The sequence below is a fragment of the Aeromonas sp. R7-5 genome (assembly GCF_040908015.1).
Classification (GTDB): domain Bacteria; phylum Pseudomonadota; class Gammaproteobacteria; order Enterobacterales; family Aeromonadaceae; genus Aeromonas; species Aeromonas caviae.
The window spans coordinates 67,823-124,264 of sequence record NZ_JBFOCZ010000034.1; the positions used below are offsets into that span (position 1 = coordinate 67,823).

The 56,442-nt window shown below is 62.5% G+C and carries 52 protein-coding genes and 1 riboswitch (1 of these 53 running past the window's edge); of the genes, 26 read left to right on the forward strand and 26 right to left on the reverse strand.

All coding sequences use genetic code 11. The annotated features are described in order from the left end of the window. The first annotated feature begins 49 nt into the window (after positions 1-49). Positions 50-1,033, forward strand: a complete 984-nt coding sequence (locus AB5Y53_RS19315) for a hydrolase (protein WP_368182954.1) — start codon at positions 50-52, stop codon at positions 1,031-1,033. Here AB5Y53_RS19315 and AB5Y53_RS19320 read toward each other — a convergent pair. Beyond that, positions 1,015-2,166 carry a membrane-associated sensor domain-containing protein gene (locus tag AB5Y53_RS19320; RefSeq protein ID WP_368182956.1) on the reverse strand — a complete coding sequence of 384 codons (1,152 nt, stop codon included), beginning with the start codon at positions 2,164-2,166 and terminating at the stop codon, positions 1,015-1,017. The genes AB5Y53_RS19315 and AB5Y53_RS19320 overlap by 19 nt on opposite strands. An 89-nt stretch (positions 2,167-2,255) precedes the next feature. Here AB5Y53_RS19320 and AB5Y53_RS19325 point away from each other — a divergent pair, with 89 nt between their 5' ends. The 3 genes from AB5Y53_RS19325 to AB5Y53_RS19335 all read left to right on the forward strand — a co-directional run bounded on the left by AB5Y53_RS19325 (position 2,256) and on the right by AB5Y53_RS19335 (position 4,156). After that, on the forward strand, positions 2,256-2,501 hold the full coding sequence (locus AB5Y53_RS19325) for a YheU family protein (RefSeq protein ID WP_010673242.1): 246 nt from the start codon (positions 2,256-2,258) through the stop codon (positions 2,499-2,501). 235 nt (positions 2,502-2,736) lie between these two features. After that, complete coding sequence (locus AB5Y53_RS19330; protein WP_010673241.1) at positions 2,737-3,606, forward strand: phosphoribulokinase; 870 nt, start codon at positions 2,737-2,739, stop codon at positions 3,604-3,606. 16 nt (positions 3,607-3,622) lie between these two features. Then, a complete protein-coding gene (locus tag AB5Y53_RS19335) occupies positions 3,623-4,156 on the forward strand; it encodes a lipoprotein (RefSeq protein WP_043152620.1) in 534 nt (177 codons plus the stop codon). 69 nt (positions 4,157-4,225) lie between these two features. On the opposite strand, the gene AB5Y53_RS19340 is transcribed toward AB5Y53_RS19335, so the two are convergent. Together AB5Y53_RS19340 and AB5Y53_RS19345 are read right to left on the reverse strand one after the other, a co-directional pair. Next, positions 4,226-4,525: a hypothetical protein gene (locus AB5Y53_RS19340; RefSeq protein ID WP_010673239.1), complete on the reverse strand. Its 300-nt coding sequence runs from the start codon at positions 4,523-4,525 to the stop codon at positions 4,226-4,228. 48 nt (positions 4,526-4,573) lie between these two features. Then, a complete protein-coding gene (locus AB5Y53_RS19345; protein ID WP_010673238.1) occupies positions 4,574-4,978 on the reverse strand; it encodes an OsmC family protein in 405 nt (134 codons plus the stop codon). Positions 4,979-5,351: 373 nt separating this feature from the next. Between AB5Y53_RS19345 and crp the strand changes: the two genes are divergently transcribed. Then, positions 5,352-5,990 (forward strand): cAMP-activated global transcriptional regulator CRP, encoded by a 639-nt coding sequence (gene crp, locus AB5Y53_RS19350; protein WP_010673237.1) that lies wholly within the window; start codon positions 5,352-5,354, stop codon positions 5,988-5,990. 127 nt (positions 5,991-6,117) lie between these two features. Beyond that, a complete protein-coding gene (locus tag AB5Y53_RS19355; RefSeq protein WP_368182957.1) occupies positions 6,118-6,918 on the forward strand; it encodes a putative RNA methyltransferase in 801 nt (266 codons plus the stop codon). A gap of 140 nt (positions 6,919-7,058) precedes the next feature. Here AB5Y53_RS19355 and AB5Y53_RS19360 read toward each other — a convergent pair whose 3' ends face one another. The 4 genes from AB5Y53_RS19360 to AB5Y53_RS19375 form a co-directional block, all read right to left on the reverse strand. After that, on the reverse strand, positions 7,059-9,656 hold the full coding sequence (locus tag AB5Y53_RS19360) for a glycosyl hydrolase family 18 protein (protein ID WP_043152616.1): 2,598 nt from the start codon (positions 9,654-9,656) through the stop codon (positions 7,059-7,061). Positions 9,657-9,767: 111 nt separating this feature from the next. Continuing rightward, positions 9,768-9,854, reverse strand: a riboswitch (cyclic di-GMP riboswitch). Between the two features lie 201 nt (positions 9,855-10,055). Continuing rightward, the gene (locus AB5Y53_RS19365; protein WP_368182958.1) at positions 10,056-13,517 is read right to left on the reverse strand and encodes a NahK/ErcS family hybrid sensor histidine kinase/response regulator; all 3,462 of its coding nucleotides are present in this window, start codon (positions 13,515-13,517) and stop codon (positions 10,056-10,058) included. A 63-nt stretch (positions 13,518-13,580) separates the two neighbouring features. Beyond that, entirely contained in the window at positions 13,581-14,723 is a 1,143-nt protein-coding gene (locus AB5Y53_RS19370; protein ID WP_010673233.1) for a 3-phenylpropionate MFS transporter, read from the reverse strand. Positions 14,724-14,984: 261 nt separating this feature from the next. Beyond that, entirely contained in the window at positions 14,985-17,078 is a 2,094-nt protein-coding gene (locus tag AB5Y53_RS19375) for a TonB-dependent hemoglobin/transferrin/lactoferrin family receptor (protein WP_368182959.1), read from the reverse strand. Between the two features lie 195 nt (positions 17,079-17,273). Between AB5Y53_RS19375 and AB5Y53_RS19380 the strand changes: the two genes are divergently transcribed. From AB5Y53_RS19380 to AB5Y53_RS19390, 3 genes are read left to right on the forward strand one after another with little or no spacing between them, the layout of a single operon-like run. Then, positions 17,274-18,242: a ChaN family lipoprotein gene (locus AB5Y53_RS19380; protein ID WP_368182962.1), complete on the forward strand. Its 969-nt coding sequence runs from the start codon at positions 17,274-17,276 to the stop codon at positions 18,240-18,242. 14 nt (positions 18,243-18,256) lie between these two features. Next, positions 18,257-18,808, forward strand: a complete 552-nt coding sequence (locus tag AB5Y53_RS19385) for a cysteine hydrolase family protein (RefSeq protein WP_279966331.1) — start codon at positions 18,257-18,259, stop codon at positions 18,806-18,808. A gap of 39 nt (positions 18,809-18,847) precedes the next feature. Then, positions 18,848-19,255, forward strand: a complete 408-nt coding sequence (locus AB5Y53_RS19390; protein ID WP_010673229.1) for a hypothetical protein — start codon at positions 18,848-18,850, stop codon at positions 19,253-19,255. A gap of 64 nt (positions 19,256-19,319) precedes the next feature. Here AB5Y53_RS19390 and hutZ read toward each other — a convergent pair whose 3' ends face one another. Both hutZ and hutX read right to left on the reverse strand, forming a co-directional pair. After that, positions 19,320-19,877, reverse strand: coding sequence for a heme utilization protein HutZ (gene hutZ, locus AB5Y53_RS19395; protein WP_010673228.1), 558 nt, complete (start codon positions 19,875-19,877; stop codon positions 19,320-19,322). Then, complete coding sequence (gene hutX, locus AB5Y53_RS19400; RefSeq protein ID WP_368182963.1) at positions 19,874-20,386, reverse strand: heme utilization cystosolic carrier protein HutX; 513 nt, start codon at positions 20,384-20,386, stop codon at positions 19,874-19,876. Before hutX ends, hutZ begins: the two co-directional genes overlap by 4 nt. A 167-nt stretch (positions 20,387-20,553) precedes the next feature. Between hutX and AB5Y53_RS19405 the strand changes: the two genes are divergently transcribed. The 3 genes from AB5Y53_RS19405 to AB5Y53_RS19415 are packed head-to-tail and all read left to right on the forward strand — an operon-like array spanning position 20,554 to position 23,234. Continuing rightward, positions 20,554-21,399, forward strand: coding sequence for a hemin ABC transporter substrate-binding protein (locus AB5Y53_RS19405; protein ID WP_041214611.1), 846 nt, complete (start codon positions 20,554-20,556; stop codon positions 21,397-21,399). Next, entirely contained in the window at positions 21,396-22,427 is a 1,032-nt protein-coding gene (locus tag AB5Y53_RS19410; RefSeq protein ID WP_368183003.1) for a FecCD family ABC transporter permease, read from the forward strand. The genes AB5Y53_RS19405 and AB5Y53_RS19410 overlap by 4 nt, the downstream gene beginning before the upstream one ends. 15 nt (positions 22,428-22,442) lie before the next feature. After that, entirely contained in the window at positions 22,443-23,234 is a 792-nt protein-coding gene (locus tag AB5Y53_RS19415; RefSeq protein ID WP_368182964.1) for a heme ABC transporter ATP-binding protein, read from the forward strand. Between the two features lie 97 nt (positions 23,235-23,331). Here AB5Y53_RS19415 and AB5Y53_RS19420 read toward each other — a convergent pair whose 3' ends face one another. Further along, positions 23,332-23,940, reverse strand: coding sequence for a YitT family protein (locus AB5Y53_RS19420; protein WP_324038480.1), 609 nt, complete (start codon positions 23,938-23,940; stop codon positions 23,332-23,334). Between the two features lie 292 nt (positions 23,941-24,232). Between AB5Y53_RS19420 and AB5Y53_RS19425 the strand changes: the two genes are divergently transcribed. Beyond that, complete coding sequence (locus AB5Y53_RS19425; protein ID WP_368182965.1) at positions 24,233-25,582, forward strand: UDP-glucose/GDP-mannose dehydrogenase family protein; 1,350 nt, start codon at positions 24,233-24,235, stop codon at positions 25,580-25,582. Further along, a complete protein-coding gene (locus tag AB5Y53_RS19430) occupies positions 25,579-26,577 on the forward strand; it encodes an NAD-dependent epimerase (protein WP_368182967.1) in 999 nt (332 codons plus the stop codon). Before AB5Y53_RS19425 ends, AB5Y53_RS19430 begins: the two co-directional genes overlap by 4 nt. Positions 26,578-26,618: 41 nt before the next feature. On the opposite strand, the gene AB5Y53_RS19435 is transcribed toward AB5Y53_RS19430, so the two are convergent. Genes AB5Y53_RS19435 through AB5Y53_RS19445 form a run of 3 tightly spaced genes read right to left on the reverse strand, consistent with a single transcriptional unit; the run spans position 26,619 to position 29,396 of the window. After that, positions 26,619-28,307, reverse strand: coding sequence for an ArnT family glycosyltransferase (locus AB5Y53_RS19435; protein WP_368182969.1), 1,689 nt, complete (start codon positions 28,305-28,307; stop codon positions 26,619-26,621). After that, a complete protein-coding gene (locus tag AB5Y53_RS19440) occupies positions 28,297-28,656 on the reverse strand; it encodes a lipid-A-disaccharide synthase N-terminal domain-containing protein (RefSeq protein ID WP_368183005.1) in 360 nt (119 codons plus the stop codon). Before AB5Y53_RS19440 ends, AB5Y53_RS19435 begins: the two co-directional genes overlap by 11 nt. Beyond that, positions 28,656-29,396, reverse strand: a complete 741-nt coding sequence (locus tag AB5Y53_RS19445) for a glycosyltransferase family 2 protein (RefSeq protein ID WP_124813446.1) — start codon at positions 29,394-29,396, stop codon at positions 28,656-28,658. Before AB5Y53_RS19445 ends, AB5Y53_RS19440 begins: the two co-directional genes overlap by 1 nt. Before the next feature lie 311 nt (positions 29,397-29,707). Between AB5Y53_RS19445 and AB5Y53_RS19450 the strand changes: the two genes are divergently transcribed. From AB5Y53_RS19450 to AB5Y53_RS19465, 4 genes are all read left to right on the forward strand, one after another. Then, a complete protein-coding gene (locus AB5Y53_RS19450) occupies positions 29,708-30,553 on the forward strand; it encodes a lytic transglycosylase domain-containing protein (protein WP_042864350.1) in 846 nt (281 codons plus the stop codon). Positions 30,554-30,751: 198 nt separating this feature from the next. Then, positions 30,752-32,419, forward strand: coding sequence for an energy-dependent translational throttle protein EttA (ettA, locus tag AB5Y53_RS19455; RefSeq protein ID WP_010673216.1), 1,668 nt, complete (start codon positions 30,752-30,754; stop codon positions 32,417-32,419). A 111-nt stretch (positions 32,420-32,530) separates the two neighbouring features. Next, complete coding sequence (locus AB5Y53_RS19460; RefSeq protein WP_346199091.1) at positions 32,531-32,860, forward strand: hypothetical protein; 330 nt, start codon at positions 32,531-32,533, stop codon at positions 32,858-32,860. A 254-nt stretch (positions 32,861-33,114) separates the two neighbouring features. After that, a complete protein-coding gene (locus tag AB5Y53_RS19465) occupies positions 33,115-34,470 on the forward strand; it encodes an NCS2 family permease (RefSeq protein WP_042864352.1) in 1,356 nt (451 codons plus the stop codon). Positions 34,471-34,554: 84 nt separating this feature from the next. Here the strand turns inward: AB5Y53_RS19465 and djlA are convergent, their stop codons facing one another. Genes djlA through AB5Y53_RS19480 form a run of 3 tightly spaced genes read right to left on the reverse strand, consistent with a single transcriptional unit; the run spans position 34,555 to position 37,074 of the window. Beyond that, positions 34,555-35,379 carry a co-chaperone DjlA gene (gene djlA, locus AB5Y53_RS19470; RefSeq protein ID WP_134997929.1) on the reverse strand — a complete coding sequence of 275 codons (825 nt, stop codon included), beginning with the start codon at positions 35,377-35,379 and terminating at the stop codon, positions 34,555-34,557. 19 nt (positions 35,380-35,398) lie between these two features. Then, complete coding sequence (gene murU / locus AB5Y53_RS19475) at positions 35,399-36,067, reverse strand: N-acetylmuramate alpha-1-phosphate uridylyltransferase MurU (RefSeq protein WP_029313864.1); 669 nt, start codon at positions 36,065-36,067, stop codon at positions 35,399-35,401. Then, positions 36,064-37,074 carry an aminoglycoside phosphotransferase family protein gene (locus AB5Y53_RS19480; protein ID WP_368182970.1) on the reverse strand — a complete coding sequence of 337 codons (1,011 nt, stop codon included), beginning with the start codon at positions 37,072-37,074 and terminating at the stop codon, positions 36,064-36,066. The genes murU and AB5Y53_RS19480 overlap by 4 nt, the downstream gene beginning before the upstream one ends. Before the next feature lie 174 nt (positions 37,075-37,248). On the opposite strand from AB5Y53_RS19480, the gene lptD reads away from it, so the two are divergent. The 6 genes from lptD to AB5Y53_RS19510 are packed head-to-tail and all read left to right on the forward strand — an operon-like array spanning position 37,249 to position 44,047. Beyond that, a complete protein-coding gene (lptD, locus tag AB5Y53_RS19485; protein WP_368182972.1) occupies positions 37,249-39,681 on the forward strand; it encodes an LPS assembly protein LptD in 2,433 nt (810 codons plus the stop codon). Between the two features lie 30 nt (positions 39,682-39,711). Next, a complete protein-coding gene (surA, locus tag AB5Y53_RS19490; protein WP_010673209.1) occupies positions 39,712-41,004 on the forward strand; it encodes a peptidylprolyl isomerase SurA in 1,293 nt (430 codons plus the stop codon). Positions 41,005-41,054: 50 nt separating this feature from the next. Next, positions 41,055-42,050 carry a 4-hydroxythreonine-4-phosphate dehydrogenase PdxA gene (gene pdxA, locus AB5Y53_RS19495; protein WP_368183006.1) on the forward strand — a complete coding sequence of 332 codons (996 nt, stop codon included), beginning with the start codon at positions 41,055-41,057 and terminating at the stop codon, positions 42,048-42,050. Next, the gene (gene rsmA / locus AB5Y53_RS19500) at positions 42,040-42,852 is read left to right on the forward strand and encodes a 16S rRNA (adenine(1518)-N(6)/adenine(1519)-N(6))-dimethyltransferase RsmA (protein ID WP_010673207.1); all 813 of its coding nucleotides are present in this window, start codon (positions 42,040-42,042) and stop codon (positions 42,850-42,852) included. Before pdxA ends, rsmA begins: the two co-directional genes overlap by 11 nt. A 4-nt stretch (positions 42,853-42,856) precedes the next feature. After that, positions 42,857-43,219, forward strand: a complete 363-nt coding sequence (apaG, locus tag AB5Y53_RS19505) for a Co2+/Mg2+ efflux protein ApaG (protein WP_010673206.1) — start codon at positions 42,857-42,859, stop codon at positions 43,217-43,219. 6 nt (positions 43,220-43,225) lie between these two features. Then, positions 43,226-44,047 carry a symmetrical bis(5'-nucleosyl)-tetraphosphatase gene (locus AB5Y53_RS19510; RefSeq protein ID WP_039040022.1) on the forward strand — a complete coding sequence of 274 codons (822 nt, stop codon included), beginning with the start codon at positions 43,226-43,228 and terminating at the stop codon, positions 44,045-44,047. A gap of 126 nt (positions 44,048-44,173) precedes the next feature. On the opposite strand, the gene AB5Y53_RS19515 is transcribed toward AB5Y53_RS19510, so the two are convergent. Next, a complete protein-coding gene (locus AB5Y53_RS19515; RefSeq protein ID WP_041211140.1) occupies positions 44,174-44,659 on the reverse strand; it encodes a 2TM domain-containing protein in 486 nt (161 codons plus the stop codon). Between the two features lie 183 nt (positions 44,660-44,842). Further along, a complete protein-coding gene (locus AB5Y53_RS19520) occupies positions 44,843-45,832 on the reverse strand; it encodes a luciferase-like monooxygenase (RefSeq protein ID WP_010673203.1) in 990 nt (329 codons plus the stop codon). Between the two features lie 216 nt (positions 45,833-46,048). On the opposite strand from AB5Y53_RS19520, the gene AB5Y53_RS19525 reads away from it, so the two are divergent. Continuing rightward, positions 46,049-48,934 carry an HD domain-containing phosphohydrolase gene (locus tag AB5Y53_RS19525; RefSeq protein WP_368182974.1) on the forward strand — a complete coding sequence of 962 codons (2,886 nt, stop codon included), beginning with the start codon at positions 46,049-46,051 and terminating at the stop codon, positions 48,932-48,934. Between the two features lie 70 nt (positions 48,935-49,004). Here the strand turns inward: AB5Y53_RS19525 and AB5Y53_RS19530 are convergent, their stop codons facing one another. The 4 genes from AB5Y53_RS19530 to rplU form a co-directional block, all read right to left on the reverse strand. Continuing rightward, a complete protein-coding gene (locus tag AB5Y53_RS19530; protein ID WP_010673201.1) occupies positions 49,005-50,375 on the reverse strand; it encodes a YjiH family protein in 1,371 nt (456 codons plus the stop codon). A 366-nt stretch (positions 50,376-50,741) separates the two neighbouring features. Continuing rightward, positions 50,742-51,944 (reverse strand): Obg family GTPase CgtA, encoded by a 1,203-nt coding sequence (gene cgtA, locus AB5Y53_RS19535; RefSeq protein ID WP_010673200.1) that lies wholly within the window; start codon positions 51,942-51,944, stop codon positions 50,742-50,744. Positions 51,945-52,133: 189 nt separating this feature from the next. Further along, positions 52,134-52,391, reverse strand: a complete 258-nt coding sequence (gene rpmA / locus AB5Y53_RS19540) for a 50S ribosomal protein L27 (protein WP_010673199.1) — start codon at positions 52,389-52,391, stop codon at positions 52,134-52,136. 17 nt (positions 52,392-52,408) lie between these two features. Further along, positions 52,409-52,720 (reverse strand): 50S ribosomal protein L21, encoded by a 312-nt coding sequence (gene rplU / locus AB5Y53_RS19545; protein ID WP_005304210.1) that lies wholly within the window; start codon positions 52,718-52,720, stop codon positions 52,409-52,411. Positions 52,721-52,962: 242 nt separating this feature from the next. Between rplU and ispB the strand changes: the two genes are divergently transcribed. Then, on the forward strand, positions 52,963-53,934 hold the full coding sequence (ispB, locus tag AB5Y53_RS19550) for an octaprenyl diphosphate synthase (protein ID WP_368182976.1): 972 nt from the start codon (positions 52,963-52,965) through the stop codon (positions 53,932-53,934). A gap of 87 nt (positions 53,935-54,021) precedes the next feature. Here the strand turns inward: ispB and AB5Y53_RS19555 are convergent, their stop codons facing one another. The 4 genes from AB5Y53_RS19555 to hflX form a co-directional block, all read right to left on the reverse strand. After that, complete coding sequence (locus AB5Y53_RS19555) at positions 54,022-54,210, reverse strand: DUF2065 family protein (RefSeq protein WP_010673197.1); 189 nt, start codon at positions 54,208-54,210, stop codon at positions 54,022-54,024. 91 nt (positions 54,211-54,301) lie between these two features. Then, positions 54,302-55,186 (reverse strand): protease modulator HflC, encoded by an 885-nt coding sequence (hflC, locus tag AB5Y53_RS19560; protein WP_010673196.1) that lies wholly within the window; start codon positions 55,184-55,186, stop codon positions 54,302-54,304. 3 nt (positions 55,187-55,189) lie between these two features. Further along, positions 55,190-56,341: an FtsH protease activity modulator HflK gene (gene hflK / locus AB5Y53_RS19565; RefSeq protein WP_010673195.1), complete on the reverse strand. Its 1,152-nt coding sequence runs from the start codon at positions 56,339-56,341 to the stop codon at positions 55,190-55,192. 93 nt (positions 56,342-56,434) lie between these two features. Then, positions 56,435-56,442 carry the 3' end of a ribosome rescue GTPase HflX gene (gene hflX, locus AB5Y53_RS19570; RefSeq protein ID WP_010673194.1) on the reverse strand. 1,279 nt of this gene lie beyond the right edge of the window, so the window shows 8 of its 1,287 coding nt (coding positions 1,280-1,287); the start codon falls outside the window, past its right edge — the gene reads right to left on this strand; the stop codon is at positions 56,435-56,437.

The following is a 56,442-nucleotide window of genomic DNA, read 5'->3' on the forward strand; positions in this document are numbered from 1 at the left end:
GCCAAGGGCTCGCCGCCCCCTTTTCCTCCTTGCTCTTCCGAGTCGCTGCATGTTGACAGAAAGCCACTTCCACGCCCCCTGGTGGGCGCGCAACCCCCATCTGCAAACCATTTTGCCCAAGTGGCTGCGCCGCTCGCCTGCCCGCTTCATCCAGGAGCGCTTCGAACTCCCGGACGGCGATTTCGTCGATCTGGCCTGGAGCGGCGAACCCGGCCAGGATGAACAACCCCTGGTGGTGGTGTTCCACGGACTGGAGGGGAGCATTCACTCCCACTATGCCAAGGGGCTCTTTGCCCACCTGCAGCGGCAAGGGAACGAGGCGGTGCTGATGCACTTTCGGGGGTGCAGTGGCGAGCCGAACCGGCTGCTGCAGGCCTATCACTCAGGTGCTATCGAGGACGCTCAGGCGGTGATTGCCGAGCTGGAGCGGCGTTTTCCAGGCCGCCCCCTGGTCGCCATCGGCTATTCCCTGGGGGGCAACATGCTGGTCAATCTGCTGGCGCGGGCCTGCCCGGCACAATTGAAAGCGGCGGTGGTAGTGTCGGCCCCGCTGCAACTGGCAAGCTGTGCCGATCGGGTCAATCAGGGCTTCTCACGGGTCTATCAGAACTACCTGCTGCGCACCATGCGAACCAACTTGCAAAGCAAGATCCGGCGCCAGAGCGCGGCACGGGCGCGCTGGCAGCCGGCCCAGATCACCCGCATCGCCACACTGAGGGAGTTCGACGAGCTGGTGACGGCACCGCTCCATGGTTTCGAAAGCGCCGATCACTACTACCAGACCTGCTCCGGCCTGAGCCTGCTGGCCCGCATTCCCATCCCGACCCTCGTCATTCACGCCGCCGACGATCCCTTCATGACCGATGCCGTCATTCCGGCGGCAGAGCAGCTCTCCCCTCTGGTGCGCTACGAGCTGAGCCGCCAGGGCGGCCACGTGGGCTTCCTGCACGGCTCTCCCTGGCGCCCCCGCTTCTGGCTGGATGAGCGCATCAGCCAGTGGTTGCGGGAACAGACTCAGGGCGCGAGCCGGTAACCGTTGCGCCCCTCTTCCTTGGCCTGATAGAGGGCGCCATCGACCCGCTCGAGCAGCATGACGAGGCTCTCCCCGGCTCGCCACTGGGCTATCCCCTGGCTCAGGGTGAGGTGGGGGGCTACGTCGGAATCCTCATGGGGCAGAGCCCTGGCCGCCAGAGTGGCGCGAATGCGCTCCGCCACCTCCTGGCCACCGGCCAGCGTCGTCTCCTGCAGCAACACCACGAACTCCTCTCCCCCGTAGCGCGCCACCAGATCGCCGGGCTCCCGCACACTCTCCTCCAGGCACTCGGCCACCAGGATCAGGCACTCATCCCCCGCCTGATGACCATAGCGATCGTTGTAGCGCTTGAAGAAATCCACATCGAGCAGGATCACGGTGAGCGGCACATCCAGGGTGGTGCCTTGCGCAATGGCACGCTTGCACGCCTGATCGAAGTGGCGACGGTTGGCTATCCCGGTCAGGGGATCCCGGTTGGCCATGGCATTCATCTTGTTTGCCAGCATCAGGTTGTCGTGTTCCCTTGACACCGCAAGCTCGAACCAGCCGTTGAGCATGCGCCGCCCCGTCTCCAGCACCACCAGCAAGACCCCGACCACTATGGTGTTGACCAGAACAAAGGGCTCAGGACTCCATGAGGCTCTCACCAACAAGAACAGCAGGGGGACAGAAACCAGTGCGTAAAACAGCCGCACATCGCAATACGCGGCGACGAGACCGGTCAGCAGCAACAGACTGACCATGTTGAAAATGAAACTGAAGCCCCCCTTCAAGTCGACGATCGAGATGGTGTAACCCACCATGGCCCAGGCCAGCCCCCAGGCCAGGGCACAGACGTACAGGGACCCCTGCCAGATGACATGGGGTTGACGGGAGAGCCAGCCCCACCCGAGCGGCAGCAGCAGGCCAACACCTATCATGGCAAAGAGCTGCCATTTGTAGGACCAGGGCAGGTTGCCAACCAGTACCAGGTGTGCATCCCGATAGATGTAGAAGCGGGTCAGCAGAAATACGAGGGCGATGAGATTGATGACCCAGTACCAGCGCAAACCGGCGCTCAGGGCGCGGCGGCGGGCATCGAACAGGTGCTGTTCGAATTGACTGGAGGGTCGGCGTGCGTCAATGGATTGCATGGCACCCCTCGTCCAAAACGAGACAAATCCCTTGCGCTTGCCGACCAGACATCGACAATATCCGCAACCCACTGCGTGAAGATGAAATCATGATTATCCCCTGGCAAGAACTGGAGCCGGACACCCTCACCAACCTGCTCGAACACTTTGTGCTGCAAGAAGGCACCGAATACGGTGAACAGGATGTCAGCCTGACCGACAAGGTCGAAGCAGTCAGGCAACAATTGCTACAAGGTAGCGCCGTGCTTGTCTACAGCGAGCTGCACGAAAGTGTCAATGTCGTCCCAAAGACTCATTTAAGCAAGTCACCCACTGACGACTTCCCCCAAGCGTAACGCGGTCACGGCTTATCGGGCGGCTCACCCCGCCCTCCCCCTATCCAACTCGCACCATCAGGCCGCATGGCCAGCTCGCCACCCAGCAGCGTCTATTCCGGCGTCCCCAGAGCACAGGGCAGCCCTTGTTCACCGCTATTGCCGGGAAGCGTGGGGGCAGCGGGAGGATGACGGCGCACTTGACCGCACTTTGGGCCACCCCTTATAACGGAACTCCCAAGGAAGAGAGAATTCTATGTCCGCCAAGCATCCCATCATCGCGGTCACCGGTTCGTCCGGTGCCGGTACTTCCACCTCCACCAACGCCTTCCGCTCCATGTTCCACCAGCTTGGATACAAGGCGGCCGTGGTCGAGGGGGACAGTTTTCACCGCTACACCAGGCCCGAGATGGACGTGGCGATCCGCAAGGCCCGGGAGCAGGGGCGGCATATCAGCTACTTCGGCCCTGAGGCCAACGACTTCGGTCTGCTGGAGTCCTTTTTCCAGGAGTATGGCCAGAGCGGCACCGGCCAGTATCGGCGCTATCTGCACAGCTTCGACGAGGCGGTGCCTTTCAACCAGATGCCTGGCACCTTCACCCCCTGGCAGGATCTGCCCGGCGAGACGGATCTGCTGTTCTACGAAGGACTGCATGGCGGCGTGGTCACGGGGGAGCACAACGTGGCGCGGCACGTGGACTTTCTCATCGGCGTGGTGCCCATCGTCAACCTGGAGTGGATCCAGAAGCTCATTCGCGACACCTCGGAACGCGGCCACTCCCGCGAGGCGGTAACCGACTCCATCGTGCGTTCCATGGACGACTACATCAACTTCATCACGCCGCAGTTCTCCCGCACCCACATCAACTTCCAGCGGGTGCCGACCGTCGATACTTCCAACCCTTTCAGCGCCAAGGTGATACCCAGCCTGGACGAGAGTATGCTGGTGATCAGGTTTCGGGGCATCAAGCAGGTGGACTTCCCCTACCTGCTGTCGATGATAGACGGCGCCTTCATGTCCAGGATGAACACCATCGTCGTGCCGGGTGGCAAGATGGGCTTCGCAATGGAACTGATCCTGCGCCCCCTGATCCAGCAACTGATCGAAACGGGCAAGATCACCTGAGCCAAGGAGCTTAACGATGCGCGCTGCACTTCTCTCATTCACGCTGGCAACCCTGCTGGGCGGTTGCAGCTCCGGCCCCGCCGCACCCACGGTCGAAACGGGCACCATGGTGGTTCGCCCGGCGGAGCATTGGACCTACGGGGCGACACCACGCTATGCGCTGGCCGAACAGTTCCAGTATGCGGGCAACAGCGCCGCGCCCTGGCTCGAGCCGGTACAGCAGGCCGTCATCCGGCAACTGGACGGCAAAGGCTGGCGCAGCGTTCCCCTGGATGAGGCCGACGTCTGGGTCGCCATCGGGGTAGCTGGCAGCCAGGACATGAGCGATGGCGAGATCTTCTCCCGCCTCGGCATGACACCTGGCCTGAACGCCGCCGCCAATGCCCGCAAGGGGACCCTGGCCGTCGTGCTGCTCGACGGGCATAGCCAGAAAGCGGTGTGGAGCAGCGCCATCCAGCTCGCCAGCGACGTGCCTGTCGCAGAGGAAGCCCGTGGCCAGCTTAGCCAGCAACTGGCCGCCCAGTTGCTGGGCTCGCTACCGTCAGACTGATGTCTCTTTCAACAAAAACGGCCTGCTTCACGCAGGCCGTTTTCCATGCACGCCGTGACGGCATCAGGGTCACTTCAACTCGCAGGTCAGCTGGGTCACACCGCTCTTGACCAGGGTGGCCTGCTTGTCCTGACGGGAGAAGGTAGTCACCCCGTCGGAATAGCTGGCAGTCTCTTTGGGCGACTCGATGCGCCCCAGCTTGTGATAGACACCGGCATAAGGGAACTGCACCATGTCGGCCTGGGCATCATAGGTGATGGCCAGCAACTCTTCCCCGCACTGATACTGGCTGTATTGATACTGGGTCGGCTGCGGCATGCTGCAGGCGGCCAGACCGAACAGGGGAAGCAACATCATCATTTTTTTCATCGCACTTTCCTTATGTCATGGCGTTATCGACGGGACAAACTTTAGCGGTCAACCCTCAAGAATTTGATAACTATGGGTAATTTCTACCGCTTTTTCCAACATCAGGGAAACTGAACAATATTTTTCCATGGACAGATCCACCGCACGGGCGACCTGCTTCTCCGCCAGCCCCTTGCCGGTCACCACGAACTTGAGGTGGATCTGCTCAAATACCCGGGGAACGGTATCGGCGCGGGTCCCTTCCAGTTCGACATGGCAGGCGGTCACGGACTGACGGGCCTTCTCCAGAATGGAGACCACATCGATGGAGCTGCAACCACCGACAGCCAGCAGGATCATCTCCATCGGGCTGGCACCTTCACCCGGGTTGGCGCCATCCAGGGTCACCTGATGACCGGACTCGCTCTCTCCCACAAACTTCATGCCTTCCACCCAGCTGACCTTGGCTTTCATCTCTCACTTTCCTCTCAATGACGACGGTTCTAACGCCCATAGCATACCTCAAGCCGGGGTCGAGTGGCACATGCGCCAGGATCTTGCCCGTTCCCGACGATAAAGCCCCGTTTTGCGGCGACAAGCCTCTCCTGCGAAACGGACGACGACCCAAAGGGAAATAGATCGAAATCAACATCCGACCTCCTCTTCTTGCCTAGAATGCCCCGGACGACGCAGCAGATGGCGGCTCACCGGTGGACGGCAAAACCCCAAAGCCTTGTCAGCACAGGCAAAGGCTCTTATTCTACTGCGACCAAAGAGTAAGGAATGGCAAGCTTGGCAACTTGCCTGGACGCACAGTCCATAAAAATGACACTACAGAGGAAGTCTCATGATCATTGGCAAACCGCAAAGCGATCCCACCCTTGAGTGGTTCTTGTCGCATTGCCACATTCATAAGTATCCCGCCAAGAGCACCCTGATCCACGCCGGTGAAAAAGCGGAAACCCTCTACTACATCGTCAAGGGCACCGTCGCCGTCCTGATCAAGGATGACGAAGGCAAGGAGATGATCCTCTCCTACCTGAATCAGGGGGATTTCCTGGGCGAGATGGGGATGTTCGAAGAGAACGAGAATCCGGAGCGTTCCGCCTGGGTACGTGCCAAAGGCGCCTGTGAAGTCGCCGAGATCTCCTACAAGAAGTTCCGCCAGCTGATCCAGGTCAACCCGGACATCCTGATGCGCCTCTCCGGTCAAATGGCCAAGCGCCTGCAGCACACCAGCCAGAAGGTCGGCAACCTCGCCTTCCTGGACGTGACCGGCCGCATTGCCCAGACCCTGCTCAACCTGGCCAAACAGCCGGATGCCATGACCCACCCGGATGGCATGCAGATCAAGATCACCCGCCAGGAGATCGGCCAGATCGTCGGCTGCTCCCGTGAAACCGTCGGCCGCATCCTCAAGATGCTGGAAGAGCAGGAGCTCATCTCCGCCCACGGCAAGACCATAGTGGTGTTTGGTACCCGCTGACCGGGTTCCGCCGACGGCGCCCGCACAGCACCGTTGGATAAAAAGGCTGCCCATGGCAGCCTTTTCCGATCCTCTCCCCTATAATCCCGAACGGCCCGCCGTCATGGCCTTCGCCAAGAGAACTCCTATGCACCTTCAATGCCCCCTTTGCCGCAGCCCCCTGCACCTTCATGCCGCCTCCCGCGGGGTCTATTGCGACAACAAGCACCACTTCGATCCCGCACCGGAAGGCTATCTGGACCTCATCCCCGGCAAGAAGAACCCCAAGGACAGCGACAGCCGGGCCCTGCTGCGCGCCAAGCGCCGCTTCCTGGAACAAGGCCACCAGCTGCCTCTGGTGGACGCCATGGTGAACCTGCTCGCTCCTCTTGGCGAGCGCGAGCTTGTCCACCTCGGCTGTGGCGAGGGGTACTACTGCCGCGCCCTGGCTGAGCGGCTGCCCGGCTGGCAGGTCGGCGGTTTCGATCTGGCCAAGAATGCCATCTTCGCCGCCAACAAGGCGCAACCGGAAGGCCAGTTCGTCATCGCCGACCCGGCGCGCGCCCCGCTGCTGCCTGGCACGGCCCAGGTGCTGCTGGTCAACGACCTCAAGGTCAAGACGGAACTCCTGGTCAGCTGGCTGGCACCGGGCGGCTATCTGCTCCACGTGCAGCCAGGCCCTCGCCATCAGTGGCAATTGCGCGTCAGCCTCAATCCGGTGAGCATGGAACATCCCCTGAGCTGGCCCGCCCTCACCGGGCTTGTCAATGTTGCCCAGCAACGCGCCCAGTTCAGTACGGCGCTGGATCAGGGCCTGCGCGAGCACATTCTGGAGACCAGTCGCCTCGGCTGGCGTGCCAGCGGCGAACAGCGCCACGCCTTCACCCACCAGGGGCCCGACGCCCTCGAGCAGGATCTGCTGCTCAGCCTGTGGCAAAAACCGCTGTGAACCGGTGACATACCATGAAAAAAGGCCCTGACGGGCCTTTTTGACAAAGCGAGTGCGCCTTTCCTCTGACAGGGAAGAGACACCCGACCACGCAGCAAGACAAAAATGGGGCCCTCGGCCCCATTTTTCATCACGGCAGATCAGTTGCAGCTCGCCGCGCCCTGATCGACCCAGACAGCGGCCTTGCCGGGCTCATCGCCCTTGGTCCAGTACTGGGCCTTCCACTTGCGGCCGTTGTGGCTGGTGACATCACCGCCGTTGTAGACCACTCCGGCATCCCAACCCAGTTGCACCTGGCTCACCAGTTTCCACTGATCGGCGGTGCGGCTCGGCTCGTTGCCCTGGGTCCAATACTTGGCCTGCCACACCAGTTGCTTGTGGCTCACCTTGTCATTGGTGTTGTAGACGGTACCTGCACTCCAGGCCGGGTGGTTGGCCGCATCCGGATCGCTGGCCTCGCAGCCACCACCTGTACTGGCCGGCTTGACGGTCAGGCGGGTAACGGCTGTGGCATCCAGCGCCCCGTCGGTGACCACCAGGGTCAGATCGTAGGCCGTGTCACTGGTCACGTTCGAGCCCGTGACCACCAGGGTCGCACTGTCCAGACCGGTGGCGCTGAGCCCGGCCGGCACTGTCCACTGATAACTCAGGGCATCACCATTGGGGTCGGAAGCGGTGGCCTTGATGCTCACCTGCTTGCCAGCCTCGACGGTCGCACTGGCCGGTACGCTGACCACGGGGGGCAGGTTCGGCTGCGGCGCCTTGTTGGTGACCACCACCTGATCCTTGGCCGAGAGCCCCTGATCGTCGGTCACGGTCAGCTCGAACACCAGATTGATGTCGCTGCTGACGGCATCCAGTACCACACGGGCCTTGGCCTGGGTGGCATCCAGCAGGCTGGCCTGGGGTCCGGAGACCTGTTTCCAGCTGTAGGTCAGCGCCCCGTTTTCCGGATCGTGGGAGGCACTGCCGTTGAGGGTCACCTCGGCCGGGCCGGTGGCACTCAGATCGCTGCCGGCATTGGCAACCGGCGGCTTGTTGACCGGCGGCAGCGTACCCTCGCCGTGGCCCAGCCCCTCGTGCATGGCGTTGAGGATGTCGCCGTTGTCCGCATCAATTTCCCAGGCGAACAGACCGCCGAGCTGGTTCGCCAGCACGTACTGCCCCTTGGCCTTGACCGAGCGGTCGTTGTCGAAGGTAATGAGGTCACCACTGCTGGCCTTGAAGACATAGGGGGCCTCGGCCGACTCGTCATAGCCCTGCTCCCAGCCTGCGCCCATGCGGTTGTTGACGATGTCGCGGTAATCCACCACGCCATTTTCCCAGGTACCGCTCACCGGTCCGGTGGCGGTGCCGGTGAAGGGGTTGCCGGCCTGGTAGTTCTTCACTCCGGTCCAGCCACGGCCATACATGGCCGCCCCCACCACTATCTTGCCCGGTGTCACCCCCTGACCCAGCAGCGCCTTGACGCCCTTGTCGGTGGTGTACTTGGTGGCCGGATCCCAGCTGGAGGCAAAGAGGTTGGTCTGGTGGGCCAGATTCGTCAGGTCGAAGGCGCCGCTGAAGTCGTAGCTCATCAGGAAGATGTGGTCCATGTACTGCTGGGCCGCCTGATAATCCACCTTGGCAATCTTGTCACCGCCGGCGCTGATGGCCGAGGTCAGCTCATACTGGCGGCCGGTCTCGGCTTCCAGTTCATCGAGCATGGCTCGCAACTCCTTCATCAGCACCACATAGGTGGCTCCGTCATTCGGGCCGCCCAGGCTGGGGTTGGCCCCCTGTCCGCCCGGGAACTCCCAGTCGATGTCCACGCCGTCGAAGAATTTCCAGGTCTGCAGGAACTCTTTGACCGAGGCGACGAAGGTATCGCGCTTGGTCTTGTCACCCAGGAAGTAAAAGGGATCGGAGAGGGTCCATCCGCCGACAGACGGCAGAATCTTGAGGTCCGGATGGGCCTGTTTGAGGGCCATCAGGTTGCCGAAGTTGCCCTTGTAGGGCTCATCCCAGGCGCTGAGGTTGCCTTGGGACATCTGGATCGCCGCCCAGGGATCATGGATGGAGACCTTGAAGTCTTCGCGGCCCGCACAGGAGCGCTGCAACGCCTCGAAGCTGCCGGAGATCTCTTTGAGGCTGTCGTTGATGCCGTTGCCACCGCAGATGGGGGTGAAGCCGTAGAGAATATGGGTCAGGTTCTGGGCCGGGATCTTGTCCACGGTGAACTTGCGACCATAGACACCCCACTCCACGTAGTAGGCCCCCACCACCTTGCCGGACTTGTTGGCGTAGGGCTTGTTGTTCTCCTTGAGGGGCGCATTGAGCGGCGCCAGGTGGCTGCCGTCGGTATCGGCGACCATCAGCTCCTTCTTGTCGGAGAGGGTGCAGCCGTCGGCGTTGCACAGGGCCACCTGCATCTGGTAACGCCCCCCCTTGGTGACCTTGAAGTTGGCGGTACCCGCGGCGGAGGCCGGGCCTGACCACACCTCCTTGCCGTCGAGCAGTACCTTGGCGGTCTGTCCGACGTCACCGGACCAGAGGTTCCAGGTCACGCTCACGGGAGCGCCATCCTTGTGGACGGTCACCAGCTGGTTGTAGGCCGAAGCGGCCTGATTGACTTCAACGATGGCAAACTTGGTGGGGCCGGATCCAATGGTGGGTTTGCCCGGGGCAGCGGCGAAGGCGGAGGTAGTGCAAAGCCCCCCGACCAGAAGCGCCAGCAGGGAAAGTTTTGGACTTAACATATTTGAACTTCCTTATTTCGTTATTGGAATTAACAACGAAAAAGGCAACGCAACCTGCCAGGTAACGCAGACAACATCGCAACCATGGCTTGGCCCATGGACGATACAACCTGTGGTGGCCCCGCTATCCTAGGTACGCAGACCCTTAGACCGGAAGCTTTGCGTCCCGGACTTTCATCCGGTTTGCCTTTTTGCACAACTTGATTTGCGACAAAAATAATCGCCGAATGACTATAGAGGAGAGTCGCTCGGGTGCCACCTGCCAAAAGTGACACCCAAAGGGACTCAACTTTCACCAAAACCTGAAAATAACAACGAAAGAGACGCCATCATCGGCGATCATGGCGTCTGGATGGCATCCAGAAAATGTTCAGTCAATGCTCGATTCTGTGAGGCCAGTCACTGAACCGGCATCAGCAGGCTGTTCATCAGGGCGCGCAGCTTGAGAGGTTTGACCGGTTTGCTCACGTAGCCGAAGCCGTGCTCACGGATCTGTGCCTGCAACTCGCTCTTGCGATCCGCACTGATGATGATGCCGCCGATACCGTTGCCATGGGCCAGCCTGATCATGTGCAGCGCCTGCAACCCGGTCTTGCCGTCATCCAGGTGATAATCCGACAGCACCAGCGCAGGCAGGAAGCCGCCGCCGATGATCTCTTCCGCCTGCTCCAGGCTCTGGGCACAGCGCACCTCGCAGCCCCAGCGTCCCAGCAGCGAGGCCATGGCGATGAGGATATCCTCCTCGTTGTCGATGCAGAGGATCCTGACCCCTTCCAGCTGACTGTCTCGCAGGGCCGGGGTCGTCACCTGGCTGGGGATGACGGGCCGGGTCGCGAGGTTCAGGGTGATGGCAAAGACGGACCCCGCTCCGGGCCAGCTGCGCAGGGAGAGCTGATGACCCAGCACCAGCGAGATGCCGCGGGCGATGGCGAGCCCGAGGCCAAGCCCCTGCTCCCTGGCGGTGCGGGAGTGATCGAGGCGGGAAAACTCGTCGAAGATCGCCTCCTGCTTGCCCTCCGGGATGCCGGGGCCGTTGTCCCACACCTCGATGCGCACCTTATCCCCCATGCGGCGACAGCCGAGCAGCACCCGACCGCCGGGGTTGTAGCGAAATGCGTTGGTGAGGAAGTTCTGCAACACCCGCCGCAGCAAGCGCACATCGCTGTAGACCGCAAGGCGGCTCTCCACCACGGAGAACTGGATCCCACCGGCCTGGGCCAGCACGCCGAATTCCGCCTTGAGATTGTCCAGCACATCGCTCAGGGCGAAATCGAGCTTCTTCGCCTTGAACTTGCCCGCCTCGAGGCGCGAGATGTCCAGCAGATCCGTGATGAGATCCTCGGTCGCCCCCAGGGCGTCGTCGATGTGGCGAGCGATGCGAGCCGGTTCGTCCTCCGGGGGCAGCATCTCCAGCAAGGAGGAGGTAAAGAGCTTGGCCGCGTTCAGCGGCTGGGTCAGGTCGTGGCTCACCGCCGCAAGGAACCGGCTCTTGGACTGATTTGCCCGCTCCACCTGCTGGTTTACCAGCAGCAGTTGGCGGTTGAGTTCGGAGAGCTCGTGGGTGCGCTCGGCCACCCGCGCCTCCAGGTGCTCGTTCGCTTCCCGCAGCACCCGCTCCGCCGCCCTGAACGGGGTGATATCGGTGAAGGTCATGACAAAGCCCCCCGCAGGCATGGGGTTGCCCTGCATCTCGATGACTCGGCCATCGGGACGCTCCCGCGCCGAGACATGGGGGCTACCACGCTTCATGAAGGCAACCCGCCGCGCCACCTGGGCCTCGATGTCTCCCTGGCCGCACAACCCCTGTCCAGCGTTGTAGCGGATGATCTCCTCGATGGAACGGCCCACCTGAATGAGACCGGGGGGATAGGAGAACAGCTCGATGTAGCGTCGGTTCCAGGCCACCAGCCTGAGCTCCCTGTCCACCACGGAGATCCCCTGCCCCATGTGTTCGATTGCCCCCTGCAACAGGCCGCGGTTGAAGCGGAACATGTCGGAGGCCTCGTCCACTATGGTGGCGATCTCCTCGAGCTGCATGTTGCGTCCCTGCAGGGCGGAGGCCAGCACCAGTCGGGCGGACGAGGTACCGAACACCCCCGCCAGCAGTCGCTCCGTGTGGGCGATGAGCTCCGCCGAGGCCTGCATCTGGGGCGCCAGGGTGCCTCCCCGCTCGCCGGCGAAGCGGCCGAAGGCCCGCTTGACGCGGCTGGAACCGACGAAACGGGCCGCCAGCATCTCCAGCTCCTTCACCGAGACCCGCGCATGATAGAGCGCCGAGGTATCCCGGCTCGTCTTGCCGACGAAGTTGGCTGCCTGCAGCCGCTCGCTCACCGCCGCCCGTGACAGCAGGGAGCCCGCCACATAGCCGACGAGGTTGAGCAGAAGACTTAGGAAGAGGCACCAGGCCCCCAGACTCAGATCCCGCACCGCCGGCCAGTCTGGGGGCGCCAGCAGGGCTTCGAGGGGGGAGCCAGCCAGCAGTCCGCTCTCCGCCAGCAGGGTCACGAACCAGAGGCTGACCCCGAGGGCGAGCCCGAGATAGACGCCCTTGCGATTGCCATGACGCCAGTACAGGCCGAGCAGCAGGGCCGGTGCGAACTGGGCCACGGCCCCGAACGAAAGATAACCGATGCGCGACAGACTGGTGAGATCCCCGAGCCAGAGATAGAGCGCCCAGGCCGCCAGCAAAATCAGCAAGATGGCGCCCCGACGCACCTGCAGCAGCAACCGCATCAGGCGCTCGTCCCGCCCCTGTTGCCAGACCCGGCGCAGCAGGACCGGCAACACCAGATCGTTGCTCACCATGATGGCCAGGGCGATGGTGCAGACGATCACCATGCCGGTGGCCGCCGAGGTACCGCCGAGAAATGCCAGCATCGCCATGCCGTCGAATCCGAGGGACATGGGGAGGCTTATCACATAGGTGTCCGAGGCCATGTCTGCCCCGACCCACTGCTTGCCTGCCAGCGCCAGCGGCCAGATGAAGAGCCCCATCAGGAAGAGATAGAGGGGGAAGATCCAGCGGGCCCAATGCAGATCCTGCCCCTGGTTGTTCTCCACCACGGTCACGTGAAACTGGCGCGGCAGGCAGATGACGGCACACATGGCGATCAGGGTGTAGATCGCGAGCTCCAGCAGACTGCCCGGCGTCACCGCCACCACCGCATCGAGGAAGTCGCCCGCCACCAGGGTACGCGCCTCGCTCGGTCTGGCGATGATGAGCCAGAGCGCAAAGCCCCCCACTGCCATGAAGGCGAGCAGCTTGACCACGGACTCGAAGGCGATGGCCACCACCATGCCCCTGTGGTGCTCGGTGGCATCCAGGTTGCGGGTGCCGAACAGAATGCTGAACAGGGCCAGCAGCAGGGTGACCCCCAGCGCCAGCTCCGCCATGTTGCTGGTGGGGCTGACCCCCGTGCTGTTGGCCATCAGCAGATCGAGCCCGGTGACGATCGCCTTGAGCTGCAGCACCAGATAGGGAAGTATCCCCATGACGGCGATGAGGCTGATCACCATGGCCAGGCGCTGAGACTTGCCATAACGGGCGGCAATGAAATCGGCGATGGAGGTGATGTGCTCACGCTTGGCCACCAGGATGAGGCGGGCCAGTAGGCGCCAGCCAAACAGGAACACCAGCATGGGGCCCAGGTAGATGGGCACCGGCGACCAGGGGGATTCGCTGGCCTGGCCCACGGTGCCGAAGAAGGTCCAGGAGGTGCAATAGACCGCCAGCGACAGGCTGTAGAGCAGAGGCTGCCCCTTGGGGCGACGGCGCTTGTTCTTGTCCGCCACATAGGCGATGAGGAACAGCAAGCCCAGATAGGCGAGCGACAACCCGATCAGCAGCCATCCATGGTGCATCTCTCTACTTCCCTTTTCCAGATAAGTCGGAGGCCTGCCGCGCCAGAGACCGGCAGACCTGTGTCATCGGCCCTGTTCAGGGCTCTCCTCACGCAGCCGCAACACGAAGACCGGCAGCACTACCAGCACCATGATAAAGAAGATGCCGCCTCCCAGCGGCTCGAACAGCACGCCGCAGATCGCCATCAGGGCCGCCACCGTCATGCCGAGGCCGAGCGCCGCATAGAGCGCCTGGGTGGGGATCTGCTGCTCCGCGGGCAACTGGCGGGTCATGAAGCGGATGGCGCCGAGGTGACTGACGCAGAAGGTGACCCCGTGCAGCAGCTGGCCGAGCACCAGCACCGCCAGGTCAGTAGAACTGCCGAGCAGCACCCAGCGCACCACGCAGCCAAGGGCCCCCACCAGAAACAGGGTCTGGGCGCCGAAGCGCTGGAGGAAGCGCTTGTCCGCGGCGAACATGGCGATCTCCGCCACCACTCCCAGAGCCCATAGATACCCGATCAGGGTGCCGCTGTAGCCGGCGCTCTTCCAGTAGATGGCGCTGAAACCGTAGTAGGCCGCATGACTCCCCTGCAGCAGGGCGGTGATGAGCAGGAAGCGGCGCACCGGGGCCGACCTGAGCGTGACGAGCAGCGAGGCCTTGGCCCGCTCCCCTTGCAGCTCCCGGGGGGCGGGTCGCAGCGGCAGCAGACTGAGCCCCAGCATGATCAGCAGCCCGGCCACCATGGTGTGCAGCACCCAGTCGCTGCCAAAGTTGCCCACCAGGGCCCCCACCAGGGTGGAGGCGACGATAAAGGCAAAGGAGCCGCACAGCCGCACCTTGCCGTAGTCGAGGTGGGTCTGAACCACCATGCGGGTGGCAAGCGCCTCTCCCATGGGCATCAGGGTCGGGTAGATGAAGTTGGCCGCCAGGGTCAGCACCACCAGCCACCAGAGGCTGTGGCCCAGATAGAAACCGAGGAAGGCCAGCAGACTCAGCAGACAGAGCAGCCGGGTGACGGGCAGCAACTGGCCGGCCCCCTTGACTCGCCCCATCACCATCAGGTTGCCGGCAAAGCGGATGGCCATGCCCACCCCCAGCAACAGCCCTATCTGTTCAGTACTCACCCCGATGCCTTCCAGCCAGAGCGACCAGAACGGCAGGTAGGCGCCATAAACGAAGTAGAAGGCACCAAAAAACAGGGCTAACCAGGAGAACGCGGGCATAGAGGCTCGGGCTGCATGACAAGGGGCACAAATGATAACCGATTTCGGGGCGGGGATCCCCAGGCGGCATGACAGATAAAAACCATAAATATCAATAAAGTTGAACCTTTGTCACATCCCCCTGTCTATTGGGTAACACCGCTTCCTGATGAGTGTTGCAATCCTTCCACCCGCCCCTGGCGGGTTTCTTTTTTGCAGACGCCGACCTTCATGACAAAAGGGGCCCGAGGGCCCCTTTTCCTGCATGCTGGTCCACGACCATCAGAACACGTACTTGACCCGTGCACTGAGGTTGCGGCCAGGCTCGGTCTGCTTGCTGGTATCCGCGGTGGCGGCAAGGCCGGTGATGCTCTCGTAGCTCACGTACTCCTTGTCAAACAGGTTGAATACCCCCACGTTGAGCTGCAGGTCCTGCACCGGCTTGAACTGGGCATAGAGATCCACCACGCCCCAGCCTGCGCTCTTGATGTTGTCGTTGCCTCGCGCATCCTTGCCCACCTTGTCCATGTCGTCGGCAAAGCGCAATGCGGTGTTGATGTTCCAGTTCGGCTGCTCCAGACGCACCCCGACGCTGCCGTTCAGGGGGCTCAGGCTGTTGATGTAGTTGCCCTCGCCATCCTTGCCCTCGATGTAGGCCAGGTTGCCCCAGACGTTGACCAGCTCGTTCAACCAGTAGTCCGCCTTGGCCTCGGCCCCCTTGGTGGTCGCCTTGTCCAGGTTCTGGTACTGATAGAGGGCGGTACGGCCTTCGGTGCCCACGGCCGTCAGCTCGATGAAGTCGTCGAACTTGTTGTAGAAGGTGGCCACTTCATAGCTGAACCCGCCACGGCTGCCGCGCACCCCCAGATCGATGCCGTCGCTGCTCTCTGGCTTGAGGTTCGGGTTGGGCTCGATGCGATAGCCATACGCCTGGTGGTTCAGGGTGGAGAAGGCGTTGTCATACATGGGCGCCTTGAAGCCGTGGCTGTACTGGGCGAACAGGTTCGCCGCCTCGTGCGCCTTGAACACCAGCCCCAGCTTGGGAGAGAACTCCCCTTCGGAGATCTTCTTCATGTTCTCGCCCGTGTAGGCGGGATCCTCGTCCGGGGTCATCTTGTAGTAGTCGTAACGCACGCCCGGGGTCAGCACCCAGCGCTCGCCGAACTTGATCTCGTCAAAGGCCCAGAGCGCACTGCGCTCGCTGGTGGTGGAGGGGAAGCTCAGCTCGTTGTAGCCGACGAAGTCACCCGGAACGGTCGGCCCCTTGAAGCGGGTGCGCTCGTTGTCGGTGTGCTCGTATTCCAGGCCCCAGGCCAGACGCTGGCTGGCGAGCGCCTTGTTGAACTTCACCTGGGCGCCCAGGCTCTCCTGCTCGAAACCGTTGTGATCCAAGGAGTTCTTGGTCACATAGGGGTTGCCCGGCATGACCGGATACTTGGACGAAGCGTACTGATCCAGGGTCTGCTTGGCGCGGCTGTAGTAGATCTTGCTGTCCACGCGATCCGCCCAGGGGGCGTTCAGGGCGAGGCCATGATCCAGTACCAGGGAGAGGTTGTCGGTCTCCTTGTCGGTAATGGGCTGGTTGAAGACGGAGCCCGCCTTGGTCAGATCGATGGCATCCGGATCCTGCCCCTCGGTGAAGTAATCCACCGTCAGTTTCAGGAACTGATCATCGGAGAGATTCCACTTGCTCTTGAACAGCACGGCCTGGCTGACGATGTCGAACTCGTTCTTGTCGCCGTCATAATTCTGGGTGACACCGCCATCGCGCCAGGTGTAGCGCAGCAGGTTCTCGACTTCCCCGGTGCGCAGCGCCCCCGTGATGCCGGCCATTCTCTGGTGGCTGCTGGAGGCATAACCCGTGGTCGCATCCAGATAGCTGTCGCGACCCTTGAGGAAGTCGCCAGCATCCTTGGTGGTGATGGCAATGACGCCTCCCAGAGCATCGGAACCGTAAGCGGCCGAGGCCGGCCCTTTGGCCACTTCCACCTGCTTGATCATGTCGGTGTCGAAGTAGGTCTGACCCACGCCGCCATTCTTGTAGGCATCGTTCTGGCGCACACCGTCCTGCACCACCTTGACCCGGTTTTCGCTCATGCCGCGAATGGTGAAGGTTTGGGCATCTCCTGCGCCTCCCTGCACGCTCACCCCGGGCTCATAGCGGAACAGATCGGCGACGTTGCTGACGACCTGCTCTTCAATCTGCTCCGAGGTAATGACGGCGATGGGACCGGAAACATCTTCCAGCTTCTGTTCCATCCGGGAGCCGCTGACGACCATGACTTCATCGGCTTTCTTGTCTGCGGCGAAAGCGGGGGAAATCAGCCCGGCCACCACGGCGAGGGCTATCAGGGAGGGGGTGTTGTTGTGCGCCACTGCAAAGTCCTTATTGAGAATTATTATCAAGCGGAAGGCATATTACCCCGCCAGAGACAAAGATCAATAATAAAGTGAATCATTCTCATTTCACTTTATCGTCATTCCCCCTTACACTGGCGCCACTTTTTGCTCGCCATGCCGCCATCCCATGGTGCAGCCTTTTCCCATCCCCTGTTTCGTGAGTGAGTAACCATGATCCGACGACTCCCCCTGCTCGCCCTGCCCCTGCTGCTGGCCGCCTGCACCACCACGCCGCAGAACACCCCACCCGAGACCCTCTATCACGCACGGCTCGATACGGCCCAGGGGCAGGCGCTGACCTTCGAGCAGGCGGTGGCGCGGGTGGCGGATGCCGACATCGTGCTGGTGGGGGAGCTTCACACTCACCCGGCCATCCATCTGTTGCAGGCACGTCTGCTGGCGGGGCTTGACGAGATGTCGCAAGCCGATGGCCGGGCCCTGGTACTCTCCATGGAGCAGTTCAGCCGCGCCGATCAGCCGGTGCTGGATGCCTACCTGGCCGGACGCATCGGCGAATCAGCCCTCATTCGAGATGGCCATGCCTGGCCCAACTACCAGAGTGATTACCGCCCTCTGGTGGAATTCGCCAAGGCGCAGCACCTGCCAGTGATCGCCGCCAATGCCCCCAAACCCCTGGTGAGCTGCGTCGGTCAGGAGGGACCAGCCTGGCTCGACAAACTGCCGGCCAATCGCCGCAGCCAGATTGCCCGCGAGCTGACTCTGGGGGATGACGGCTACCGCCAGAAGTTCATGGCCTCCATGCACCATGGGGATGCGGACGGCAACGCCCGTCGCTTCGCCGCCCAGACCAGCTGGGACGACACCATGGCCGAAAGCATGGTGGATTATCTGGGCAAGCATCCCGGCAGGCGCATCATGCATATCGCAGGCAACTTCCACGTGGAGGGGGGACTCGGGATCGCCAGTCGCATCGCCAGCCGCAATCCGGCACTCAAGGTGGCACTCATCGTGCCGCAAACCGGTGACGAGACAGCCCCCGGGAGAGACGCCGATGTCAGGGTCCACATCGCTCCCCTGCCGGAACGCTGGCTAAATGCAAAGGAAATGAAGCAAGATATGGGCGCACTGCATCAATCCCGAAGCCGTGACTGCAGCCAATGGTTGCAACCCTCAAAATAGCCCAAGGATTTCATATGGATGTGTTACTCGTCATCGACATGCAACAGGGGTTGTTCGATAACCCCCGCCATCAGGATGCCCAGGTCATCGCCAACATCAATCGTCTGGCCGATCGCGTGCGGGGCCAACACGGACGGGTCATCTATGTGCAACACGACGAACCGGGTTCCGAGCTGGAACCTGGCAGTGCGGGCTGGCAACTGCACGCCGATCTGGCCCCGTCTCCCAACGACAGCCGGGTGCGCAAGACCGCCTGTGACAGCTTCCTCGACACCGAGCTCGGCTTCTTGCTGGCAGAGCAGTCGGTAGACAGACTGCTCATCTGCGGCTGTGCCACCGACTTTTGCGTCGATACCACGTTGCGCAGCGCCGCCGCCAGGGGCTTTGACGCCTTTGCGGTGACCGACGCCCATACCACGGCGGACAGGCCGCACCTGAGTGCGGAGCAGATCATCCAGCACCACCACTTCATGTGGCGGCATCTGAGCCTGCCTCAAGGCAGAAGCGTGACCCTGCTCACGACGGATGAGCTGCTGGCCACCATTCAACCCGAGCGGGCGTGTTAAGCTGCCCGTCCTGATGTGAACACCCGATTGGAGTCTTGTGTGCGTCTACTCTCTGCCGTTGCCCTCACGCTGCTGTTACCGGCGCTCACCGCCTGCTCCGGCTTGCCGGGGGCAGCACCCGATGGCCCGGCCCCCCTGTTCCACACCCATATCAGCGACGACGGGAGCAAGCGCTTCACCTTCGAGGCCGCCCCTCTCGACGTCCTGCCCACCCGGTTGCAGGAGGGAGATGACAACCGGCTGAGCCGCCGCGACAAGAGCCTGCTGGAACGCCGGGAAGCCCTGCAGGACGAGCAGCTCACCCAGATGCTGGCCACGCGCAAGTATTGCCGAAGCGGCTATATCGTCCTCAGCCAGACCTCCTGGAAGATCCGCGGAGAATGCAACGAGAGCGCCAGCCAGGCCGATCGCGATGCCTTCCCCAACCAGGCAGGCTGGCAGGAGTAACCCGGGACATAACAACAAAACGGGCAGCCCAGGCTGCCCGTTTCTCATTTCGCTGATTGTTCCCTCAAACGGGTTCATCCGCCGGGCTGGTCAGCTCGGCGCCATTGTCGATGCGTTTGTGCCCTTCCACCAGGTGAACGAAGTCCACCAGTTCGTCGCCGGAGACACGGAACGCCTGACCGAATCCCTTGACGAACAGTCCCTGCTCGGGCTTGAGCCTAAACAGCACGAAGTCCTTGAGGTTGGAGAGCCCTTTGACTATCTCGCCGAAGCGCCCTTCCAGCGCCGCAACGGCCTTCTCCCAGCGTGCGTCGTCGCGCGCCACCACCTCGGCGACCGCATCGAAGGTCAGACGCTTGCGGGCAAACAGCTCGCGGGCCCCGGTTTCGTCCTCGATCAGCATCAGCGATACCTTGGGCACCTGTTGCAGGTTGCGGGCGTGGCGAGCTATCTCGGAGATGAGCACATAGTATCCATCTTCCTGCAGCACGAAGGGGGCATAGCTGGCATTGGGGTTGCCTTCGCCATCCACAGTGGCGAGCTGCAGGGTACGGCAACCGTCGCGGAACTCGCGGATCTCAGGTTGCAGGCGGTTTTGCAGGCGCTCCTGACGTTCACTCATGCTTTCACTTCCTCTTGATACTGACGGCGCAGGGCCATGAAACGCTCCACCTGCTCAGGCAGCAGTTGACGCTGCTCGTCCCGGCCCAGGTAGATCTTGAAAATGCAGCGGCCACTGTGGCCGAAGAACTGGAAGGAGTGCCCTTCCTTGCCCATGAAGAGCTTGCTGACCAGGGCGATGCCCGCCACGTTGTCGAGCTTGAGGTGGCCGTGCAGTTCGCCGTCCCGCCCCATCAGGTTGTAGTAGCCGCGCGCGTTCTTGCCCTTGGGGAAGGGAGCCTTCACCTCGAAGATGGAGCCATCGGATTCGACGATGGTGGTCACCTGACCCCAGCTGGACAGGTCCACCAGCAGGGCTTCGGCCTCCCCGGCCGGCACTTGCGTCATCAGGGCGGCAGGCAGATTGCGTACCACCTCCCACTCGCTGACGGCCAGCTCGGTGGCGAGGGTGGATGGGTGGGCGCTGGGGTCTTGCTCCAGCAGCGCGTGAATGCGTTGTGCAATGCTCATCGGTTCTCCCTGGATGATCTGGCGATGGTGCTCGGTGTCGCGGCGGATACTGTAATAAAGCGCCCCAAGTAACGCAATTGATAATCGCTTTCATTCTCAGTGCATTTTGATGGACGACTTGATATTCTCGGCGGCAACCCTATTTCATTCACCCTTCGGAGGTTCGCATGGGCCGTCGTTTTGCCCTCGCATTCAGCCTGCTCGGCTGTGCCCTTTCCCTCTCTTCCCCATCCGTCATGGCGGTGGAGCGTATCGTCAGCATAGGCCCGGCCACCACGGAACTCATCCTGGCACTGGGAGGCGAGCAGAGCCTGGTCGCCACCGATGTCAGCAGTCCGGAGCCCAGAGGCGTGCCCAAGGTCGGCTATCACCGCGCCCTCGCCGCCGAAGGGATCCTGAGCCTCTCTCCGACCCTAGTGGTCGGCAGCGACGAGATGGGCCCGAACAGCACGCTTGATCAGTTGCGCCGTGCCAACGTCAAGGTCGAGGTCATGGCCACAGCCCCTACGCTGGCCAACCTCAACGAGCGTATCGACACCCTGGCCCATCTCCTGGGTGACCAGGCGGCAGGGAGCAAGCTCAAGGAGGAAATTGCCGCCCAAAGCGACACCCTGGCGGCGCAGGCGAAGCAGAACAAGCCCCTCAAGGTCGCCTTCCTGCTGCTGCACAAGGGTCAGCCCACCAGCATCGCCGGCGGCAACACCACCGCCAGCGCCCTCGTCACCCTGGCGGGCGGCGTCAATCCGGTGGCTGGGCTCCACGACTACAAGCCCGTCTCCACCGAATCCCTCATCGAGCTGCAACCTGATCTGGTGCTGGTGAGCGGCCGCGACTGGCAGCAGTATCAGGATCCCGACGCCGTCCTGAGTCAGGTGCCCGCCCTGTCAGCCACCCCGGCAGGCAAGAACAAGGCCATCCACGCCATCGACGGACATGCCCTGCAAGGGGGCCTCAGCCTTCGTTCCCTGCAACAGGCGAACCAGATCGCCCAGTGGATCAAGCAGGGTTCCTGATGCGCCTGCCTCTGCCCTGGCTGCTCGCCCTGACCGGCTGCGCGCTGGCGTTGCTGCTGGTCGGGTCCCTCGCGACCGGCCCCATGTCCCTCTCCCTTGGCGAGAGCCTGCGCGCCCTGTTTGCCGGACCACAGAGCGGGATTGAGGCTCACAAATTATTGATCGTGCAGGAGATCCGTCTACCACGAACCCTGCTCTGCATCGCCGTGGGGGGCATTCTCGGCCTCTGCGGCGCCGTCATGCAGGGACTGTTTCGCAACCCCCTGGCAGACCCCGGCATCATAGGGGTGTCGGGTGGGGCGGCACTCGGCGCAGCCCTGGCTATCGTGTTGCTCGCCCCGCTGGGCTCGCACCTGCAGAGCCTGCTCGGCCTGGGGTTGCTGCCCCTGCTCGCCTTTCTCGGCGGAGCCCTCACCACCACCCTCGTCTATCTGCTGGGTACCCGGGAAGGGGGCACCTCGGTCACCGTGATGCTGCTGGCCGGGGTGGCCATCACGGCGCTCTCCGGCGCCGTCATCGGACTGCTCACCTATCTCGCCGACGATCAGATGCTGCGCAACTTGAGTCTGTGGCAGATGGGCTCCCTGGCGGCAGGCAAGCCGGTCGATGTGACGCTGGCGCTGCTGACCCTGGTCACTTTGCTGCTGCTGTTCATGCGCGATGCCAATCCCCTCAACGCCCTGCTGCTGGGAGAGGGAGAGGCACGGCATCTGGGGGTGAACGTGCAGATGCTGAAGCGTCGCCTCATCCTGCTCACTGCTGCCGGTGTCGGCGTGGCGGTGGCGGTGGCTGGCATGATCGGCTTTGTCGGTCTGGTGGTTCCCCATCTGGTACGGCTGCTGGCCGGTCCCAACCATGTCCGCCTGTTGCCGCTGTCTGCCCTGTTGGGGGCTGGCCTGCTGCTGGGGGCCGACATGCTGGCACGCACCCTGCTCGCTCCGGCCGAGCTGCCCGTCGGCATCATCACCGCCCTGCTGGGTGCCCCCTTCTTCATCTGGCTCTTGGTCAAGAGCCGCCGAACCCTGTAACAGGAGATCGCCACTTTGCCCAGATCCCCCTCCCCCCTGCTCAGTTGCCGGGGCCTTCGCCTCAGTCGCGGCAACCGACTTATCCTGGACAACCTAGATCTCGACCTGCATGCCGGCAGCCTGACCGCCCTGCTCGGCCCCAACGGGGCGGGCAAAAGCTCGCTGCTCAAGTGCCTGACCGGCGAGCTGGAACATGAAGGGGAGATCCACCTGTTCGGCCAGACCCGCAGGGGGTGGGCCGACAACGCTCTGGCCCACCGGGTCGGTGTGCTGCCGCAAAGCTCCTCCTTGAGCTTCCCCTTCCTGTGCGAAGAGGTGGTAGCCATGGGCCGGCTGCCCCACAGCGAGCCTGCCAGCCGGCGCGACGAGATAGTCCGCGCCGCCATGACCCACGCCGGGGTCGACCATCTGGCGAACCGCCTCTATCCCGGCCTTTCAGGCGGGGAACGTCAACGAGTGCAGTTCGCCCGGGTGCTGGCCCAGATCTGGCAGGCACCGGAGGAACCGCAGCAAGCGCGGCTTCTGCTGCTGGACGAGCCCACCTCGGCGCTGGATCTCAAATACCAGCACCAGTTGCTCGCCATGGCCCGGGCGCTGGCCGGCCGCAACACCGCCGTGCTGGTGGTGTTGCACGATCTCAATCTGGCAGCCCGCTACGCCGATAGGCTGGTGATGCTGGAGCAGGGCAGGCTGATGGCTGACGGCAGCGCAGGCGAGGTGCTGACCCCGGCGCTCATCGCGCGCCTCTACGACTACCCCGCCCAGGTGATCCACCACCCCGAGAGCGGCGTCCCCATGGTGGTGTGACACCCGGGGGGCAGATAGCAACAGAGCGCCATCAGGCGCTCTGTCTTTTTGCGGTATCCAGCCCTGGGCTGACCAGCAGGGCAATCCCCTGGGCACATCAGGCTATCTGGTAGCGCCCCGGCTTGTGATTGAGTGTCAACACCAGGTTACAGATGATGGCTGCCACCACGGAAAGCGCCAGCAGCCAGGGGGAGACCACGAAGAAAGAGGCAACCACGATGGCGCAATCCAGCCCCATTTGCAGCTTGCCTGCCCGCACACCCCATCTGTCCTGAATGAAGAGCGCCAGGATGTTGAAGCCCCCCAGGCTCGCCTTGTGGCGGAACATGATGAGCAGCCCCATGCCGATCAGGGTGCCGCCGATCAGCGCCGCATAGACGGGTTCGATCTTGCCGATTTGCAGCACGGCGTTGAGGTGATCTGTCATGAAGGAGACGGTGGCCACGGCGGCAAAGGTATTGAGGGTGAAACGCGGCCCCATTCTGAGCCAGGCCAGGGCATAGAAAGGCAGGTTCATGGCGAAGAACAGCAGGCCGAAGCTGATGCCGGTCACCTGTTGCAGCAGCAGCGCCAGGCCGGCGGTGCCACCGGTGAGCAGGCCGACCTGATGGAACAGGAAGATGCCGAGGGAAACGAAGCCTGCTGCGGTCAGCAAGGCGAGCACATCCTCATACAGTGGATGCGCAGAGTGTGAAGTGTTGTCCATAACCAGGTATCCAGTCGCGAAGCAAGAGAGTGTTGGCCGCCCGTCGGGCGGAGCGAGCCCCGTGAACCGGGGCTTCGTTATGCAGACAGTCTCCAATTTGAGTGAGATGGATCACAAGTCCCACTCTTCACGCGCCAAAATGGTGCGCGTCATCCAGGCGTTACAATCCTTGCACCAAAATGTCCCACACTCACCGCCGGCATGATGCTGAAAAACCTGAAACGGGCCGCTGCCCCCGCGCCCGAATCGTTCTAGAATGAGTCGCTTGTCACTGCCAGCGGAATAACAGCGGATGAGAGTCACCGTATTCGGAATAGGTTATGTCGGGTTGGTTCAGGCCGCCGTACTGGCGGAGATGGGTCACAAGGTGGCCTGCGTGGATGTGGATGCCGACAAGGTCGCGGGCCTGAAAGAGGGGCGCATTCCCCTCTTCGAGCCCGGCCTCGCCCCTCTGGTGCTGCGCAATCATCAGGCCGGTCGCCTGATCTTCACCACAGACCCGGCACGGGCGGTGGAGTTTGCCGAGCTTATCTTCATCGCGGTCGGAACGCCGCCGGACGAGGACGGATCCGCCGACCTCCATCAGGTAATGGCGGTGGCGGACACCATAGGCCGCCTGATGCAAGGGGGCAAGGTGGTGGTCAACAAGAGCACTGTCCCTGTCGGTACCGCCAGCCGGGTACGGCAACACATTGCGGAGCGCCTCGCCGACCGTGGTCTCGATCTTCCGCTCGACGTGGTCTCCAACCCCGAATTCCTCAAGGAGGGCGCCGCCGTCGCCGACTGCCTGCGGCCGGATCGCATCATCATCGGCACCGACTCCGATCACGCCTTCTCCCTGCTGGAGGAGCTCTACGCCCCCTTCAACCGCAAGCGAGACCGCATCCTGCGGATGGATGCACGCAGCGCCGAACTGACCAAGTACGCCGCCAACGCCATGCTGGCGACCCGCATCTCCTTCATGAACGAGATGGCCACCCTGGCCGAAGCCCTGGGCGCCGATATCGAGGAGGTACGCAAGGGTATCGGTGCCGATCCGCGCATCGGCCACCACTTCATCTACCCGGGCTGCGGTTATGGCGGCTCCTGCTTCCCCAAGGATGTCAGGGCGCTGATCCACACCGCGAAGGAGGCGGGGTGCGAGACCCCCCTGCTGCGCTCGGTGGAGCGGGTCAACGAGGCGCAGAAGCACAGGCTCATGACCCGGCTGCACCACCATTTTGGTGCCAGTCTGTCGGGGCGCACCTTCGCGTTATGGGGACTCGCCTTCAAACCCAATACCGACGACATGCGCGAAGCCCCGAGCAGGGTGCTGATGGAGGCGATCTGGGCGGCAGGAGGCAAGGTGCAGGCGTTCGACCCCGAGGCCATGACCGAGGCCGCCCGCCTCTATGGCCAGCGGGCAGATTTGATCCTGTGCGACACCCAGGAAGCCGCCCTCCAGGGGGCTGACGCCCTGCTCGTCTGCACCGAGTGGCAACAGTTCCGCGCACCGGATTTCGACCTGCTTCGCCAGACCCTGAAGCAGGCCATCATCTTCGACGGCCGCAACCTCTATGATCCGGCCCGTCTGCGCCAGCGCGGTTTCACCTACTATGCCATCGGCCGTGGCGACAGCCTGGCTCATCAGGAGGATCGATGAAGTACCTCGTCACCGGCGCCGCCGGGTTTATCGGATTTCATGTGGCGCGCAGGCTCTGTGGCGACGGCCATCAGGTGGTGGGGATAGACAACCTCAACGACTACTACGCGGTGAGTCTCAAGAAGGCGCGCCTCGCCCTGCTCACGCCTCTACCCGGCTTTCGCTTCGAACACCTCGATCTCGCGGACCGCGCGGCCATGGCCTCGCTCTTTGCCCGCGAGCAGTTTGACCGGGTGATCCATCTGGGGGCCCAGGCCGGGGTGCGCTACTCCCTGGACAACCCCTTCGCCTACGCCGACAGCAACCTCACCGGCCACCTTACCGTGCTGGAGGGGTGTCGCCAGACCCGGGTGCAGCATCTGGTCTATGCCTCCTCCAGCTCGGTCTACGGGCTGAACGAACAGATGCCGTTCAAGCCGTCCGATGGGGCGGATCATCCCGTCTCCCTCTATGCGGCGAGCAAGAAGGCGGGGGAGCTGATGGCCCACTCCTACTCCCATCTCTACGGCCTGCCCACCACCGGGCTGCGCTTTTTCACCGTCTACGGCCCCTGGGGCCGGCCCGACATGGCCCTGTTCAAGTTCGTGCACGCCATCCTGAACGGCGACCCCATCGACCTCTACAACCAGGGCCAGCTCAGCCGGGATTTCACCCATGTCGACGACATCGTCGAGGGGATAGTGCGCATCTCAGACAGCCCCCCCGCGGGCGATGCCCACTGGCAGGGGGCCCCGGACGCCAGCCCGGCCCCCTATCGCCTCTTCAACATCGGCAACGGCAGCCCGGTCAGGCTGCTGGACTTCGTGGATGCCATCGAGGCGGCCCTCGGCAAACGGGCCATCCGCAACATGCTACCCATGCAGCCCGGCGACGTGCTCGCCACCTGGGCCGACACCGGCTCGCTGTTCGACGCCACGGGCTATCGCCCCCGTATCGGGCTCAAGGAAGGGGTAGACAGCTTTGTCCGCTGGTATCGGGACTACTACCGGGTCTGAGCCAAACGAGGTGGCAGGGTCCCCTGGCTCAGACCCTGCGCTCAGGATGAAGGGGTATAGCTGAAGGGCACCATGGTGGGGGAGAGCCCACGACAGGCAGGTTTGAGGGCCTTCGGGCCTGCCAGCAGCCAGTCGGTGCGGTGACGGTTGCCGAGGTTTTCCATCTTCGCGGGGTCAAAACACCTCACCATCAGGTCGGCGCTCCCCAGTACCCAGCGCCCGGGGGCAGCCCCTATCCAGGCGGCAGCTTCCCGGGCCTGCTCCCCGTCTCCCATCAGATAAGGGTAATGTTTCACTGGTTGCAGGCTAAACAGCAGATGTTGCTCCTTGAAGCCCGCCAGCAGCAGTTCATCCCCCGCAGGCACCTTCTGCGCCGCCAATGCCATGACTGCCTGAGGGGTGCGCACCTCGTTGAGGCGCACGCTTATCCAGCAGGAGTAGATCAGCCACCCCACCGCCAGGGAGCTGAGAATAGCGGTCAGTGGCGCCCGGCGAAGCCAGGCATTGATCAGCAGCAAGGATCCCCCCAGCACCAGCAGGGGAAGCCAGGGATCCGGCCCCAGTTCCCCCAGACGGCTGGCCACTCTGTCGCTAAATGCCAGCACCAGAGCCCCCACCAGCCCTGCCCCTCCCAGCAGCCAGCCAAGCCCGGCCAGCAGTCGCCCCGGCCAGACCCGGACCAGCAGGGTGCCGATGAAGGGTGCGGTCAGGAGCGCCAGGGCGGGCGTACCGGGCGTCATGTAGACGCCCCGCTTGCCCGGCGAGCAGGAGAAAAACAGCACCACCAGCACCAGATAACCCAGCAGCAGCAGGATACGCCTGTCCTGCGCCCGAATGGCGCGCCGCCAGGCCACCACCAGCCAGGGCAGCAGCAGGGAGAGCGGCAGCCAGAACGGCGGGATCACCGAGGTAAGGTAGTACCAGAAGGGTTTGACGTGGTGCCAGGCGCTGGTATAGCGAGTCACCGTCTGGCGCAGCAGTATGTTGTCTCTGTAGGCCAGCAGGAGGGGATCCCCGCTTCGGGTCACGGCCTCCAGCATGGGGACCAGCCAGAGGCCCATCGCCAGGGCCATGACCAGCGGCCCGAGCAGGGCCTTCAGCCAGGCTGACAAAGGCGCGGCGCGGATTTGTGCCCTGTGGGTCCAGAGCGCGGGAAGCAGCACCAGCAGGGCCAGTACTCCCACCCCCTTGGTGATGACGCCAAGCCCTGCGGCAAACCAGCCGAGCCAGTACCAGCGCCACCCGCCACCGCAGAGGAGGAAGCGCAGAAAACCATAGAGACCGAGGGTGATGAAGGCCGTCGCCAGGGCATCGATCTGGGCAGTCTTGGCCTGCAGGGTGAACTGGACGGTGAACAGCAGCAGCAAGCCCGCCAGAAATCCTGTCGCCGGATCCCACAGGCGGCGCCCCAGATCCCACACCAGTACCAGGGTCAGCAACCCCGCCAGCAGGGAGGGCAGCAGAAAGGCCACCTTGATGGAGCCAGTCAACACATAACCGATCGCGATCCCCCACATAAACAGCGGCGGCTTGTCCGGATAGAGCTCCCCGCCGCGCATGGGGAAGAGCCACTGGCCGCTCTCCACCATCTCCCGGGCGATCAGGGCGAAACGCGGCTCGTCCGCCGGCCAGGGGTCCCGCAGACCCAGCCCGGCCCCCAGCACCACCAGCGCGATTAGCAGCAACCAGCCAAGGGACGTCTGATTGAGCAGGGTGCGATCACTCACCATGACGAGCCTCCCCGGTCACTGCCTTGTCCCGCCGCCAGCCCCGATGCTGGATATCGAGATAGAGGCTGTAGAGCGCGGTGAAAGTGGGGAAGAGGTTTTGCAGCACGCCGACGGAGTCCTGCTTGGGAGAGAAGGTGAAGTAGCTGAGCGTCATCAGGCTGCCGATCACGCTCATGTACCAGAACAGGCGCGGGATGACGGGTCGTCCAGCCCGCTTGGACGCCAGAAACTGCACCAGCCAGCGTCCGCCGAACATCAGCGCCCCCGTGTAGCCGATCAGCTTCCAGCCGGTGACATGCACCCCGGTCCAGTCCAGCCAGTCGATGGGGACAGACAGCCAGGCGTCCATCACTCCAGCATCTCCCGGATTTCAACCACCTTGGATCGGCGCTGCAACCACCAGACCCCGACCACGTCCACCAGCCCGACCCAGAGCCGGTTCCAGACCCCGTATTTGGAGATGCCCGCCTGGCGTGGCCTGTGGTTGACCGGCCAGGGCGCCATGCGCCCCCCTTGTGCCTGGATCAGCGCGGGGATGTAGCGGTGCATGTGATTGAAGGCGGGCAGTTTCAGATACCAGTCGCGACGCACCACCTTGAGCCCGCAGCCGGTATCCGGAATGCCGTCGCGCAGCAGCAGATCGCGAAAGCCGTTGGCCAGCTTTGAAGAGAGGCGCTTGACCCAGTCGTCACGGCGGTTGACCCGGTGGCCGATGAGGCCCACCTGGTATGGATCGCTCTGGTAGCGGCGCATCGCCTCCTCCAGCATGGCGGGAATGTCGGCGGGATCGTTCTGACCATCGCCGTCGAGTACCACCAGCCAGTCGCCACGCCCGTGGCGCACTCCGCTCAGCACCGCCATGCTCTGGCCCACGGCATGGACATGGCGTAGCACCTTCAGCCTGGGGAAACGCGTCTGCAAATCGCGCAGTACCACATGGCTGTCGTCCACACTGCCATCGTCCACATAGATCAGTTCGTACTCGAACCTGCCCCCAAGGGCGGCATCTATTTCGCCGACAAGCGGGGCCAGATTGTCCCGCTCATCCTTGGCGGGTACCACGACAGAGATATCGACCGATTCGACCATATGCATATCCTGCCCTCATCAGAGGCGCTATCGATTCACCCGGCAGACCCGACGACATTGCATCGTGGCCTGGCTGACATCATGCAAATACAAGGCGTTAGAAAACAACTGTGTCAGCATATTGAACCTCAATTAACAAATCTGTCAAAGCAGTCACTGACCCGGGGGTCATACCGCCTCTCCCCTGCACCAAAAGTTCCATACCGTTTTCATCTCTGTTGCTCACCCACATAACCAGATGTTCCATCTGCTGGCTGGCGTCCCTCCCCGGATCGGGCCTATATGTTGCGGATACCAACGACGAGGTTTCCATGAAAAAACGACTCTGGGGCTGGGGACTCCTGATACTGCTGGCCACCACTTCCCACGCAGATCCCTTTCGTCAGGCCCCCAAGGCCATGAGCGCACTGCGCCAGGGTGCCGCCATGGAACAGGGAAACCCGCGGCAGGCCATCGCCCACTACTGCACCGCCGCCAACCTTGGCAACCCGGAAGCCTATTACCGCATCGGCCGCCTGCTGGCCCGCGGCCCCCAGGGGATCCGCAATGCCCGCAGCGCCAACGCCTACCTGGCCATGGCCATGCGCCTTGGCAACCAGCAGGCCGCCCGTTACTACAACGAGCGGGTCGGCAATGCCCCCCTGGGTACTTGCGGCATCGGAGGCGGTGGCGGTGGTGCTCCCTGGGTACGCCCCAGTACTCCCTTCGATCAGGAGCGCTACCTGGCCAGACAGTCACAGGCCAAGCAAAAGCTGGCCGTCATGATCCGCCAGGCCGCCCAGCGTCACAAAGTGGACCCCCAGCTCGCCCTGGCCATCGCCATCGCCGAATCCAATCTGAACAGTACCGCCGTCTCCCCCAAGCAGGCGCAGGGCGTCATGCAGCTCATTCCCGAAACCCAGGCCCGCTTCGGCGTGACCCGGCCGTTCGATGCCCAGCAGAACATCCGTGGCGCCATGATCTACCTGAAGTGGCTGGAGAAGCAGTTCGGTCCGGACTGGGTGAGGATCAGCGCCGCCTACAACGCCGGGGAGCAGGCCGTGCTGCGCCACGGCGGTGTGCCGCCCTATCAGGAAACCCAGGAGTATGTGCAGCGGGTGCTCTACTACTCGGGGCAGGATCCTGACAAACCGGCCCGCCGCAGCTCACCGCGCTGAGCTTGCCCGGTTGCCCCTCTTCCCTCGCGCCTGTCGGCCGTCCCGGCCTGCGGCGCCCGGCTTTGCCGCCCCTCTCCCATTGGTTTACAATCGACGGGTTTTTTGGAACCGGGTTGACGGCCCGTCGACCCGGCCCCACCACGACATCAGTTTGTTAATGCCAAGACATTAAACTGCTGAAAGGAAGAGAATTAGCCAATGGCTCAATTTATTTACACCATGAACAGGGTCGGCAAGGTCGTGCCGCCCAAGCGTCATATTCTCAAGAACATCTCCCTCTCCTTCTTCCCGGGGGCCAAAATAGGCGTGCTGGGCCTGAACGGCGCCGGGAAATCGACCCTGCTGCGCATCATGGCGGGTATCGACACCGAGATCGAAGGGGAAGCCCGTCCGCAGCCCGGCATCAAGATCGGCTACCTGCCCCAGGAGCCGAAGCTGGATCCGGAGCAGACCGTACGCGAAGCGGTCGAAGAGGCGGTCGGCGACGTCAAACGCGCCATGGCGCGCCTCGACGAGGTCTATGCAGCCTACGCCGACCCGGATGCGGATTTTGACAAGCTGGCCCGCGAACAGGGCGAGCTGGAAGCCATCATCGCCGCCCAGGGCGGCCACAACATGGAAAACCAGCTGGAGCGCGCAGCCGACGCCCTGCGCCTGCCGGCCTGGGATGCCCAGATCAAGCACCTCTCCGGTGGTGAGCGCCGCCGCGTGGCCCTGTGCCGTCTGCTGCTGGAAAAGCCGGACATGCTGCTGCTGGACGAACCGACCAACCACCTGGATGCGGAATCCGTGGCCTGGCTGGAGCGCTTCCTGCACGACTACGAAGGCACCGTCGTGGCCATCACCCACGACCGCTACTTCCTCGACAACGTGGCGGGCTGGATCCTGGAGCTGGACCGTGGCGAAGGCATCCCCTGGGAGGGCAACTACTCCTCCTGGCTGGAGCAAAAAGATGCCCGTCTGGCCCAGGAGGCGAGTTCCGAAGCTGCCCGTCGCAAGTCCATCGAGAAGGAACTGGAGTGGGTTCGTCAGAACCCGAAAGGCCGTCAGGCCAAATCCAAGGCCCGTATGGCTCGCTTCGAAGAGCTCAACACCAACGACTACCAGAAGCGCAACGAGACCAACGAGCTGTTCATTCCGCCCGGACCGCGCCTGGGCGACAAGGTGGTGGAGGTGGCCAACCTCTGCAAGTCCTATGGCGACCGCCAGCTGATCGACGATCTCTCCTTCTCCATTCCTAAGGGTGCCATCGTCGGCATCATCGGTCCGAACGGTGCCGGTAAATCGACCCTGTTCCGCATGATGTCGGGTCAGGAGCAACCGGATTCCGGTTCCATCACCCTCGGTGACACCGTGGTGCTGGCCTCCGTGGATCAGTTCCGCGACAGCATGAACGACAAGAAGACGGTGTTCGAGGAAGTCGCCGACGGCCAGGACATCCTGCGCATCGGCAACTACGAGTTCCCGAGCCGCGCCTACATCGGCCGCTTCAACTTCAAGGGTTCCGACCAGCAGAAGCGGGTCGGCGAGCTCTCCGGTGGTGAACGTGGCCGTCTGCACCTGGCCAAGCTGCTGCAGACCGGCGGCAACGTGCTGCTGCTGGATGAACCGACCAACGATCTGGACATCGAAACCCTGCGCGCCCTCGAGAACGCCCTGCTGGAGTTCCCGGGTTGCGCCATGGTCATCTCCCACGACCGCTGGTTCCTCGACCGCATCGCCACCCACATCCTCGACTACCAGGACGAGGGCAAGATCGAGTTCTTTGAAGGCAACTTCACCGAATACGAAGAGTGGAAGAAGAAGACCTACGGTGCCGAGGCTATCCAGCCGCGCCGCGCCAAGTACAAGCGCATCGCCAAGTAAGGCGAGGCAACAGCCGCGCCGCCAGGCATGACGTCACAAGGGGAGCCGGGGCTCCCCTTTTTTGCCTCTTCTGACTTACAATCTCCACCTCTTCCCCAGCGATAGCGACCCATGACCCAAGCCTCCACCACCAGAGTCACCATCCAGATCCGGCTCGAACCCGGCTGTCTGGGGCCGGATGGCAAGCAGCACATCGATACCTTCTGCGCGGCCGCCAACCGGATCCTCGCCGCCATCGAACCCCGACGGGTGCACTGGGTGCTGCTGCCCCGCCATGACAAGCAACTGGCCGAGCAGGCCTATTTCCTCGATGGCCGCCCCTTGAGCGAAACCCAGGCAACCCTGCTGCTGCAACGCATGGGGTTGGCCCTCGATCCCTTGCTGGAGCAGAGTGATGCCGTGCTGAGCCAGCTTATCGAACGCTACCAGAAAAACCGTTGATCCCGATGTGGAAACGGGGCTCTATTGGTCCCCTTTTTTCAGCCTCCGGGGGAAAACGTTTGAATTTTTACTCTATTCATTGATCCGCCTCGCACATCCGGGGTTTGTAAACCTGGCCGCCTGTGTGAAAATGTGCGCGCTGTCACGGTATCAGGACGAGTCTGGTCACTTCACCGCCAGAATCAGGGTCCGTCGCCCCGCATGGATGGGCCGGCCCCCTGCTGCCTATTTCACGTCACCCATTGGAATCCAACATGAATCAACCACATCACGCTACCGGGCAGACCGCCAGCCCGGCTGCCGGGCAGGGATTGCTCGAGCGCCTGTTTGCCCTGCGCGGTCATGGCACCACGGCCCGCACCGAGGTGATCGCCGGCATCACCACCTTCCTGACCATGGTCTACATCGTCTTCGTCAACCCGCAGATCCTCTCTGCGGCAGGCATGGACACCCAGGCCGTGTTCGTTACCACCTGCCTCATCGCCGGTGTCGGCAGCATCCTGATGGGTCTGCTGGCGAACTTGCCCATCGCCCTGGCTCCCGCCATGGGCCTCAACGCCTTCTTCGCCTTCGTGGTGGTGGCTGGCATGGGCTACTCCTGGCAGGTCGGCATGGGCACCATCTTCTGGGGTGCGCTGGGCCTGCTGATCCTGACCCTGCTGCGGGTACGCTACTGGCTCATCGCCAATATTCCCCTGACACTTCGGGTCGGCATCACCGCCGGCATCGGTCTGCTCATCGCCCTGCTCGGCCTGCACAATGCCGGCATCGTGGTCGCGAGCCCCGCCACCATGGTGACCGTGGGCAACCTCACCTCCCTGCCCTGCCTGCTGGGATTGTTGGGATTCTTCCTCATCTGCATCTTCTCCGCCCGTGGCGTCCACTCCGCCGTGCTCATCGCCATCGTCGTCACCACCACCCTGGGCTGGCTGTTCGGCGATGTCACCTTCAAGGGCTTCGTCTCCGTGCCGCCGAGCATCACCCCCGTCTTCGGCCAGCTGGATCTGATGGGATCGCTGGACATCAGCCTTGCCGGGATCATCTTCTCCTTCATGCTGGTCAACCTGTTCGACTCTTCCGGCACCCTGATCGGCGTGACCAACCGCGCCAAGCTGGCCGATGACAAGGGGCACTTCCCGCGCATGAAGCAGGCCCTGGTGGTGGACAGCGTCAGCTCCGTCGGCGGCGCCTTCATGGGGACCTCGTCCGTGACGGCATACATCGAGAGCAGCTCCGGCGTCGCCGTCGGCGGTCGCACCGGCCTGACCGCCATCGTGGTGGGCATCCTCTTCCTGCTGGCCATCTTCTTCTCTCCGGTCGCCGCCATGGTACCGGCGTATGCCGCAGCGGGAGCTCTCATCTACGTGGGCGTGCTGATGTGCTCCGAGCTGACCCGGGTAAAGTGGGAAGACCTGACCGAAGCGGTGCCGGCCTTCATGACCGCGGTGATGATGCCGTTCAGCTTCTCCATCACCGAGGGGATCGCCGTGGGCTTCATCTCCTACTGCGTAATGAAGGCGGGCACCGGCCGCTGGCGCGAGATCAACCCCTGCGTGCTGGTGGTGGCCCTGCTCTTCGTCCTCAAGTTTGTCTGGGTCGATGCCCACTGATTTTTCTTCCATGAAAAGAAAAACCAGACTCTGAAAACAAAAATGCCCGTCATCGACGGGCATTTTTTATGGCGGGCTCAGGGCTCAGCGAATGCCGCGGGCCTCGCGGATCCACTCCCAGGCCTGCTGGATCTCCTGGGTCTTTTCCTTGGCCATCTCCATCATCTCGGGGGGCAATCCCTTGGCGGCCAGCTTGTCAGGGTGATGCTTGCTCATCTCCTTGCGATAGGCACGCTTGATCTCCTGATCGCTGTCGCTCTCGCTCACCCCGAGCAACTGATAGGCATCCTTGAGGCGATCCCGGGAGGGGGGCTCCTGGCGGTATTGCTGCCCCTGGCCACTGCCCTGCTGTTGCTGGCGGTGGAAGAAGTTCATCTGGGCCTCGGCCATGGCCAGAATGCGGGCAAGCTCGATGCGACTGAACCCCAGCTCGTCGGCGATGGTTTGCAGGATGGCCCGCTCGTTCGCCTCCACCTGACCGTCGGCGAAGGCGGCCTGCAGCTGGACCTCGAGGAAGAAGCGCAGGATGTCACGCTGCCCCAGGCTCGCCTGGCGAAACTCCGCCAGGGTCTCGCGCAGGGGGAAGTCCGCCTCCTTGCCCTGGCGGAATGACTCCTGGGCCCGTACCCGCTGCTCTCCGGCCAGCCGCATCCTGTCCATCAGGTTGGATGCGACCCGTATTTCATGCTCGGTGACCTGGCCGCTCGCCTTGGCGATGTGGCCCATGACGGCGAAGGTGGCATGGAAGAAAACGGCCTGCTGTTGCTGGCTGGGCGCCCGCTGGAAGGCCCCGCGGATCCCCATGCCCCGATCGAAGCGATGGCCGATCCACAGGCCCAGCAGGGCACCGAAGATGTTGCCGAGCAAAAAACCGAAGAAGGTGCCAAGCACCTTGCCCCAAATACGCATGGTTCAAGACCTCGTGATGTTAATGGGTGCCGGCGAGCAGTTGCTCGTCCAGCTCGCGCAGCCGATCCACTGTGCCGATGTCGCGCCACTCGCCTGCCAGCAGGCTGCCACCCACCCGTCCCTGCGCCATCCAGTCGCGCAGCAGGGGGGCCAGCTTGCGCGCCCCGCAGGGCAAGCCGGCAAAGGCGGCGGGCTGATAGAGGCCGACGCCGCTGAAGGTGAGGGCCGGGGTGTCCAGCACCCGACCCGCTTGCAGGGAGAAGTCCCCTTGCGGATGCTGGGGAGGGTTGGGCACCAGCCAGAGGTGGGCGAGATCGTCCCCAAGCGGCTGGTTCACCAGAGCGCGATAATCCAGGTCGAGCCAGGTATCGCCGTTGATCACCAGAAAGGGTTCGCAGCCCAGCAGGGGCAGCGCCTGCACGATGCCGCCGGCGGTCTCAAGCGCGCTCTCTTCGGCCGACCAGTGGATGGAGACCCCGAGTGCACTGCCATCGCCGAGGGCCGCCACCAGCTTGTGTCCGAGCCAGGCGTGGTTGATGACAAGTGTGGTCACGCCGGCTGCCTTGAGTTTTTCGATATGGTGCACGATGAGGGGCTTGCCCCCCGCCGCCAGCAGCGGCTTGGGGAGCAGATCGGTGAGCGGACGCATCCGCTCGCCGCGCCCGGCGGCCAGGATCATCGCCTTCATGGTGTCACCCCGGTGCGCGCCAATCCGGGCAGCACCACCTGCTCCAGCCACTGGCCGAAGCGGGCCAGCACCGGATAGGCGGCGCCATGGCTGCGACAGACATCGACCACGTAGCCCAGGGTACGGGGAATGTCCTTGAGGTAGCCGGCCTTGCCATCGCGGTGATAGAGGCGGGTGAAGATCCCCGCCGCCTTGAGGTGGCGCTGCATGCCGGTGAGATCGGCTGCGCGACGAAACGCGGCATAGTCCAGATTGCCGAGCAGACCGGCCCCTTGCAGGGTGTCGAAGCCAAGTCGCATGCCCTGCTCGATCACCGCGTCCGGCCAGCGCACGTAGCAATCTTTGAGCAGGGAGACCAGGTCATAGCTCAGCGGCCCGATGACCATGTCCTGGAAGTCGATAAGGGCGAGGTCGCTCTCCTTCGGGTTCGTCCCGCCGCACACCATCAGGTTGCGGCTGTGGAAGTCCCGGTGCATCACTCCTTGTGGCTGGGCCAGGTTGCTCGCCGTGAGGCAGGCGAAGGTCTCCGCCAGCAACTGCTGCTCTTCATCACTCAGAGCCAGTTGCAAGTGATGTCCCAGCAACCACTCGGGGAAGATGGCATTTTCGCGGGCCATGAAGGCCTCATCGAAGGGCTCGAGCTCTAGCACCACGGCGCCGAGCCCTGGCAGCAGGGCGATGGCCTTGCCATACCAGGCCAGTACGCTCTCTTCGTTCAAGCAGCCGATAAGCTGGGTATCCCCCAGATCCGTCACTGCCAGCAATCCCTGCTCGTAGTCGACCCCCTTTACCTCGGGGGCCAGCAGCCCCGCATCGTGCAGGGCGGCCGCATTGCGAACGAATTCATGATTTTTTTCGGTTTTCGGATTAGCATCCACCCACACCAGACCGCCCCCCCGGAAGTAGCGGCGGAAACTGGCGTCACCGGAAATAAGCGTCAACGAGAGGTTGGCGTCACCGGAAATCCGGCGAGCCCATTGCAAAAGCAGGGAAGCGCGATCGTGCATGAGTCGGGAACCAAATTGGAAAGCAGCACTTGGCTGTTAGCCCTGGCCGCAATAATGCTTTATCATTGCCGGCTAACATAAAGCAATGACATGCAATGTCAACTCGATGGATCCTGACATAAAATGCATGCCCTGAATCCACCGTTTTTACTACGGATTGCGCGAGCCTTTCACATGACAAAATGGACACTGGGATACTCCTGTCCCATCGCCCTGACCATCAGCCTTGTTCCTGCCCTGAGCCCGCTCATGGCCCAGGCAGCGCCACTCAATGCGCCACCCGCTACCGGGATCCTCGACAGCCTCTGCTATGACTATGTCCCCAAGATAGAGAAGCCCAGTGCGGGCCAGGACGCCAATGCCCAGCCCGTCGAGGTGGATGCCGATCGCCTGGAGGCCAAGCAGGGCGGTACCGCCGTCTACGAGGGTGACGTCAAGGTGCGTCAGGGCGTGCGCAAGTTCGACTCCGACTATGCCCAGCTCGACCAGAAGAGCCGGGATGTCATCGCCATCGGCAACATCTATTACAACGATGGCCAGATCACGGTCACCAGCGACAAGACCCTGAAATCCAACCTGGACACCAAGAACTCCGAGCTGGAAGAGGGCAAGTATCAGGTGCATGGCTCACCGGTGCGCGGCTTCGCCGAAAAGGTGACCATGACCAACAACAACCAGAACATCACTCTGGAAGGGGCCCAGTACACCACCTGCCCACCGGGCCAGGAGGCCTGGACCCTGAAGGCCGGCAGCATCGACATCGATCAGTCCGAGGTATTCGGGGAGGCCTGGAACGCCAGCCTCTGGCTCTATGACTATCCGGTCTTCTACTTCCCCTATATCAACTTCCCCATCAAGGATGAGCGCAAGACCGGTCTGCTCTACCCGGGCTATACCCAAAGCTCCAAGAACGGCATGGACATCACCCAGCCGTTCTACTGGAACATCGCCCCCAACTACGATGCCACCATCACCTCCCGCTTCATGGACAGGCGGGGCCTGATGGAACAGGTCGAGTTCCGCTACATGCCGGACCCGGCCCACGTGGGGAGCCTCTACTTCGAGAACCTGGCGGACGACAAGCAGTACGACGAGACGGCCAGCCTCAATCAGCATCTCTCTGACGGTCACCGCTACCTGCTGAGTGCCCGCCACACCTCCATGTTCATGGACAACGCCATGCGGGTGTCGGTGGACTACACCAAGGTGCGGGACCAGGACTACAACTACTTCAACGACTTCACCCCCAAGGTGGGGACCCAGGTCGACAACCAGTTGCAGCAATCCCTGAAGGCAGGTTACTACCAGCAGAACTGGAACCTCGATGCCGAGGTACGGACCTACCAGATCCTGCTGGCCAGCGCCCAGCAGCCCCACGAGCTGATGCCGCGCATCAACCACAACTACTACCAGCAGGGCAGCTGGTACGATCTGGCCTGGAATACCGAGCTGACCAACTTCGGCTACAACAACGATCAGGCCATCGAGCAGAACAAGGGTGAAGCCTACACCGGCACCCGGGTCTACACGGCCCCCACCCTGACCATCCCCCTCGTTGACGAGGCGGGTTACTTCCTCGACAGCCAGTACAAGCTGATGTACACCCGTTACGACCAGACGGTGCCTGACCAGATGAGCAGCACCTTCACCAATCGTTTCACCCCGAGAGAGGGCGGCGACGTTACCCTGGAAGAGGGGGCAATTACCCGGGTGCTGCCCTCGTTCCGTCTCAAGGGCGGCATGACCTTCGAGCGGGATCAGCAGTGGTTTGGCGAGGGAGCCAACCAGACCCTGGAGCCTGAATTCCAGTACCTCTATGTGCCCTACAAGGATCAGGACAACATCGGTGTCTATGACTCCACCACCATGCGCCAGGACTACTACAGCCTCTTCAGCGATCGCCGCTTCGCCGGTCTGGACCGCATCAGCGACTCCAACCGGCTCTCCTTGGGGGTCACCACCCGCATTTATGATCCGGCCGGGGATGAACGAATCCGGTTGGCCGTTGCCCAAGCCTTCGACTTCGTTGCGCCCAGGGTCAAGCTTTACAGCAGCGATGAGCTGAGCACCAATACCCGCTCCCCGCTGTCGTTCGAGGGTGACGCCAAGATCAACGAGCAGTGGTATGCCCATGCGGGGGCACAATATGATATGGAACAGCGCCAGATAAGCTCTGCCAACAGCGCCTTGGAATACCGTCACGAGAAGTTGATCAGCCAGTTGAACCACCGCTTCGTGCGGGATGCCAACTACGACCTCGACCACAAGGGCCAGGTGACGGATCTCAACCAGATCGGCCTGCTGCTGACCACCCCGCTGGACGATCGCTGGCACCTTTATGGCGGCTACTATCAGGAGCTCAATCAGAACGTCAAAGTGGACCGCAAGGTGGGTCTGAAATACGACTCCTGCTGCTGGAGCATCAACTTCAACCTGGAATGGGTCAACACGCCAGACAACGTGAACCTGACCCCGACGTCCGAGCGCAGCCTCGGCATTCAATTTGAAATGAAAGGATTGGGTAGCGTGGGTACCGGCTCCAAGGGCACTTCCCTGGACACCGAAGCACTGCCTTACATTCGTCCGTTTAACCTGCGAGACCAGTAATCGGTCTGGCAAACGCCTTGAGAGATGGATATGAAGAAGACGTTGATTTCCCTGCTGACCGCAGGCCTGTTCGGAGTCATGAGCCAGGGTGCCCTCGCCGCCCCCGAGCTGATGGACAAGGTGCTTGCCGTGGTCAACAAGGATGTGGTGCTGGCCAGTCAGCAGGAGGCCCTGGTGCAAAAGGTCAAGGCCTCCGCCCAGGAGAGCGGCCAGTCCCTGCCCGATGACGTCACCCTGCGCAAGCAGGCGCTGGATCGCCTGATCCAGGAGAGCCTGCAACTGCAACTGGCGGAGCGCCAGGGGCTCAAGATCAGTGACACCCAGCTGGAACAGGCCATTCAGAGCATCGCCGCCGACAACAAGATGAACCTGGAGCAACTGCGCGCCCAACTGGAGCGGGAAGGCCTGACCTACGCCCAGTACCGTGAGGAGGTGCGCCGCGAGATCCTGATGAACGAGGTGCGCCGCAGCCAGGTCCGCCGTCGCATCAACATCTCCGATCAGGAGGTCAAACAGGTGGTCGAGGCCCTGAGCAAACAGGGCCAGCAGCAGACGTCATATCATATCGGCCATATCCAGGTCGCGCTGCCGGACAACCCGAATGCCGAGCAGCTCAACGCTGCCAAGGCCAAGATCGAGCGCATTCTGGCGTCCCTGAAAGAGGGGGCAGACTTCCGCAAGCTGGCCATTGCCGAGAGTAACGGTCCCAAGGCGCTGGAAGGGGGTGACTGGGGCTGGTTGAGCCCGCAGGAGATGCCCACCCTGATGGCGGAAGCCGTGCAAGGGGCCGGCAAGGGTGACATCGTCGGCCCGCTGCGCTCCGGCGCCGGTCTGCACATCATCAAGATCTTCGACACCAAGGGTCAGCAACAGGTCATGCAGACCGAGGTGAAGGCGCGCCACATCCTGATCAAGCCCTCCATCATCCTGAGCGAGGAGAAGGCCAAGGGCACCCTGGACGGCATCCTGCACGACATCAAGAGCGGCAAGGCCAGCTTTGCCAGCATGGCAGAGAAATACTCCGAGGATCCGGGCTCTGCGGTGCAGGGTGGCGAGCTGGGCTGGTCTGATCCCAACGTCTATGTGCCGGAATTCCGCGACATGCTGGGTCGCCTGCAACCGGGCCAGATCAGCGAACCCTTCCGCACCAGCCACGGCTGGCACATCGTGCAGCTCGAGGATCGCCGCAGCCAGGACGCCACCGGCAAGGCCCAGGAGCAACGCGCCTACCAGCTCATCTTCAACCGCCGCTTCGCCGAAGAGTCCCAGGCCTGGCTGGATGAGCTGCGCGACGAAGCCTACATCCAGATCGAACCCAATTGATGGGCGACAAGCAGATGAACAAGGCGCATCCAGGGCACGCCGAGGCACAGCTGAGCTGCCACCGGTTTGCCATCACCCCGGGTGAACCGGCTGGCATAGGCCCGGATCTGGTGCTGCAGATTGCCCAGCGGGCCTGGCCCCATCAGTTGGTGGTGATCGCCGATCCCGCCCTGCTGCGCGAACGGGCCGCCCTGCTGGGGCTGTCCGTCGAGCTTGAACCCTATGACGAAAGCGCCCCCACCCGTCCGCAGCGGGCGGGGACTCTGACCGTCTGCCCCGTGCCGCTCGGCGCCCCCGTGGTGCCAGGCAAGCTGGATGAGGGCAACGGCGCCTATGTGCTGGCTACCTTGCAGCGCGCCTGCGACGGCAACCTGAGCGGCGAATTTGCCGCCGTGGTGACCGGGCCGGTGCACAAGGGGATCATCAACCAGGCGGGCGTCTCGTTCAGCGGTCACACCGAGTTCTTCGCCCAGCAGTCCGACACCGCCGATGTGGTGATGCTGCTGGCCACCGAAGGACTGAGAGTGGCCCTCGCGACCACCCATATTCCCCTTGCCTATGTGGCCAAGGCCATCACCGAGGATCGCCTTGGCAAGGTGATCCGCATCCTGGATGCGGATCTCAAGCGCAAATTCGGCATCGAACAGCCCCGGATCTATGTCTGCGGCCTCAATCCCCATGCCGGGGAAGGGGGTCATCTGGGCCGTGAAGAGATCGATGTCATCGAACCCGCCCTGGCCGCCCTGCGCCAGGAAGGGATCGATCTGGTCGGCCCGCTGCCGGCCGATACCCTGTTCCAGGACAAATACCTCAAGGATGCGGATGCGGTACTCGCCATGTACCACGATCAGGGGCTGCCCGTGCTCAAGTACAAGGGCTTTGGCAACTCGGTCAACATCACCCTCGGACTTCCCTTCATCCGTACCTCGGTGGACCACGGCACCGCGCTGGATCTGGCAGGCAAGAACCTGGCAGACCCCGGCAGCCTCACCACCGCGATCAACCACGCCATCCAGATGGTAGAGAAAAAAAGATATGAGCAGTAAGGTGCACATGGGCCACACGGCCCGTAAGCGTTTCGGTCAGAACTTCTTGCACGACCGGTATGTGATCGACCAGATAGTGGCCGCCATCAACCCGCAACCGGGTCAGAATCTGGTGGAGATAGGCCCGGGTCTGGCCGCGCTCACCGAGCCGGTCGCCGCCCAGATGGACAAGATGACCGTGGTCGAGCTGGACCGGGATCTTGCCGCACGTCTGCGCGAACACCCCACCCTGAAAGAGAAGCTGACCGTCATCGAAGCCGATGCCATGCGCTTTGACTTCAGCACCCTGATGGGGGAAGGCAAGGGGCCGCTGCGCATCTTCGGCAACCTGCCCTACAACATCTCCACCCCGCTCATCTTCCACCTGTGCGAATTTGCCGACCGGGTGGAGGACATGCACTTCATGCTGCAAAAGGAAGTGGTGCTGCGTCTGGCCGCCGGCCCGGGCAGCAAGGCCTATGGCCGTCTGAGCGTGATGACCCAGTACTACTGTCAGGTAGTGCCGGTGCTGGAAGTGGGCCCGGGCGCCTTCAAGCCGGCGCCGAAGGTGGATTCCGCCGTGGTACGTCTGATCCCGCACAAGAACCCGACTATCGTCGCGAAAGACATTCGTTGCCTGAACCGGGTCTGCACCGAAGGCTTCGGCCAGCGTCGCAAGACCATTCGCAACAGCTTCTCCAACTTCATCACCGACGCCCAGCTGACCGAGCTTGGCATCGATGGCAACCTGCGCCCGGAGAATCTCTCCCTCGAGCAGTTCGTCACGATCGCCAACTGGCTGGCCGACCAGCAACAGGCCTGATCCCATGACCCAAGCCCGGATAGTGGTCCGCCCCCACCCCAGCTATGTGGCGGGAACCGCAGATCCCTACCATTTTCTCTATCGCATCGAGATTGAGAACCTGGGTCCGGGCACGGTGCAACTGCTGCATCGACGCTGGCTCATTACGGATGCCAATGGCAAGATGCTGGAAGTGGAAGGTCCCGGCGTGGTCGGTGAACAACCCCTGATCGCCCCCGGCGAGACCTTTTCCTACCAGAGTGGCGTTCCCCTCGCCACACCGCTTGGCGTGATGGAAGGCAGCTACATCCTGCAGGATGAATCGGGGCAACAATTCGAAGCCCCCATCGCCCCCTTCACGCTGGCCGTCCCCAACATAATCAACTGAGGTTTCATGGCGAACTGTTTCGTCGGTGATATCCAGGGCTGCTACGACGATTTGCGCCGTCTGCTGGATCTTGCCGAGTTCGACTTCGATAACGACACGCTCTGGCTGTGTGGCGATCTCGTCGCCCGGGGGCCGGACTCCCTCAACACCCTGCGTTTCGTCAAATCACTGGGGCAGCAGGCCGTCACCGTGCTCGGCAACCACGACCTGCACCTGCTGGCGGTGGCCCACGGGGTCGCCCCGCTCAAGAAGAAAGACAAGCTGCAGGCGCTGATGGAGGCGCCGGATCGGGACGAGCTGCTGGAGTGGCTGCGTCACCGTCCCCTGCTGGCAGAACACCCCGACCTGCCCATCATGATGGTGCATGCGGGCCTCTCCCCCGCCTGGGACGCCCACACCGCCCGCAGTTGTGCCCGGGAGGTGGAGAGCCTGCTGCGCGGGGATCAGTACAGCTGGCTGCTGCACAACATGTATGGCGATCAGCCCGACAGCTGGAACGACAACCTGCTGGGCATAGAGCGTTACCGCTACATCATCAACAGCTTCACCCGGATGCGCTTTTGCTACTTCGACGGGCGCCTCGACTTCAAATGCAAGAAGGGCCCCACCGAATCGACCCCGGGCCTGCGCCCCTGGTTCGAGCAGCGCGAGCACCATGTGGATGACCCCATCCTGGTGTTCGGCCACTGGGCGGCCCTGATGGGCAACACCGGCAAATCCGATATCAAGGGACTCGACACCGGGTGTGTCTGGGGCAACAGCCTCACCCTGTGGCGCTACGAGGACGACGCCCTGATCGCCACCCCCTGCCCGGCCTATGCCAAGTAGAGCGGCTCTCTGCGGAACAAGGGAATGATCCGCCGTTGAGAGGAGAGCAATGCCCTCTCCTGCGAAATGGAGCTGAAAACAGAACGGGCCCGGCAATGCCGGGCCCGTTTTTTCATGATGAGCGGATCAGAGCCTGCGCCCCAGCCGTTTCTCGACCTGGCGCCGCTCCCATTCCGGGCCGAACAGCTTGAAGGGCTGGAACAGGTTGATGGCGTGAGAAGCCAGCCCCAACCCCCAGCCCAGCATGGGCCACCAGGCCCAGATATAATCCGGGTTGCTCAGGTAGTTGATGACAAACAGCCCCCCTATCACCAGCACATAGCTCATGAGGTGGCCGTAGAAGCCCCTGAGCCCCTCCACGAACTTCATCGCCTCCCGCTCATCCCGTGCCACCTGCACGCGTCCCCGATCTTCGCCCTCATTCCCTTTCATCTCGCTCTCCTGCAGTTGGGTCACATCGAGCTCGAAGACGGCGGCCAGGGCCTTGAGGGATTCCAGTCCGGGTTGCTGGCCCTGCTCTATTCGCTGAATGGTGCGAACGCTCAGGCCAGTGAGGGTCGCCAGCTGTTCCTGGGACCATCCCCGTTGCAATCTCAACTTCCTGACGATCATCTTGCGCTCCTTGTGGTGATTGACAGGGCCAGCATAGGGAAAGGGGATGAGAGGCGACACGACAGATGGCCGACACTCACCTGACTTCCTTTAAAAATCATAAGCTTACTACCACGCAATCGTGGCTTTTGCGCCCCGAGCAGCCAGGCTTGGCGTGCCGCTGGCGGCCAGGCGTCGCGGGGGTTACAACCCCTGCATCAGCTCGGCACCAATCTCGAAGGAGCGCAGGCGCGCCTGATGATCGACGATGGGGCCGTTGAACATCAGCTCGTCCGCTCCGGTCTCTGCCAGCAGAGCCTTGAGGCCGTGGCGTACCCGATCCGGCTCCCCCACCAGGGAGCGAGCCAGGGTCTGCTCCATCGCCATCAATTCGCGGGGAGACCACTCATCCCCCAGCGTCTGCACCGGCAGTGGCAGCTTGCCGGCATCCCCCCGGTAGAGACGCAGGAACTGCTGCTGCAGGGTGGTGAACAGGAAGCGGGCCTCACGATCGGTGTCGGCGGCGATCAGATTGACGCACACCACCGCATGGGGTTTGGGCCAGCGGGCAGAGGGACGGTATTGGGTACGGTAGATCTCCAGCGCCTGCAGCAACATGGCGGGAGCGAAGTGGGAGGCAAAGCCGAACGGCAGCCCCATGGCCGCTGCCAGTTGGGCACTGTAGAGGCTGGAGCCCAGCAACCAGATGGGCACATGGAGTCCCTGACCCGGCACCGCCTGCACGGCACCGACCTCGTCGCCGAAATAACTCATCAGTTCGCGCACATCCGCCGGGAAGTCATCCACCTCGCCGCTGCGCTGGCGGCGCAGCGCCTGCATGGTGCGCTGATCGCTGCCAGGGGCGCGGCCCAGGCCGAGATCGATGCGATCCGGATAGAGGGAACTCAGCGTGCCGAACTGCTCCGCAATGACCAGGGGGGAGTGGTTCGGCAACATGATGCCGCCAGCTCCGAGCCGCAACGTCGTGGTGCCCCCGGCCAGGTGGCCAATCAGCACCGCTGTGGCGGCGCTGGCAATGCCCGGCATGTTGTGGTGCTCCGCCAGCCAGTAGCGGTGGTAACCCCAGCGCTCCGCATGGCGAGCCAGATCCAGCGAGTGGCGAAACGACTCGGCCGGCAGGCCACCTTCGGGAACGGGCACCAGATCCAGCACGGAATAGGGGACGACAGACATGGGACACTCCATTGGTTCACAGGGCGTTTATCAGGGGAGCAATGTAGCACGAGATATCTGAACGAATCATCTCACCACAGGGCAAGGGCGCAGCGCGAAGGCTGGCTGTTGATTTGGGGCTGAAGAGCGCAAGATCGAGTCCTAGGCTTTTTGTCATCCAGCAAGCACACTGTTAGGTGACCAATACGGCGATCGCCAGGGGACAAGGATCCGTCCATGACAAACGCAAGTCTCAGTCGCAGACCCTTTTACGTACACATTGCCACCCTTTTCATCCTGCTCTTCTCCTTGCTGGGGGGCGCCCTCATCGTGCTGCAGTTCCAGCAGGGCATGCAGCAGGGGCTGGAGCACGAACGTCAGAGCTTCCAGCAATACCGGGAGCAGCTTGCCCTCGCCATCAAGCTGAACCAGCGACCGGCCCGCATGTCCCTGAATCTGCTGCGCAGCGGCCAGCTGTCCGCCATGACAGGGCTGGAGACGCGGCTAGCCTTCCTGCCCCAGCTGGCGGAAGTGCTGGCCAACAGCACCAGTTACGGTGCCATCTATGCCGGTTACGAGGACGGCGATTTCTTTCTGGTACGCAAGCTGACCGAACGGGCGAGAGGGGCGCTGGAGGCGCCTCCGCCCGAGAGCCGCCTGCTGGTCCAGAGCCTGCATCAGGGACAGGGAGAGTTCCTCTATTTCGACCAGCGGCTGCGGCTGCTGGAGCGGCGCCCCATGCCGTACTACCGTTTCGATCCGCGAGATCGGGGCTGGTACAAGGAGGCGCGCTGGAGCACGGGCATCATAGTGACCCACCCCTACCTCTTCTTCACTACCCGGGAGCCAGGCATGACACTGGCGGTGGAGAGCGACGATCGCCGGGCGGTGATCGGGCTCGATGCGGGCGTGGAGGGACTCTCTTCCCTCATCGGCGAGTTGCCCCTGCCCGGTCACAGCCAGCTGGTGCTGTTTGACGAGGTCGGGACCCTGCTGGCCACGGATCCCGAGCGCCTCCCAAGCTTCGAGCAACTGAGCCGCCTGCCCATGCTGTCGGCCCTCAATCACCCCATTCTCACCAGGCTGCAACAGGAGATGGCCGCGCGGCCTGCCCTGCTGCATCACCCCGCCGAGCTGACCCTGGCAACGGTTCAGGGTCAGGAGTGGCTGGTCAACCTCTCCTCCCTCGGGGAAGAGTCCCCGTTTTATCTCGCCCTCCTGGTGCCCACCGAAGTGCTCACCGCCCCGGCGCGCCAGGATGCGCTGCACAATCTCGCCTGGGCCCTTGCCGGTCTGCTGCTCCTGCTGCCCGTCATCTGGCTGGCAGCCCGGCGCACTGCCGCCCCCTTGCTGGTATTGACCGGGGAGGCTGAGCGGATCCAGCACTTCGACTTTGGCGAAAGCCCGGGGCCGGATTCGGCGATCCGCGAAATTGACGACCTCGCCCGCGCCATGTCCAGCATGCGCCTGACCCTCGGCAATTTCATGAACATGGGCCGGGCGCTGGCGGCAGAGCATCGCTTCGATTCATTGCTCAGCCGCATCCTGCACGAGACGGTGGCGGCTGCCCAGGCCGAGGGCGGCTGCCTCTTCCTGGCCCAGGAGAGCGAGATGCAGGCCGTTCACGCCATCTGGCAGGGGCAGCCGCTGGCGTGCGAACAGGTACGGTGGCAGGCGGCGCTGCTCGGTGGCCTCTACCACACGGAGCGCCTCTGCCTGCCCCTCGACGAGGCACAATGGGCCCGCTTCCTCACCGACTGGGGCCCCTTCCCCGGTGCCTGCCAACTGCTGGTCGAGCCCCTTCACAACCACCGTCAGGAGCTGATCGGCTGCCTGTTGCTGATCCTGCCAGACTGCTCGGCCCGCGAACTGGCCTCGCGCATCAGCCTCATCGAGGCACTGGCGGGCACCTCCTCCTCCGCCATCGAAAACCAGCGCCTGCTGGAGGAGCAGAAGCAACTGCTGGAAGCCTTCATCGAGCTCATCGCCGGTGCCATCGATGCCAAGAGCCCCTACACCGGCGGCCACTGCCAGCGGGTGCCGGAACTGGCCAGGATGCTGACACAGGCCGCCTGCGCACAGCAGACAGGGCCCTTTGCCGATTTCCGGCTCAACGAAGAGGAGTGGGAGGCCATTCATATCGCGAGCTGGCTGCACGACTGCGGCAAGGTCACCACCCCGGAGTTCGTGGTGGACAAGGCGACCAAACTCGAGACCATCTACGACAGGATCCATGAGATCCGCACCCGCTTCGAGGTGCTCAAGCGGGATGCCCACATCGAGGCGCTCTGCGCCCTGCTGCCTCCATCCGGGCAGCAGGCCGCCCTCGAGGCTGTAACCCCCCTCTGGCACACCCTGGATCAGGAGTTCGCCTTCGTGGCCGAGTGCAATCTGGGGGGCGAGTGGATGGCGCCGGAGAAGCTCGCTAGGCTGGATACCATCGCCAGCCGCACCTGGTTGCGCACTCTGGACGATCGGCTCGGCATCAGTCAGGAGGAGCGCAAGCGCCACCAGGAGGCCCCCTCTCCCCTCCCCTGCCGCGAGTCGCTGCTCGCCGACAAGGCGGTCCATCTCATCCCTCGCCCCGAGCACGACAATCTCGCCCGACACAACCCATGGGGCTTCAAGGTGCGGGTGCCCACCCACCTCTACAACCGGGGGGAGCGCTACAACCTCGCCATCGGCCGCGGCACCCTCACCGAAGAGGAGCGCTACAAGATCAACGATCACATCATCCAGACCATACGCATGCTGGAGAAGCTTCCCTTCCCCCGCCATTTGCGCAAGGTGCCGGAGATTGCGGGGGGCCATCACGAGCGGATGGACGGCACGGGCTATCCGCGCCAGTTGCAAGGGGGGCAGATGAGCATTCCAGCCCGCATCATGGCCATTGCAGACATCTTCGAGGCGCTGACGGCGAGCGATCGCCCCTACAAGTCAGGCAAAACGGTCTCCCAGTCCCTGGCCATCATGGTGAAGATGGTGCAGGAACAGCACATAGACCCGGCCCTGTTTGCCCTCTTCATCGAGAGCGGCATCTGGCGGGACTACGCCAGACGCTTCCTCGCCCCCGAGCAGCTGGACGAGGTCGAATGCCAGGCCCTGCTGGCAGGATCACACTGACCTTCCGCTGACACTCGCCCATAAAAAAACGGTCAACCCGGGTTGACCGTTTTTCGTTCCACTTCGCCCCTTAGAACAGCAGGTGCGCCACACCGGCAATCACCGGCAGGGTGACCAGGGTGCGCAGCAGGAAGATGACGAACAGCTCCCACAACTTGACCGGGATCTTGCTGCCCAGCAACAGAGCGCCCACTTCCGACATGTAGATGAGCTGGGTGACCGACATGGCGGCGATCACGAAGCGGGTGATGTCGCTCTCGATAGTGGAGGCCAGCACCGCCGGGATGAACATGTCGGCGAAGCCCACCATGATGGTCTTGGAAGCGGCTTCCGCCTCCGGCAGTTGCAGCAGCTCGAGCAAAGGCACGAAGGGCGCCCCCAGCCAGTTGAACACCGGGGTGTGCTCCGCCAGCATCAGGGCACAGGTCCCGACGGCCATCACCACCGGCAGCACGCCAAACACCATATCCAGGGCGTTTTTCACCCCTTCACGCGCCACGGCGCCGAGATCCGTCATGCTGTCGGCCTTGGTCAGGGCACGATGGTAGCCGTAGCTCAGCACGCTGTGCTGATGGGGGATGGCCTCCTGCTTGCGGCACAGGGGAGTACCGTCGCTGTAGACATCCTTCTTCCAGGAGAGCGGCGGCAGGCGCGGTACCACGATGGCGGCCACCACACCGGCCAGGCAGACGGTCAGGTAGAAGGGGACGAACATGTGCTCCAGCTTCACCTGGGAGATCACCACCAGACAGAAGGTGATGGAGACGGCGGAGAAGGTGGTACCGATGACGGCCGCTTCCCGCTGGGTGTAGAACTTGCCTTCATACTGCTTGCTGGTCAGCAGGATCCCGACGCTGCCATCACCGAGCCAGGAGGCGAAGCAGTCCACCGCAGAACGACCCGGCAGACGGAACACCGGACGCATGATGCGGGTCATCATGGTACCGACAAACTCCAGCAGACCAAAATCCAGCAGCAAGGGCAGCAGCAGGCCCGCAAAGATGAAGACGGAGAACAGTACCGGCAGCAGATCATGCAGCACCAGGCCGCCGGTCGCCCCTGAGCGCAGTACCTCGGGACCGGCTTCAAAGAAGGTCAACAGCACGAAGACCCCGCCCAGCACCCGCACGCAGGCCCAGAAGGGGGAGACGTTGAACAGGCTGTTGAGGAAGGGCCGTTTTACCAGGATCGCCGGTTTGAACAGCCAGGCGATCAGGGTCATCAGCATGGTGGTGGTGATGATGGCGCTGACCATGGCCACCAGATGATCGGCAAACACCGTTTGAACCAGCTTCGCCAACACGGCGACGGGAATGGTGACATTGCCGTCATAGATGACCGGGGTCATGAACAGCAGGATCCCGATCAGTGACGGGATCAAAAACATCAGCACGTTGCGGCGAGTACGGATTGCCGGTGCTTCCAGGGTCTTTTCCAACATATAAACAGCCTTAAATGTGACTTTTCCTTCAGCCGGGCCGCCTGCATACTCATGCCCTCGCCCGGAAAACGGGTGCAAGAATAACCCAAAAAACTGCACAAACAAGCCGTTAATTGATCATTTCAAGCATAAATATTTTATCAGGCGAACCATCCATAAGAACAAACCAAAACAGTCATGCATATCGATTCAATTTGAATGGTTAGCATAATGTTTCATACAGGTTACATTCAGGTGCGCAGTATAATCCGCAGCCACTGTCAGGCAATAAGAGACATGAAAAATATATCTATAGGGTGATCCCGTCGATCCTCCCATAAAAAAACCGGAGCCTGTCTGGCTCCGGTCTTGTCACGAACATGATGCTCAATCGCGAACGTAAATGACTTCGACGCCGTCGTCGTCCTCATCGTCCCAGTCGTCATCGTCCAGACCATCATCGAAGGCCTTGGACGCCGCCAGGGCATCGGCTTCCGCCTTGGCCAGCTGGTTCTTGTGATAGTCGTCCCACTTGAACTCCACCTTCTCGATGGCGTCTCTGGCATCTTCCGCCAGCTGACGAGGCATGGTATCCAGCAGATCCAGGATGTCGTAGCACACCTTCTTGGTGCCTTCCTTGCTGATGGCGGTGATGGCGTAGACCGGACCTTCGTGGTTGAGGGCTGCCTTGACTCTGTCCATCACTTCCTGAGCCTCTTCTTCCAGGATCAGGTCCATCTTGTTGAACACCAGCCAGCGCGGCTTGCCCGCCAGCTCGGGGCTGTATTTTTCCAGCTCCCGGACGATGGTCACGGCGTTCTCGGCAGGATCGGAGCCATCCACCGGGCAGATGTCCACCAGGTGGATCAGGACGCGGCAACGCTCCAGGTGCTTGAGGAAGCGGATACCCAGGCCTGCCCCCTCGGCAGCCCCTTCGATGAGGCCGGGAATGTCGGCAATGACGAAGGAACGGGAGTTTTCACCGCGTACCACACCCAGATTCGGTACCAGGGTGGTGAAGGGGTAGTCTGCCACTTTCGGGCGGGCCGCAGAAACGGCGCGAATGAAGGTGGACTTGCCTGCGTTGGGCAGACCGAGCATGCCGACATCCGCCAGCAGCAGCAGCTCCAGCCTCAGGGTACGCACTTCACCCGGGGTGCCGTTGCTCTTCTGGCGCGGCGCCCGGTTGACCGAGCTCTTGAAGCGGGTGTTGCCAAGGCCGTGGAAGCCGCCCTTGGCAACCAGCAGCTTCTGATCGTGACTGGTCAAATCCCCCAGCAGTTCGCCGGTGTCTTCATCGGTGGCACGGGTTCCCACCGGCACGCGCAGGATCTTGTCCTTGCCGCGACGACCGGTACAGTTGGCACTCTGACCGTTCTCGCCACGCTCGGCGGCGTGGAAGCGCTCGAAACGGTAGTCGATCAGGGTGTTCAGGTTTTCATCGGCCACCAGATACACGTCGCCACCATCACCGCCGTCACCGCCGTCCGGGCCGCCGTTCGGGATGTACTTCTCGCGGCGGAAGCTCACACAACCGTTACCACCGTCACCGGCATCGACTCGAATCTGGACTTCATCAACAAACTTCATAGGTAACCGTCACCTTAATTCGAAAAACCGATACGCAATTATAGTGATACGGGCCCCTTCGGGCGAGGCGCATCTGGCCGATGAGGGCTGTCTGCGCCGGCTCATCCGCGTGCCGTTTTTTCGTCAAACTCATCAGAAAAACAAAAGCCCCGCCAGGTTGGCGGGGCTTCGGATCCTTGCGGTCCGTAATTACTCAGCAACGATGCTGACGTACTTACGATTCTGCGGACCTTTAACTTCGAACTGCACTTTACCGTTCGCGGTAGCGAACAGAGTGTGGTCCTTGCCCAGACCAACGTTCTCACCAGCGTGGAACTTGGTGCCGCGCTGACGAACGATGATGCTGCCAGCCAGAACTGTTTCGCCGCCGAAACGCTTCACGCCCAGGCGTTTAGCTTCAGAATCGCGACCGTTGCGGGATGAACCGCCAGCTTTTTTGTGTGCCATCTATCGGACTCCTCTAATTAAGCGCTGATGCCAGTGATTTTGACTTCAGTGAACCACTGACGGTGGCCCGCTTGCTTACGGTGGTGCTTACGACGACGGAACTTGACGATAGTCACTTTCTCGCCACGGCCGTGAGCCACAACTTCAGCCACAACCTTGCCACCTTCAACGAAAGGAGCACCTACTTTGAAAGTGTCGCCTGCAGCAACCATCAGCACTTCGTTGAAGTCGATGGTAGCGCCAGTCTCAACGTTCAGCTTTTCCAGACGAACGATTTGACCTTCGGCCACACGGTGTTGTTTTCCGCCGCTTTGGAATACCGCGTACATTTGATTAACTCCGTAAAGGCGTGTCTTTTGCTCAAGGCCAGACACGCACAAAAACCTATAACAATGGGCGGGCATTCTACGCAGAACGATTTGCCGAGGCAAGGCCAATTTAGCAAAAAGTTTATTTTGTGCGCATATCTGCCCCCGTGAATAAACGCCTAACTGTAACCCATTGTGAAATCGTGTAGAATCCCCGCCATTGCTAAAAACGCAGTAAATGCTGCCGTCACGTTACGAGACTTATGGACCAACAGACTATCCGTGCGCTCTGTGCCGCCGACATGACGGCGGTCAATGAACTGATCCTGGCGAGACTCCAGTCCGATGTCAGCCTGATCAACCAGCTGGGTTTCTATATTGTCAGTGCGGGCGGAAAACGGATGCGCCCCATGCTGACCGTGATGGCCGCACGCGCACTGGGCTATGAGGGTGAAGATCACCTGAAACTGGCCGCCATCATCGAGTTCATTCACACCTCCACCCTGCTGCACGACGACGTGGTCGACGAATCCGACCTGCGCCGCGGCCGGGAAACCGCCAACGCCCTGTTTGGCAACGCCGCCAGCGTTCTGGTGGGTGACTACCTCTACAGCCGCTCCTTCCAGATGATGAGCGAACTCTCCAACCTGAAGGTGATGGAGATCCTCTCCGATGCCACCAACACCATCGCCGAAGGAGAAGTGCTGCAGCTGATGAACTGCAACGATCCGGATACCACGGAAGAGAGCTACATGACGGTCATCTACTGCAAGACCGCCAAGCTGTTTGAAGCCGCGACCCGACTCGCCGCCGTGCTGACCCATCAGCCCGAGCCCGTCGAGCAGGCCATGACCGACTACGGCAAGTACCTGGGTACCGCGTTCCAGATCATCGACGACGTGATGGACTACTGCTCCCAGAGCGAGGAGATGGGCAAGAACGTGGGTGACGATCTGGCCGAAGGCAAGCCGACCCTGCCGCTGTTGCGCGCCATGGAAGTGGGTACCCCGGAAGATCGTCAACTGGTGCGCGATGCCATCGAGCACCGCAACGGGATGGATCACCTGGAGCGTATTCTGGGCATCCTGGATCGCACCGGAGCTCTCGAATACTCCCGCCAGCGAGCTCGGGAAGAGGCTGACAAGGCCATCGCCGCCCTCGCCATCCTGCCGGACTCCCGGCACAAGCAGGCGCTGGAGACCCTGGCCCACATGGCGGTGCAGCGCAGCGCCTGATGCCAGCCGGCGGACAATAAAAAAGAGGCCCTCTGGCCTCTTTTTTATTGTCTGAATTCCCCGTGCACTGTCGTATCAACACAGGTTCTAACGGGCCAACGCCCACAAGATGACACCACCGGCCACCACCAGACAGCCGCCGATGCGGCGCAGCTGTTCCGGCGGCAACTCCCCGAGCAGGCGCAGCATCTGCTGCCATGCCCTGGGAGCAAGCAAGGGCCCCAATCCTTCGAAGAGCAGCAGCAACCCCAGCCCCATCAACATGGATGTCAGCATCACCTCTCCTTGTCCCTGATCCCCTGCCGGTCTGTGGCCGGCAAACAAAAGGGCCTGAATCATCAGGCCCTTGGGTCATATCAACACATGTTTACTGCTTGTTGCCGTGCGGCGACTTGAGGTAGCGGAAGAACTCGCTGTCCGGTTTCAGGACCATGAGGTCGTTGCCGCCGGCGAAGCTCTTGCGATAGGCCTCCATGCTGCGCACGAAACTGAAGAACTCCGGGTCCTTCTTGTAGCTGTCGGCATAGATCCTGGCTGCTTCGGCATCCCCTTCACCACGCAGTTGACGGGCATTACTCTCGGCGTCGGCGATCATCACGGTCACCTTGCGGTCGATGTCGGCACGCAGGATCTCGGCCTGCTCGCGGCCCTGTGAACGGTGTTCACGGGCAACCGCGGTCCGCTCGGCACGCATCCGCTGATAGATGGAGCTGGAGACTTCCACCGGCAGGTTGATCTGCTTGATTCGCACATCCACCACCTTGATGCCGAGCTCGGAGGAACGCGCCATCTTCATCAGGGCATCTTCCATCACGGTACTGCGCTCGCCGGAGACGATATCCTTGATGGTGCGGTTACCGATCTCGGAACGCAGGCCGTTGTTGATCTTGCGCTTGAGCAGGTCTTCAGCCTGGATCTTGTTGCCACCACCGGTCGCCAGGTAGTACTTGGAGAAGTCCTCGATCTTCCACTTCACGTAGGAGTCGATGATGAGGTCCTTCTTCTCGGACGTAACGAAGCGATCCGCCTGGCCTTCCAGAGTCTGGATGCGGGCATCCATCTTGCGTACCTGGTCGATGAGCGGCACCTTGAAGTGCAGGCCCGGCTCGTACAGGCGCGGCTCACCGGAGTCGACCCGTTTCACCTTGCCAAACTGCACCACGATCCCCTTCTGTCCTTCATCGACGATGAAGATGGAAGAGAAGCACACCATGGCGGCCACAGCGATGACACCAATAGCTAGCTTTTTCATCTATCAGTTTCTCCCTGTGCTGAAACGATCACCGCCACGCAGCGGGGTCGGAGTGGAGTTGGCCCCTTCGTTGGACGGCTGGGCCGCCTCGACTGCCGGGGTGCCCGCAGGACGTGCCGGTTGCACGGCATTCGCCTTGCCAGAGAGCTTGTCGAGCGGCAGGTAGATCATGCTGTTGTTGCCAGCCGGCATGTCGACCACCACCTTGTTGGCCTGCTGATAGAGCTCTTCCATGGTTTCGAGGTAGATACGATCACGGGTCAGCTCGGGCGCGGCCTGATACTGGGGCAGCAGCTCGTTGAAGCGAGCGACTTCACCCTTGGCCTTCAACACGATCTGGGACTTGTAGGCTTCGGCCTCCTGCTCCAGACGTTTGACCTGGCCACGAGCCTTGGGCTCCACTTCACGGGCATAGGCTTCCGCTTCACGGATGAAACGCTGCTCATCTTCCTGGGCGGAGATGGCGTCATCAAACGCATCCTTCACCTCTTCCGGCGGACGCGCCGGCAGGAAGTTGACGTCCACGATCTGCAGACCCATCTGATAGGGCTCGATGATGCTGTCGATCACCTGCCAGGTTTCCTGACGCACCTTCTCACGACCCGTGGTCAGCACATCGTCCATCCGGGTGTGACCCACCACGTAGCGCAGGGCGCTGTCGGTGGCCTGGCTCAGGCTCTCGTCGGCGTTGGTCACGCTGAACAGGTACTGCTCGGGATCGACCACGCGATACTGTACGTCCATCTCGACCCGCACCACGTTCTCATCCTGGGTCAGCATGAAACCGGACGCCGGCAGGGAACGGACAGACTCCACGTCCACCGGGATCACCCGGTCGATGAAGGTCGGTTTCCAGCGCAGACCGGGATCCACGTTGTGGGAGTATTCGCCAAAGCGCAGCACCACGCCCCGCTCGGCTTCGCGAATGGTATAGAAGCCGCTGACGACCCACACCACCACGGCCACCACCAAGGCGATGGAGAGGCCGAACTTGCCGACGTCACCACCACCGGATTTGCCACCACCGAGCAGACCGCCAAAACGACGGCTCACCTTGCGAAGCATCTCGTCCAGATCAGGGGGGCCCTGATTCTTGCCGTTGTTCCCCCAGGGGTCACGGTCTTTGCCATTGTTACCAGGCTCATTCCAAGCCATCAGCGTCTCCATTAATACATGCGGATGGATATCATCTCTATCGGGCCACAGAGGGGTGATGAAATCAGCAAACCATTTATGTTCATCGACCCATCAATGCC

Bases quoted from the DNA above. Each gene is read 5' to 3' on its own strand.
- AB5Y53_RS19315 (WP_368182954.1), top strand. From the start codon at position 50: ATGTTGACAGAAAGCCACTTCCACGCCCCCTGGTGGGCGCGCAACCCC.
- AB5Y53_RS19320 (WP_368182956.1), bottom strand. From the start codon at position 2,166: ATGCAATCCATTGACGCACGCCGACCCTCCAGTCAATTCGAACAGCAC.
- AB5Y53_RS19325 (WP_010673242.1), top strand. From the start codon at position 2,256: ATGATTATCCCCTGGCAAGAACTGGAGCCGGACACCCTCACCAACCTG.
- AB5Y53_RS19330 (WP_010673241.1), top strand. From the start codon at position 2,737: ATGTCCGCCAAGCATCCCATCATCGCGGTCACCGGTTCGTCCGGTGCC.
- AB5Y53_RS19335 (WP_043152620.1), top strand. From the start codon at position 3,623: ATGCGCGCTGCACTTCTCTCATTCACGCTGGCAACCCTGCTGGGCGGT.
- AB5Y53_RS19340 (WP_010673239.1), bottom strand. From the start codon at position 4,525: ATGAAAAAAATGATGATGTTGCTTCCCCTGTTCGGTCTGGCCGCCTGC.
- AB5Y53_RS19345 (WP_010673238.1), bottom strand. From the start codon at position 4,978: ATGAAAGCCAAGGTCAGCTGGGTGGAAGGCATGAAGTTTGTGGGAGAG.
- crp (WP_010673237.1), top strand. From the start codon at position 5,352: ATGATCATTGGCAAACCGCAAAGCGATCCCACCCTTGAGTGGTTCTTG.
- AB5Y53_RS19355 (WP_368182957.1), top strand. From the start codon at position 6,118: ATGCACCTTCAATGCCCCCTTTGCCGCAGCCCCCTGCACCTTCATGCC.
- AB5Y53_RS19360 (WP_043152616.1), bottom strand. From the start codon at position 9,656: ATGTTAAGTCCAAAACTTTCCCTGCTGGCGCTTCTGGTCGGGGGGCTT.
- AB5Y53_RS19365 (WP_368182958.1), bottom strand. From the start codon at position 13,517: ATGCACCATGGATGGCTGCTGATCGGGTTGTCGCTCGCCTATCTGGGC.
- AB5Y53_RS19370 (WP_010673233.1), bottom strand. From the start codon at position 14,723: ATGCCCGCGTTCTCCTGGTTAGCCCTGTTTTTTGGTGCCTTCTACTTC.
- AB5Y53_RS19380 (WP_368182962.1), top strand. From the start codon at position 17,274: ATGATCCGACGACTCCCCCTGCTCGCCCTGCCCCTGCTGCTGGCCGCC.
- AB5Y53_RS19385 (WP_279966331.1), top strand. From the start codon at position 18,257: ATGGATGTGTTACTCGTCATCGACATGCAACAGGGGTTGTTCGATAAC.
- hutZ (WP_010673228.1), bottom strand. From the start codon at position 19,877: ATGAGTGAACGTCAGGAGCGCCTGCAAAACCGCCTGCAACCTGAGATC.
- hutX (WP_368182963.1), bottom strand. From the start codon at position 20,386: ATGAGCATTGCACAACGCATTCACGCGCTGCTGGAGCAAGACCCCAGC.
- AB5Y53_RS19405 (WP_041214611.1), top strand. From the start codon at position 20,554: ATGGGCCGTCGTTTTGCCCTCGCATTCAGCCTGCTCGGCTGTGCCCTT.
- AB5Y53_RS19420 (WP_324038480.1), bottom strand. From the start codon at position 23,940: ATGGACAACACTTCACACTCTGCGCATCCACTGTATGAGGATGTGCTC.
- AB5Y53_RS19425 (WP_368182965.1), top strand. From the start codon at position 24,233: ATGAGAGTCACCGTATTCGGAATAGGTTATGTCGGGTTGGTTCAGGCC.
- AB5Y53_RS19430 (WP_368182967.1), top strand. From the start codon at position 25,579: ATGAAGTACCTCGTCACCGGCGCCGCCGGGTTTATCGGATTTCATGTG.
- AB5Y53_RS19435 (WP_368182969.1), bottom strand. From the start codon at position 28,307: ATGGTGAGTGATCGCACCCTGCTCAATCAGACGTCCCTTGGCTGGTTG.
- AB5Y53_RS19440 (WP_368183005.1), bottom strand. From the start codon at position 28,656: ATGGACGCCTGGCTGTCTGTCCCCATCGACTGGCTGGACTGGACCGGG.
- AB5Y53_RS19445 (WP_124813446.1), bottom strand. From the start codon at position 29,396: ATGGTCGAATCGGTCGATATCTCTGTCGTGGTACCCGCCAAGGATGAG.
- AB5Y53_RS19450 (WP_042864350.1), top strand. From the start codon at position 29,708: ATGAAAAAACGACTCTGGGGCTGGGGACTCCTGATACTGCTGGCCACC.
- ettA (WP_010673216.1), top strand. From the start codon at position 30,752: ATGGCTCAATTTATTTACACCATGAACAGGGTCGGCAAGGTCGTGCCG.
- AB5Y53_RS19460 (WP_346199091.1), top strand. From the start codon at position 32,531: ATGACCCAAGCCTCCACCACCAGAGTCACCATCCAGATCCGGCTCGAA.
- AB5Y53_RS19465 (WP_042864352.1), top strand. From the start codon at position 33,115: ATGAATCAACCACATCACGCTACCGGGCAGACCGCCAGCCCGGCTGCC.
- djlA (WP_134997929.1), bottom strand. From the start codon at position 35,379: ATGCGTATTTGGGGCAAGGTGCTTGGCACCTTCTTCGGTTTTTTGCTC.
- murU (WP_029313864.1), bottom strand. From the start codon at position 36,067: ATGAAGGCGATGATCCTGGCCGCCGGGCGCGGCGAGCGGATGCGTCCG.
- AB5Y53_RS19480 (WP_368182970.1), bottom strand. From the start codon at position 37,074: ATGCACGATCGCGCTTCCCTGCTTTTGCAATGGGCTCGCCGGATTTCC.
- lptD (WP_368182972.1), top strand. From the start codon at position 37,249: ATGACAAAATGGACACTGGGATACTCCTGTCCCATCGCCCTGACCATC.
- surA (WP_010673209.1), top strand. From the start codon at position 39,712: ATGAAGAAGACGTTGATTTCCCTGCTGACCGCAGGCCTGTTCGGAGTC.
- rsmA (WP_010673207.1), top strand. From the start codon at position 42,040: ATGAGCAGTAAGGTGCACATGGGCCACACGGCCCGTAAGCGTTTCGGT.
- apaG (WP_010673206.1), top strand. From the start codon at position 42,857: ATGACCCAAGCCCGGATAGTGGTCCGCCCCCACCCCAGCTATGTGGCG.
- AB5Y53_RS19510 (WP_039040022.1), top strand. From the start codon at position 43,226: ATGGCGAACTGTTTCGTCGGTGATATCCAGGGCTGCTACGACGATTTG.
- AB5Y53_RS19515 (WP_041211140.1), bottom strand. From the start codon at position 44,659: ATGATCGTCAGGAAGTTGAGATTGCAACGGGGATGGTCCCAGGAACAG.
- AB5Y53_RS19520 (WP_010673203.1), bottom strand. From the start codon at position 45,832: ATGTCTGTCGTCCCCTATTCCGTGCTGGATCTGGTGCCCGTTCCCGAA.
- AB5Y53_RS19525 (WP_368182974.1), top strand. From the start codon at position 46,049: ATGACAAACGCAAGTCTCAGTCGCAGACCCTTTTACGTACACATTGCC.
- AB5Y53_RS19530 (WP_010673201.1), bottom strand. From the start codon at position 50,375: ATGTTGGAAAAGACCCTGGAAGCACCGGCAATCCGTACTCGCCGCAAC.
- cgtA (WP_010673200.1), bottom strand. From the start codon at position 51,944: ATGAAGTTTGTTGATGAAGTCCAGATTCGAGTCGATGCCGGTGACGGT.
- rpmA (WP_010673199.1), bottom strand. From the start codon at position 52,391: ATGGCACACAAAAAAGCTGGCGGTTCATCCCGCAACGGTCGCGATTCT.
- rplU (WP_005304210.1), bottom strand. From the start codon at position 52,720: ATGTACGCGGTATTCCAAAGCGGCGGAAAACAACACCGTGTGGCCGAA.
- ispB (WP_368182976.1), top strand. From the start codon at position 52,963: ATGGACCAACAGACTATCCGTGCGCTCTGTGCCGCCGACATGACGGCG.
- AB5Y53_RS19555 (WP_010673197.1), bottom strand. From the start codon at position 54,210: ATGCTGACATCCATGTTGATGGGGCTGGGGTTGCTGCTGCTCTTCGAA.
- hflC (WP_010673196.1), bottom strand. From the start codon at position 55,186: ATGAAAAAGCTAGCTATTGGTGTCATCGCTGTGGCCGCCATGGTGTGC.
- hflK (WP_010673195.1), bottom strand. From the start codon at position 56,341: ATGGCTTGGAATGAGCCTGGTAACAATGGCAAAGACCGTGACCCCTGG.